The sequence below is a fragment of the Micromonospora sp. DT201 genome (assembly GCF_049841575.1).
Classification (GTDB): Bacteria; Actinomycetota; Actinomycetes; order Mycobacteriales; family Micromonosporaceae; genus Micromonospora.
Map to the genome: position 1 here is coordinate 613164 of NZ_JBNCKP010000001.1, position 55072 is coordinate 668235.

Genomic DNA, 55072 nt, shown 5'->3' on the forward strand with positions numbered 1-55072 from the left:
CAACCCGGAGGTCGGCCACGAGCAGATGGCCGGGCTCAACTACGCCCACGGCATCGCCCAGGCGCTCTGGCAGGGCAAGCTGTTCCACCTGGACCTCAACGGCCAGCGCGGCATCAAGTACGACCAGGACCTGGTCTTCGGTCACGGTGACCTGATGAACGCGTTCGCCCTGGTGGACCTCCTGGAGAACGGCGGCCCCAACGGCGGGCCGACCTACGACGGCCCCCGGCACTTCGACTACAAGCCGTCCCGGACCGAGGACATGGACGGTGTCTGGGCCTCGGCGGCGGCCAACATGAGCACGTACCTGCTGCTCAAGGAGCGGGCTGCGGCTTTCCGCGCCGACCCCGAGGTGGTCGAGGCGCTCGCCGCCAGCAAGGTCGGCGACCTGAACACGCCGACGCTCGACGCGGGTGAGGGCTACGAGGAGTTCCTGGCCGACCGGTCCGCCTTCGAGGATGTCGACGTCGACGCCGTCGCCGCCCGGGGCTTCGGCTTCGTCCGGCTCAACCAACTCGCCGTCGAGCACCTGCTCGGCGCTCGCTGAGGCCCGCCATGCCGCTGGTCGCAGGCGTTGACTCGTCCACCCAGTCCTGCAAGGTGGTCATCCGGGACGCGGAAACCGGTGCCCTGCTCCGGCAGGGCCGGGCATCGCACCCGGACGGCACCGAGGTTGACCCGGAAGCCTGGTGGCAGGCGCTGCGAAGCGCCGTCGACCAGGCCGGCGGGTTGGCCGACGTGGCGGCGATCTCCGTCGCCGGCCAGCAGCACGGCATGGTGTGTCTCGACGAGGACGGCCGGGTGGTCCGCCCGGCACTGTTGTGGAACGACACCCGATCCGCCGACGCCGCCGCCGATCTCGTTGAGGAGGCCGGCGGCGGCGCGGCTGGGCGTCGGTTCTGGGCCGAGGCCGCCGGCAGTGTGCCGGTCGCCAGCTTCACCATCACGAAGCTGCGGTGGCTGGCCACGCACGAGCCGGAGCTGGCAGCCCGGGTTGCCGCAGTCTGCCTGCCGCACGACTGGCTGACGTGGCGGCTGGCCGGCGCACCGGGGTTGGGCGCGCTGCGTACCGACCGGGGTGATGCCAGTGGCACCGGTTACTGGTCGCCGGCCACCGGCGACTACCGACTGGACCTGCTGGAGCGGGGCTTTGGCCGGCAGTTGGTGGTGCCCGAGGTGCTCGGTCCAGGGGAGTCGGCGGGGAAACTGGCCGACGAGCTGGGAGGGCCGGGCGGCGCGCTGCTCGGCGCGGGCACCGGGGACAACGCCGCTGCCGCGCTCGGCGTCGGTGCCGGCCCGGGTGACGTGGTCGTTTCGATCGGCACCTCCGGCACCGTGTTCAGCGTTGCCGACGTGCCGGCCGCCGACGAGAGTGGTGCCGTGGCGGGCTTCGCCGACGCATCCGGTCGGTTCCTGCCGCTGGTCTGCACGCTAAACGCGGCCCGTGTGCTGGACGCCGCCGCCGCGATGCTGGGCGTCAGCCTGGACGAGCTGGCCGAGCTGGCGCTCTCCGCGCCAGCCGGAGCGGACGGGCTTGTCATGGTGCCCTACCTGGAGGGTGAGCGGACGCCAAACCGGCCGCTCGCCACCGGCGCGGTGCACGGGCTGACCCTGCGCACGTCGACCCCCGCGCACCTGGCGCGGGCCGCCGTGGAGGGCATGCTCTGCGCGCTCGCCGACGGCCTGGACGCACTGACCGCGCAGGGTGCCACCGTCCGCCGGGTCATCCTGGTCGGCGGCGGAGCCCGGTCGGCTGCGGTGCGTCGGATCGCCCCGCAGGTCTTCGGCTGTCCGGTCGTCGTGCCGCCAGCGGGGGAGTACGTCGCCGACGGCGCCGCCCGGCAGGCCGCCTGGGTCGCCCTGGGCGGTCCCACGCCGCCGGTCTGGGCGGTCGAGGGCACCGAGGAGTACGCGGCCGAGCCCGTCCCCGCCGTGCGCGACCAGTACGCCGCAGCTCGTGGGCTGGTCCTCGACCGCCGCTGAGGCTCGGGATCGACGCGGGTGGGTGCCGGTGGACGTGGCCCGGCACCCACCCGCGTGACGACCTCCGTGGCGGAGTCTGGTTGGCTGCCCGTCATGACGGTGACCAGTGGCGGGCACGGCCGGGGCAGAGCGCATCTCGGCCAGCGCGTGCACGGCCGGGGCGGTGGCCCGGCGCACCGGTTGTACAGCGTCGTGGTGTTCGTGCTGCTCGCCTCCCTGGATAACGTGGCGATCGGGCTGGTCCCGCCGCTGTACGGCCCGATCTCCGACGCGTTCGACGTGTCGGGGCGGCTGCTCGGCTTCGTCACCGCCGTCAGCTTCCTGGTCAGCGCGGTCGCTGCGGTCGGCTGGGCGTACGTCGGTGACCGGACCAACCGCAAGCCGCTGCTCATGGTGGGCACGCTGGTCTGGGCGGTGGGCACCGGCGGCAGCGCACTCGCCGGCAATTACCTGACGTTCCTCGCCGCACAGCTGGTCGCGGCGGTCGGTCTCGGCGCGGTCGGCTCGGTGGGCTTCTCGGTGGTCACCGACCTGATCTCACCGACCCGGCGAGGGCTGGTGATGAGCTTCTGGGGCCTCTCCCAGGGGGTCGGCACCCTGGCGGGCACGCTTGTCGGTGGGCTGCTCGGGGCAACCGACTGGCGGCGGCCGTTCCTGGTCCTGACCGGCGTCGGCCTGGTCGCCACCCTGGCCTACCTGTTCACCTACGACATCCGGCGTGGTCAGAGCGAGCCGGAGCTCGCCGACAGGCTGGACGCCGGTGCCGAGTACGACTATCGGATCAGCCGCGCCGACGTGCCGCGCATTTTGGCCCGACGGACCAACCGGTGGCTGATCCTGCAGGGTTTGACCGCCCAGGCCGCGTTCGGCTCGCTGGTGTGGCTGCCGGTGCTCTTCGCCGAACGGGCCGAGGCTCAGGGCTACTCGGCGTCGACCGCTGTGGTGGTGGGCAGCGTCTTCGCCACGCTGTTCCAGCTCGGCGGGGTGCTCTCCATCGTGGGTGGGCTGATCGGCGACGCGGTGCAACGGCGTACGCCGAGAGGGCGGGCACTGGTCGCCGCAGTCGGCATCCTCGCCGCGCTGCCGTTCTACCTGGTGCTGTTCTTCGTGCCGGTGACCATCGACGTGCCGGAGGACGCCAGCGGCGGCGCGGTGGTCGGCGCAGTGCTGGCCAGTGTGTTCACCGAGCCCTCGGTAGGGCTGAGCCTGCTCACCGCGATCGTGGCGCTCGCGTTGACCTCGGCCAACTCGCCGAACTGGTTCGCACTGATCGCCGACGTGAACCCGCCGGAGCACCGGGGCACCGTCTACAGCCTGGGTAACCTGGTCAACGGGATCGGTCGCGCCGCCGGCAACGGACTGGTCGGGGTGGCTTTCCAGGGGCTGCGGGCGGCATTCCCGCCGCCGCTGAACTTCGCGGTCGGCCTGGCTGCGTTCCAGCTCTTCTTCATACCCACCGGCGTCATGTACTGGCTCGCGTCGCGGACCTCGCCAGCGGACATCGACAACGTGCACGACCTGCTACACGCCCGCGCCGACCGCCTCTGACCCGAACCGCCGCACCCTGCCGCACCCTGCCGCCCCCGCCGCCCGCCCCGACCTCACGCGCGCCTTGATCCACGCAACATCAGGGAAAGTGCTGCCTGGGGCGAGCGTGAGGGGCCAACATCCCTGATGTTGCGTGGATCTTGGCCCCCCTCGGGCTCGGATTAGACGGAGCGCAGCCAGACGGTCACGTCGGTCGGGACCGCGCCGTCGTCGTCCAGGGGTGCGCTGGTGGCGAGCACCTCGGCACCGGCCGGCACCGGCACCGGGGCGTCCCCGAAGTTGGTCAGCACGGTCAGCTCCGCGTTGCGGAAGGTCAGCACCTCATCGTTGGAGGGCACCCACTCCAGGGTGCCACGACCCAGCCCGTGGGCGCGGCGCAGCCGCAGCGCAGTGCGGTACAGCTCGTACGTCGAGCCGGGCACGTCGCGCTGGCGGTCCAGCGCGTACTCCGCCCAGAGCGACGGCTGCGGCAGCCAGCTCGCGTCGGTCGGCCCGAAGCCGTAGGACGGGGCGTCGGCCTCCCACGGGATCGGCACCCGGCAGCCGTCCCGGCCGCGCTGGGTGTGCCCGCTGCGCGCCCAGGTCGGGTCCTGCCGGGCCTCGTCGGGCAGTGTGGTGTGTTCGGGTAGCCCCAGCTCCTCGCCCTGGTAGAGGTACGCCGAGCCGGGCAGGGCGAGCATCAGCAGGGTGGCCGCCCGGGCCCGGCGCAGGCCGAGAGCGGCGTCCGGCTGCGGGTCACCGATGCCGATGCCGTTGGGTCGTACGGTGCCGATCGGCAGGCCGAGCCGGGAGGCGTGCCGCACCACGTCGTGGTTGGACAGCACCCAGGTGGTCGGCGCGCCGACCGAGTCGGTCGCTTCCAGTGAACGGGTGATCACCGCGTACTGGGCCGGTGCGGTCCACGAGGCCAACAGGTACTCGAAGTTGAAGGCCTGGTGCATCTCGTCCGGGCGGACGTAGCGGGCCAGCCGCTCGGCCGGCTCCACCCATGCCTCGGCGACCAGCACCCGCTCGCCGGGGTAGCTGTCCAGAACCTGCCGCCACTGTCGGTAGATCTCGTGCACGCCGTCCTGGTCCCACATCGGCGGGCGCGGCTTGTCGACCTCGTTGCCGGAGAGGATTTCCTGTGGCTCCTGCCAGTCGGCCAGGTCGGCCTGCTTGATCAGGCCGTGCGCCACGTCGACCCGGAAGCCGTCCACCCCGCGGTCCAGCCAGAACCGCAGCACGTCCAGGAACTCGGCGTGCACCTCAGGGTTGTCCCAGTTGAGGTCCGGCTGCGCCGTGTCGAACAGGTGCAGGTACCACTGGCCGGGTTGCCCGTCCGGGTCCACCGTCCGGGTCCAGGCGGGGCCGCCGAAGACGCTCTGCCAGTCGTTCGGCGGCTGGTCGCCGGCCGGGCCGAGGCCGTCGCGGAAGATGTACCGCGACCGTTCCGGGCTGCCCGGTGCGGCCGAAAGGGCCGCCTGGAACCAGCGGTGCGCCGAGGAGGTGTGGTTCGGAACCAGGTCGACGATCACCCGCAGGTTGCGGGAGTGCGCGTCGGCGATCAGCTTGTCCGCGTCGGCGAGGGTGCCGAACAGCGGCTCGATGTCGCGGTAGTCGGCCACGTCGTAGCCGGCGTCGGCCTGCGGTGACGGGTAGAACGGCGACAGCCACACCGCGTCCACGCCCAACTCGACCAGGTGGTCGAGGCGGGCGGTGATGCCGGGCAGGTCACCGATCCCGTCGCCGTCCGAGTCGGCGAACGAGCGGGGGTAGATCTGGTAGATGGTCGCTTCGGTCCACCAGCCGGTGACCGGGTGACCGGCGGGGGTCTGCTGCGTCGGATCGGTGTTCAGGGTCGTCTCCCGTGTCGAGCTGTGGGTGGTGGAGTTCAGTGTGCCCGGGGTGGTGCGGTCGAGTCCCGAACCACCAGCCGAGTGGGCAGTATCACCGGCGTGTCGCAGCCGGCTCTCCGCTGCCGCACGGTGGCTCCCAGTGGGCGGCCTCCGAGCGGATCGAGCAGCATCCGGGCGGCCATCCGGCCCTGCTCGGCGGCGGGCTGGGCGATGGTGCTGAGCCCGAGCACACTGGCCAGGTCATGGTCGTCGATGCCGATCACGCTGACGTCCTGCGGCACCCGCAGCCCGGCGTCGCGCACCGCGGTCATCGCACCCATCGCCATCTCGTCACAGGCAGCGACGATCGCGGTTGGCGGCTCTTCGCGGGTCAGCAACTCCGCAGCGGCCCGGTTGCCGCCGTCGATCGTGAACGTGGACTCGACATCCAGGCTCGGGTCGGGCCGCAGGCCGGCAGAGCGCAACTCCGCCTGGTAGCCGCTGCGTCGGTCGAGGTGGGTGGTGAAGGCCAACTCGTCGTCCCCGTCGCCGGAGATGTGCGCGATCCGGTGATGGCCGAGGTCGAGCAGGTGCCGGGTGGCGGCCCGGGCGGCCGCCACGTCGTCGATCCGTACGCACGGCCAGTTGGGCACCCTGCTCCCCGAGCTGATGGTCACTCCGGGCAGTTCCAGAGTGGCCAGCGCGGTCAGGTCGGCTGGCCGCAGGGGTGTGGCGACGAGCATGATGGCGTCCACCCGCTTGTGCAGGTTGGCCGTACGCAGAACCCGCTGGCGGACCTGCTCCCGGCCGCCCAGGTTGTAGAGCAGCAGGTCGTAGCCGGACTGGTGGAGATATTCCTCGACCGCCTCGACGACGGTGCTGAAGAACCAACGAGTGATCCGGGGGACCACCACCGCGACCGTGCCGGTCCGGCCACCGGCGAGCCGGGACGCGCTCGGTGAGACCTCGTAGTCGAGTTGCTCGGCGGCGGCGAGCACCCGGCGCCGGGTGGCGGCCGAGACCGTCGGCAGCCCTCGCAGGGCCCGCGAGACGGTGGCCGTGGACACCCCGGCCAACCGGGCCACATCATCGATCCTCGTCACGGTTCCCCCGCTCGGTGCCCGGCACGTCCACCGCCGCCCGAGGGGACGGGCGACGATGGACGAGCGGGTCAGCCCTTGACGCTGCCGGCGAGCAGACCTCGCACGAAGAAGCGCTGCAGGGACAGGAAGACAATGAGCGGTACGACGATGGAGACGAACGCGCCAGCGGTGAGCCGCTGCCACTCGTTGCCCCGGGTGCCGGCCATCTCGGCGAGCCGGACGGTGAGCGGGGCGGTCTCGTTGCCGCCGCCGGCGAAGATCAGTGCGACCAGCAGGTCGTTCCAGACCCACAGGAACTGGAAGATGCCGAAGGCGGCCAGGGCCGGGGCGATCAGCGGCAGCACGATGGTGCGGAAGATCTTCGGGTGGGTGGCCCCGTCGACCCGGGCCGCCTCCATCAGGTCCCCGGGCAGCTGCGAGATGAAGTTGTGCAGCAGGAAGACGGCGAACGGGAGTGCGAAACAGGTGTGCGCGAACCACACCTGGGCGAACTTCTGCTCGTCGACCAGGTCCCAGGCCGGCATCAGGGTGACACCGCCGAGGGTGACGCCGGTGGAGAAGAACTTCAGCAGCGGCACCAGGGCCATCTGCAGCGGCACGATCTGCAACGCGAAGATCGCGATGTAGAGCCAGTCCCGGCCTCGGAAGTTGATCCACGCCAGCGCGTACGCGGCGAGGGCCGCGAAGGCGAGCGGGAAGAGCACCGACGGGAGGGTGATCGCCAGCGAGTTGATGAAGTAGCTGGCGAGTTGCCCGGAGGACGACGATCGTCCGAACAGGACCTGCTGGTAGTTCTCCAGCGTGAACTGCGGGTTGGTGAACGCCGTCCACCAGCCGGTCGTCTTGATCTCGTCCTCGGGGCGGAGAGACGAGATGAGCAGGCCGAAGGTCGGGATGGTCCAGACCACCGCGATGACGATCGAGACGAGCGTCGCGGTACGGCTGTTCAACCGTCGGCGAACCCGCCCGGCGGTGGTCAACGGTGCGTCGGTCTTCTGGGTGCCGGCGGCGACGGTCGGCGTTGCGGTCGTCATCTCAGCCCTCCCGCTGCTGACGGAGGTTGCGGATCTGGTAGATCACGACCGGGATGACCAGGATGAAGAGGAAGACCGCGAGCGCGGAGCCCTGACCGTTCTGGCCGTACCGGAAGGCTTGGTTGTACATCTCGCTGGCGATCACGCTGGTGTCGTAGTTGCCGTTGGTCGCGGTCCGGACGATGTCGAAGACCTTGAGCGTGGCGATCGTGAGTGTCACCGCCACGACGATCAGCGCCGGCCGAATGCTCGGCATGGTGATCTGCCAGAACATCTGCCATGGGCTGACGCCGTCGAGCCGGGCGGCTTCGACGATGTCGCCGGGGATCGACTTGATCGCGGCGGAGAGCACCACCATGGCGAAACCGGCCTGGATCCAGACCATGATGACGATCAGCAGCAGCGTGTTCAGGGGTGATTCCAGCAGCCACTGCTTCGGCTCACCGCCCAGGCTGACGACGAACTGGTTGAGCAGGCCGATCTGGTCGCCATCACCGCGGTAGGCGTAGACGAACTTCCAGATGATGCTCGCGCCGACGAAGGAGATGGCCATCGGCAGGAAGATCAGTGACTTGGCCACCGCCTCGAACCGGGCCTTGTCCACGAGTACGGCGTAGATGAGGCCGAACCCGGTCGCCACCAGCGGGACCAGAACGACCCAGACCAGGGTGTTGATCAGGACTCGGACGATCGAGTCGTCGGAGAACATCCAGCCATAGTTTCGCAACCCCACCCAGTTGGTGCTGCCCGCGTCCATGAAGGACAGCAGCGTGGTGCGGATGGCCGGAACGACCAACCCGACCGTGAGCAGTAGCAGCGTCGGCAGCAGGAAGAAGAGCGCGAAGAGGCCCTCCCCCCGCTTGCGTCGGCGGGGGAGCGGGGCACCGCTGGCCGACGCGGCGACCAGTTGCGCCTCCCGCCGCCGAGCGAACCAGGCCGGCACCACGTCGAGCAGCAGGAGCAGACCGCCCACCACCGCGACGAAAGCGATCAGCCCGTACATCAGCATGAGGAACTTCGGCTGTTCCTCAGCGAAGTCGAACTCCATCGACCCTCCCAGGTCCAGATCAGCCGGTGGGCCGGCCCGCGGGTGCGGACCGGCCCACCGCTCAGATCACTTCCAGCTGCTCTCGATGCCCTGAAGCACCGACGCGGTGTCCTTGCCGTTGATCCACTCGACCATGCCCTTCCAGAACGTTCCCGCGCCGACGGCAGCCGGCATCAGGTCGGATCCGTCAAAGCGGAAGACGCCGCTCTTGTCCTGGAGGATCTGGACGGAGAGCTTGTCGATCGGGCTGGCGACGTTGGCGATGTCCAGCTTGTTGTTCGCCGTGACCCAGTTGCCGAGCTTCGCGCGGCTGTTGACGTACTCGCTGGAGGCGAGGTAGGTCTGCACCGCCTGCACCTCGGGGCGGTCGGCGTACCCGACGACGAACTCGCCCGCGCCGAGCACCGGCTTGCCCTTGGCCGTGTCGATGGCCGGGAAGTAGAACGCGAACGCGTCGCCGTCCTCGGACACCTTGGTGCCCTCGGGGAACTGGTTGGCGTAGAAGGACGCCTGCCGGTGCATGGCGCACTTGCCGGTGGTGACGGGCAGGCCGGCCTCACCGAAGGCGGTGGTGCCGATGCTCTTCACGCCGCCGAAGCCGCCGTTCATGTACTTCTCGTTCTTCAGGATCGTGCCGGCCCGGTTGACCGCGTCGACGATCCGCGGGTCGTTGAACGGGATGGCGTGGGTGGTCCACTGGTCGTAGACCTCGGGGCCCTGCGTACGCAGGATCACGTCCTCGATCCAGTCGGTGGCCGGCCAGCCGGTGGCGTCACCGGACTCGATGCCGGCGCACCACGGCTTGATGCCGCTCGCGGCGATGGTGTCGCTGAGCTTGATCATGTCGTCCCAGCTGGTCGGGACCGTCCAGCCCTTCTCCTTGAAGAGCTTCGGCGAGTACCAGACGAAGGACTTCACGTTGGCGCCGAGCGGCACACCGTAGAGGGTGCCGTTGACGGTGCCGTACTTCAGCCAGTCGGCCGGCAGGTTCTGCTCGGCCATCGTCTTGGTGTCGGCACCGAGGGACTTCAGCTTGCCGGCGTCGGCGAACCGCTTGACCAGACCCGGCTGGGGCACGAAGGCCAGGTCGGGCGCGTTGCCGCCGTCGACCCGGACCGGGAGCTGCGCCTCGAACTCGGCGTTGCCCTCGTAGTCGATCTCGATGCCAGTGCAGTCCTCGAACGTCTTCCACGAGCGCTCGAGCAGGTCGGCCTCGGCGTCGCGGATGGACGCGTAGATGGAGACCTTCTTGCCGTCGTGGCCCTCGTACTTGTCGTACGCGGCGCACTCGGCGGAACCCGCGTTGTTGCTCTTCTTGTCGTCGCCGGTACCGCAAGCGGTGGCGCTGAGCGCCAGCCCGAGTACACCGGCGATCACGAAGGCCTGGCGTGGTCTGGCAAAGACCGCCATGCGGTCCTCCTTCCTAGCCGGCGCGGTCGTGCTGGTGACCCGTCGCCGGTCCGATTGGGCGTGCACACATGTAAGCGCTTGCATCCGATCCGGTCCAGCCCCTGTCAGACACGAGCGAGTAACAATCCAGAAACCTTCGGGTCGCCTCGTGGGCGCGCTCCCGGGCCGAATCTTCGGCCCTTTCGAAGATTGACGATATCTGTCAGGCTCGGGGCAACCCATCGAAGGTTTTCGACATGGGGGAGTTGCATGCGTAAGCGGTGAATGAGCCTGCTGGTGACGGGTCTAGGAGTTGAGCCGCCAGATCGACAGGTTCAGCGCGGCGGCGAAGGTGACCCAGGCCCAGTAGGGCAGCAACAGCGTGGCCGCGACTCGGGACACCCGGGCGAAGAGCGCCACGGTGAGCCCGATCGCCAGCCACATCAGCACGATCTCGGCGAACGCCAGGCCGTACTGCCCCGCGCCGAAGAACAGCGGGGTCCAGATCGCGTTGAGCACCAGCTGGGCGGTCCACGCCCAGAGGGCTGAAGAGAAGCCGACCCGGCGCCACGCCAGCCAGCCGGCCACCGCGATCAGCGCGTAGAGCAGCGTCCAGGCCGGGCCGAAGAGCCACGAGGGCGGTGCCCAATCGGGCTGCCGCAGGCTCGCGTACTCGTCGGTGGTGCCCTGAACCCCCAGCCCGCCGATCGCCGCCGCGACGAAGACGAACGCGGCAAAGCCCGCGAGGGCCCACCACCGCCGTCGGCCGGAGGTCTTGGGCGCCCCCTGAGCTCTCTCCATGGTCGAGATAATTTCCACCCGGCGTCGGCTCAAACCGTCGACGGCGGGGTGTCGGGCACCCGTACCGGCCCCACCGCCACCAGCGTGGTCCTGTAGAGCTGCCCCATCAACGGACCGCGCCAGGCGCGGCCGTCGCGCCCGTCGAGGTCGTGCCCCTGGCCCGCCGCCCCAGATCTGGGGCAGCTCTACAGGGGCTCAACGGGGCATCTGCGGTCGGACCGAGGTCGGGGTCAGGGGGCGGGAGCGCCCGCGAAAAAGCGCCGGGGCCGCTGCGACCGGTGCTTCTGTCGGGAGGACGAAGCTCCGGTCGCGGCGACCCCGGCGGGTCCCGGTGTTAAAGGTGCGAACGCTAATTGAAGATGCTGACACCACCCGGGCCGACCAACAGCCCGACGACGATGAGGACGATGCCCCACAGGATCTGCCGGCGGAACAGCGCGAGGATGCCGGCGACCACGAGTACGACTGCGAGAATCCAAAGAATCAGCTCCATGACCTTTGAATACCCGACTGGCCGATCGGGGAAACCTGGTCGGTATCAAGTTGATCGCCAACGTGGAAGACGCTGTACGCCTGCTTGATCACCGGGTGCGCGACGTTGCGTACGCGTACCCCACCGGGGGTCGTGCCGCGCTCGGTGCCGGCATGCGCGTGCCCGTGCAGGGCCAGCGCCGTGGGTGCGGAGTCGATCGCCTGCCCCAACTGGTACGACCCGAGGAACGGGTAGATCTCCAACGGTTCGCCGGCCAGCGTGTCCGGCACCGGTGCGTAGTGGGTGAGCGCGACCAGCATGTCGCAGTCCAGTGAGCGCAGCGCCGCACCGAGGCGGTCCGCGCTGTCGGTGGTGGTCCGCACGAACGCCTTCATCTCCGGCTCGCCGAAGTCGCTCGCGCACCGCCCGGCGAATCCACCGCCGAAGCCCTTGACGCCGGCGATGCCGAGCCGGCCGCCCGCGCAGTCCAACACCACGCCATTACCCTCCAGCACGGTGATGCCCGCGTCCTCAAGCACCTTGACCACCTGCGGCACCTGGTCGCACTGGTGATCGTGGTTGCCCAGCACGGTCACGACCGGCACGGCCAACCCACCGAACTCTTCTGCCACACAGCGCGCCTCAGCCTCGGTGCCGTGCCGGGTCAGGTCTCCGGCCAGCAGTAGCACGTCGGCGCACTCCGGCAACTCCTCCAACGCCGGTCGGAAACGGCCGACCACGTCCTCGTCCAGATGCACGTCGCCCACGGCGGCGATCCGGATCACCATGGAACCTCCCTCAGGGCAGTTGCTCGATCTCCGTGGGCGCCTGTGCGCGGATCACCCCGATGTCGCTGGCGATCGGCACGTCAGGAAAACGCTCGGACACCCGGCGCAGGATTTCCGCACGCCGGTGCGGGCTCTCCACCTCGCCGTAGAGCACGAGGGCGCGTTCCCGTCGGACCACGGTGATCCCCTGTTCGGCGACGGCGGGATCCTCGGCGAGCAGCCTCTGGATCTCCGCTTCGACGTACTCGTCCGGTGGCCCGGCGCCGATGTCGCGATCGTGGGTCACGATGTCCCCTCTCCTGGCTGGGTGCCGGCGGCAGGCACCACCTCCAGCCGGTCCAGCAGCACCAGGAACGCCTCCGCGTACGGCGAGTGCTGCGTCTCCTTGCGTACCCTTTCCCAGTCGATCTGCTCCCGCAGCGACCGGGCCAGTGGCAGGCCACGGGCGAAGTCGCAGTAGTGCTGGGAAAAGCTGAGCAGTTTGTGCACCATCAGCTGGGTGGCGGACAGGACCGGCATGTGGATCGCGTCGACCGGTCGGATGACCGTGTCGGCGAACGTCTCCTCGGTCACCGGCGTCTCGATCGGCCGATGGATGAGGTCCACCATCCGGCCGTCGTCGAAGACCTTCACCAGCCAGTCCTCCGGTGGACGCTCGGCGACGAAGCCGGCGGCCACCAGGGCCTCGAGCGACTGTTCCACGTCGGCCTCACGGATCAGGAAGTCGACGTCGTGCTCGCTGGAGTGGCCGCCGTGGGCGTACACGGCGAAGCTGCCGCCCAGGGCGAACGGGATCTCGGACTGCTTGAGCACGGCGGCGACCTTCTTGAGGGTGTGCACCAGACTCTCGTCCCCGCGCTCAACCATCTGGTTCTCCCGTCGTCATGTTGGTGGACCGGCGGTTGGATTTCAGACTCCGGTACCCGGCATTCCGGTCGGCCACACCTGCCCGCGTCGCGCTTGGGTTTCAACAGGGATGAAACAGCACAAACCTCGCGGAGTAGGTGCATGGGTCGGATAACCTGTGGAGGGTGGCCAGATCATCGGGGATGCGACGCGGCAGGGCCCGGTTACGCACCGTCGCCCTGATCGGCATCGACGGTTCGGGCAAGACCACTCAGGCACACCGGCTGGCCGACGCGCTGACGGCCGCCGGCCGCCCCGCGAAATACCGCCGCAACGCCAGCGGGCGTCGTTGGCTCGGTCGCCTCGCCCAGCGGCTCGGGCGTCCGGACGCGCAACGGCTCGTCGGGCGCGACGGCGTGCTGGCGGTGGAGTCCGTGCTGCGGTGGCTCGCCATCGCCGTAGCCCTGCTCAGCTGCCTGCTCACCGGCCGGACGGCGGTGATGGACCGCTACTCGGCCTGCCAGTACGCGAGCATCCGGGCCAACGGCGGGCAGCGCTGGGAGCGGCTCGCACGGGCCGGCTACCGGCTGTTCCCGACACCGGAGGTGACCTTCCTGCTCGCCGTCGACCCGGCGGAGGCGTACCGGCGCATCGAGGAGCGCGGCACCGACCACGAGACGATGGGTTGGCTGACCGCGGCGGACACCGCCTACCGGGCCCTGCCCGAATACCCGAGCTTCGTGCTGGTGGACGCGGACCGCCCGGCCCAGGAGGTGACCGAGCAGATCCAGGCGCACCTGGAGACCTGGCTGCCCCCGTCCCCGGGGGAGCCAAAGGGTGATGGTGGCCCGTTGGCGGCTCAGGCCCGCCCGTAGACCGGGACGGTGGCGCCGCTGGTCGGCGCCGACTCGGCCGATGCGAGGAATCGGATCACCGGCGCGATCTCGTCTGGGGCCACCCAGCGGGAGTGGTCGGCGTCCGGTTGGGCGGCCCGGTTCGCCGGGGTGTCGATGACGCTGGGCAGCACGGTGTTGCAGCGCACGCTGCGGGACCGGTACTCCACCGCCACCGCGTTGGCGAAGGCCAGCACCGCAGCCTTGGCCGTCACATAGCCGGCTGCGCCGGGGAACGGGGCGAGGGCCGCGCGGGCCGAGACGCAGACCACCGCGCCGCCGCCGGCCGCCACCAGGTGCGGCAACGCGGCCTGGGTGACCAGATAGGTCGGCCGTAGGTTGACGGTGAGCATCCGCTCGAAGTCCTCGACCGGAGTCTCGTGCACCAGACCGCCGCTGGCATACCCGCCGACCATGTTGACCACCGCCCGCAGCGGCGCCGCCGGTTCCCCGGCTGCGGCCTCGACCGCACGAGCAGCGCCCGCCGGATCGCTCAGGTCCGCGACAAGCCGGACCAGCCCGTCCGCCGCCGCCGGGTCCGAGTCGGGCCGGGCCTGCCGCTCCGGTACGACCACCCGCCAGCCCGCCTCGGCGAACGCGGCGACGACCGCCCCGCCGAGCCCGCCGGCACCTCCGGTCACCAACACGCTGCGCTCCGCCATGCGCATCACGCTAGTGCCTCCTGCGTCCGACGCCTCTCGGCGGCCTGCTGCCGGCGCTCTGCCGAGAGCAGATCGGCTGGCTGAAACACCCGTCGGCAACGCAGGATCACTGGATGCGAATCCTCATTCTCGGTGGCACCCGGTTCCTCGGCCGGGCGGTGGCCCAACTCGCCGTCGACCAGGGTCACGACGTGACCTGCGCGGCCCGAGGAGTGTCCGGAGTCGTGCCGGCCGGAGTCCGGTTCGTGCCGGTCGACCGCGACGATCCCGAGGCGTTGGTGCGGCTCGCCGGGGAGAGCTTCGACGCCGTGATCGATGTGACCCGCCAGATCAGTCACGCCAGGCACGCGCTCGCCGCGCTTGCCGACCACGTCGGACACTGGTGCTTCGTGTCGACGATCTCGGTGTACGCCGACAACACCACCCCGGGCCAGACCGCAGCGGACGCACCGGTGCTGCCGGCCGCCCCGGCGGACGTGGACGGTCCGGTCGGCCCGGACCACCGCTGGTACGGCGAGTGCAAGGTGAGCATCGAGCGGCTGGTCCGGGAGCGGATGGGCGTGGATCGTTCGTTCATCTGCCGGGCGGGGCTGATCGTCGGCGCCGAGGACCCGAGCGACCGCTTCCCGTACTGGGTGCGTCGGCTGTCGGCCGGTGGGGAGGTGCTCGCACCCGGCAGGCCGAGCGACCGGGTGCAGTTCGTGGACGTGGCCGATCTGGCCGGCTGGTTGCTGCACGCCGCCGACACCCGCCTCGGCGGCACGTACGACGGTGTCGGGCCGGCGATGTCCCGGGCCGATCTGCTGAACGGGGTCGCCGCCGGGCTGGGTGTCGCCGATCCGGTCGTCACCTGGGTCGACCAGGAGTTCCTGCTGGCCCACGACGTACGCGAGTGGTCGGGGGAGCGGGCGCTGCCGCTCTGGGTGCGGCTGCCGGAGTCCGCCGGCCTGCTGGACCGGGACGCCGGGCCGGCGCGGGACGCCGGGTTGGCGGTCCGTCCGCTCCCCGACACCGTTCGGGCGACGGCGTCCTGGATGGGAGCACACCCGGCCGACGTGCGGCAGGGTGGACTCGACCCGGCGGATGAGGCGGCGGTACTGCGGGAGTGGCAGGCTGTGCGGGACCGGTGATTCCGGCCGGCGACTGCGTTCCTACCCGGCCTGTCATAGTTGACGCTCACGCTTGGTGAAAGTAAGTTTCACCCGTGGCGAAGAGTCCGAAGATTTCTGCGAGTCAGGAGCCCGGTGGGCTGATCGTCCACATCAGCGGGCTGTTGCCGTCGCTGTCGCCCGCCGAGCAGCGGGTTGCCCGGTTGGTCGTGTCCGACCCGGCAGCCGCCGCCCGGCGGACCATCACCGACCTCGCGACCGCCGCGGAGACGTCCGAGGCGACAGTCATCCGGTTCTGCCGTTCGGTGGGCATGGATGGTTATCCCCAACTGCGCATCCGGCTCGCCGCCGAGGCCGCGCGCCGGATCGAGCCGCCGGACGCCCGGGTGGTCGGCGGAGACATCCCGCCCGGTGCCGACCTCGCCCAGATCATCGCCACCATCGCGTTCAACGACGCCCGCGCGGTCGAGGAGACTGCCGAACAGCTCGACCCCGCCGCCTGTGAGCAGGTGGTCGAGGCGATCAGCGGCGCCGGTCGGATCGACATCTACGGCGCCGGTGCCAGTGGCTTCGTCGCGTCCGACTTCCAGCAGAAGCTGCACCGCATCGGCCGGATCGCCTTCTACTTCCCGGACGTGCACACCGCGCTGACCTCGGCCGCGCTCCTCGGCCGGGGAGACGTGGCGTTCGGCATCTCGCACACCGGCACAACCTCCGACGTGATCGAGGTGCTTGAGCAGGCCCGCACACGCGGTGCCGTCACCGTGGCGCTGACAAACTTCCCGCGCTCGCCGATCACCGAGGTTGCGGACTTCGTGTTGACCACGGCGGCCCGGGAGACCACCTACCGCTCCGGCGCGACGGCCAGTCGGCTGGCCCAGCTCACCGTGGTCGACTGCCTCTTCGTCGGGGTGGCCGCGCGCAACCGGGCCCGGGCCCGCAAGGCCCTTGAGGCGACAGCCGAGGCGGTCCAGTCGCACCGGGTGGGTGCCAACCGGAGGCGGGCATGACGGCCGGCGCGGTGGAGCCGGACGAGGACCTGCCAGCACCGCCCGCCCGCCCGACGGTCCGGGTGGGCGCACCCACCGAACGCCGCAACCCGCTCAGCGTCGACCTCGACCTGATGTCGACCCGGGACGTGCTCACCGTGATCAACGAGGCTGACCGGCGGGTGCCGGCGGCGGTCGCCGCAGTGCTCGACGAGATCGCCACCACCGTCGACCTGGCGGTCGCGGCACTGCGCGGCGGTCACCGGGTGCACTACTTCGGGGCTGGCACCTCCGGCCGGCTGGGTGTGCTCGACGCGGCCGAACTCGCCCCCACCTTCAACTCGCCCCGGCACTGGTTCTGCGCTCACCTCGCCGGCGGCCCGGACGCCATGTGGCGGGCCGTGGAGGATGCCGAGGACGACGACCGGGGCGGCGCGGTCGAGGCGGCCAGTTGTGTGCGCGCCGGTGACCTGGTGGTCGGTCTGGCGGCCAGCGGACGCACCCCGTACGTCCTCGGGGCGCTCGCCGCGGCCCGTGCCAAGGGCGCTTCGACGGTGCTGCTCTGCGCTAATCCGGAGGCTGAGGCCGCCCGGTCGGTGGACGTGTTCATCGGGGTGGACACCGGACCCGAGGTGGTCACCGGGTCGACCCGGATGAAGGCGGGCACGGCGCAGAAGTTGGTGCTCAACACGTTCTCGACCGCCGTCATGGTGCGCCTGGGGCGGGTCTACTCGAACCTCATGATCGATATGGTGGCCACCAACGCGAAGCTCCGTGGACGAATGATCTCGATTCTGGTCGAGGCCACCGGCTGCTCGGAGGAGGTTTGCCGGCGAGCCCTCACCGAGGCTGACGGTGACCTGAAGACGGCGCTCGTCTCCCTGGTCTCCGGTGCCGAGGTCGACGCCGCCCGGGCTGCGCTGGCACGCTCCGCCGACCAGGTACGCGGGGCCCTCGCCCTGCTCGCCAGCTAGCTTCACGCGCTCCGGGAAGCGACTGGGGCGTCGGATTGTTCATCTGGCCGGGGGGTAATCACACCCCCGTGGATGAACCAACCGGTCCACCGGTGCGTATCTGGCAGTGACCAGGATCGCAGCGTGGTGGTGACCCGGGTCGCTGTGCCCCCGCGGCGGGCGGTGTTGCCATGGTGCGGTAACCCGTACGCGGTGCCCAGCGGCGAGCCACCCGACGGGGTGCTGACAGCAAACATGGACCGTGCTCTCAGCTACTACTCAGGCATTCGTGACACTTTCGACTCACGACATGGAATCCCCGGCACGTCTCATCTGTTGTGTAGGTGTCAGCACCGGTGGGCACAGCAGAAGTTACCAGGGGTTGACGGACGTGGGGAATGGCAAGGAACCGGGCAACCGGCGCGAGCGAGGGGACCGTGGGCAACGTGGACAAGAACATCGGCATGCGCACCGATCAGGTGGCCGAGGAGCGCGACCTGGTCGGCGTCTACCTGCACGAGATCTCCCGGACGCCACTGCTGGACGCCGCCCGGGAGGTCGAACTCTCCAAGGCTATCGAGGCCGGCCTCTACGCCGAGCACCTGCTCGGTGAGGAGGCTGTCGCCGGCGGTGTCGACCGGGACCGGGCTGATCTGGAGTGGCTGGTCGTCGAGGGGGATCGCGCGAAGGACCTCTTCATCCGCGCCAACCTCCGACTGGTCGTGTCGATCGCCCGCCGCTACGTGCGGTCGGGCATGCCCATGCTGGATCTGATCCAGGAGGGCAACACCGGCCTGGTCCGGGCGGTTGAGAAATTCGACTATGAGCGCGGTTACAAGTTCTCCACCTACGCCACCTGGTGGATCCGCCAGGCGATCAGCCGGGCGATCGCCCAGCAGGAGCGCACCGTCCGTCTTCCGGTGCACCTGGTGGAGGACGTCAACCGGATGCGCAACGTGGCCCGGCAGTTGACTCGTGAGCTGGGCGCCGACCCGGAGCCGGAGCAGATCGCGGCATCCCTCGGCGTCACCGTCGAGCGCGTCAACGAGCTGCGCCGCTGGTCGCAGGACACCGTGTCGCTGGACACGCCGGTCGGCGACGACGGCGACACCAGCCTCGGCGACCTGGTCGCCGACAGTGACGCGCCGTCGCCGGAGGACATCGTCCTCAGCGGCCTGGAGCGGCAGCGCATCGAAGGGCTGCTCAACCACCTCGACGACCGGTCCGCCGGCATCATGCGGGCCCGGTACGGGCTGGAGGACGGTCGGGAGCACTCGCTCACCGAGGTCGCATCGCGGTTCTCGCTGTCCCGCGAGCGGATCCGGCAGTTGGAGATCCAGGCCCTCGGCCGGCTGCGTGAGCTGGCCCGGGCCGAGGGGCTGCAGGCAGCCTGACCTGGTAGTAATGACGGCGAACGGCCGGCGTCCGATAGGGGGACGCCGGCCGTTCGCCGTTGTCGGTCGTAGCTAGCGAACCCGACCGTAACCCTGGATGGGCATCATGTTCATGCCCCGCTTGAGCACATTGCGGCCGGCGCTCGGCGCGTCGATCACCTGGCCGCCGCCCACGTAGAGGGCGACGTGCCCCAGCCCGCTGTAGAAGACCAGGTCACCCGGGCTCAGATCGTCCCGGCCGATGTGGGTCACCGCACTCCACTGCATCCGGGTGTTGTGCGGCAGGGACTTCCCGGCCGCCCGCCAGGCCGCCGAGGTCAGCCCGGAACAGTCGTAGCCGTTCGGCCCGTCGGCTGCCCAGACGTACGGCTTGCCCACGGCGCCGAACGCGTAGCGCACGGCGGTGCCGGCAGCACCGGCCACGGCGGGCACGTTCTTGGCCTCGGCCGCTGCGGCCTTCGGCTCGGGTCGCTCGGTGGCCGCCCCGTACGCCTGCTGGCGTAGCTCGTACAGCGTGGCCAGGTCCTGTTCGATCTGCTTCTTGCCTGCCGCGAGCTGACGGGCCTGCGCGGCCTGCCGGGTCAGTGTGGCGTCCAGGCCGGCCTTCTCGTCGAGGAGCCGTCGCTGGTCGGCCGTGAAGCCGGAGATGCGCTCCTGCCGTTGGCGGGTCAGCTGGTCGAGCGTGCCGAGTCGGTCCAGTAGTGCGGCACCGCCGCCGGAATGCAGCAGGGCGTCCGCGGTCCGCAGAGCGCCGCTCTTGTACGCGGTGGTGGCCAACTCGGCCACATCGGCCCGGCTCTGCTCGGCCTGCTGTTCCAGTGGGCCGATGCGCGCCTGTAGTCGGGCCACCGCGGCCTCGTTGGTCTTGATCTCCTCACGCAGCTTGTTGTACGACTCGACGACCCGTTCCAACTCGGTGGAGGACGTCTCGATCCGGCGGGTCAGGTCGGCCGGCGACGGCTCGGCCCGGGCCACCGCCGTCGGGGCGATCAGCGCGGCCGACATGCTGGCCAGCGCCACGGTGCGCAGCAGGTTTCTCAGGGATGACAAGAGCGGAAGGCCCCTCTCCCACGGCCGCCGGGGCTGCTGACGCCCTCGGCGACACCGGCCGGGGTCATCCGGGCGGACGGCACTGGGCCGGACCGGCTCGCCCAACCTAACCCGGGACGGATGTCGCTCGCAGTTGAAGCAGGGGTGAAAGTTGGGGGTGTGGCGGGTCGTGCCCCTGCGTTGGGTGGCGCTGATGACACCTGCTGCGGCTGACGCAGGCACCGTTTCATGAGCGAATGATGGATATGTGGCTTTCGTCGTTCCGGACGCATGCCGCCGGTTTCCTGCACTCCATAACCGATAAAAGCCGAAATGGATGCTGTTTCTCGGCGATGTCCACGGTTGGGGGAGCTGCCGAGAGTTCGTAAAGCCCAGGCCGGCTGGCGGTGCCGCAACACAATGAAGGCCGGAGCCGGGAATCCCGTCGGCAGATAGCGACATCTGTCACAGCGGGTCAACCCGGTCAACCGTCCCCCGCGGGAGGAACCGTGAATCGTGAAGGCGCAAGTGTGCGACCGCCGCGAACGGTGCCGGGCGCCCGGTCGACCCTGCTGTACGCACGGCCCGGCATCATCGTGACCGTCGACCGGTTCACCGTCGGCCGAACCAGTTACCGGATCGCCGACCTGACCCATCTGCGTACCACCCGAGGCCCGCACGACCGGATCGCCGTCCGGGCCGTCGTCATCACCGCCAGCATGCTCGGCGGCGTCGGGCTGTTACTCGGCTTCACCGGCGGGTTGCAGCACCTGACCGCCGGGGCGTACCTCATCCTCGGCGCGGTGTTGCTGCTCCCTGCCGTGCTGGCCCTGGTCGGCGATCGCTGGCGCCCACCGCCGCACGAGTTGTGGGGGTGGCACCGGGGAGCGGAGGTGCTGTTGTTCAGTTCCGACGACGAGCGGCAGTTCGGCCAGGTCACCCGGGCGCTGCTACGGGCCCGGGAAGTCAACCGGTACGGAGGCTGGGTCGACCCGCTCGCGTCGGCCGACCCCTGGCGGCCCAGCCGCTGACCTCGACGAGGCGGGCCGGCACCGAGTTGGCGTCGGCCCACCTGCCGCTCAGCGGGCGACCGGCTCCGGAGCCCTTTCCTCCTGCGGCGCGGCCAGCCAGCGGCTGACCCGGCGCTCGGCGAAGAACGAGACGAACGGCACGGTGCCAGCCAACATCACCAGCAGCATCCGCTTCAGCGGCCAGTCGACTCGGCGGCTCAGGTCGAATGCGGCCACCAGGTAGATCATGTAGAGGAAGCCGTGCGCCGGCCCCACCGTCTCCACCACGACCGCGTTGTCGAACACGTACTTCAACGGCATGCCGATCACGACCAGCAGGATCAGCACCACGCCCACGATCCAGGCGATCACGCGGTACCGGGTAAGGGCAGCGCCCACCTTCGTCCGTCCTTCCGAGCCCGGCTCAGCCGGGATAGTCACCGGGCCGGGCGCCCGGATTGGCGCTCAACCATGACAGGTAGTGGTTGTAGGCGGCCAGGTCCGTGTCCTCGACGGCGTCGCCGTCGACCGGCACCCGGGACACCCGCACCGGTCGGCGTACCGCCGGTCGGGACCCTGCGGTGACCGCCGGCGCCGGCGCGTCGGCCGGATCCGCCGGCGGCGCGTCGGCCTCGTCCGCGCCGCGGCGGGCCAGCTTCACCTCGCGCCACCAGACGTAGACCACGAAGCCGGCGAAGATCGGCCACTCGACCGCGTACCCCCAGCTCAGGCTGTTGCCCGCGGCGGCCCGGCTGACCTGCCACCAACCCAGCCCGAGGAAGCCCACGGCCAACACGACCATGGCCACGTGACGTGCGATCCACGTCGGGGTCCAGAGCCGCCTCATGGCATCGAGGGTACCGGGGGCGGTGCCGGTCTCCGACACCGTGTCGTAGCTGTCGCACGGCCGGGATGGTTTGGCGTCACCGCGCCTGGGCAATCGTCTAGACGCCAGCCCAAACGAGATCAAGGGGGGCGATGATGACCGGATCGGTACGCGAGGACGGCTTTGCGTCCAGCGGGAGCACGGATATGAGCCCGGAGCAGCGGGTGCCGGAGTGGGGCGGCGATCCCCTCGCCGACCCGGCGGGCGCTACGGATCTCGACGGCGACGTGCTCGGCATCGACCCGACGGAGTTGACCGACGAGGATCTGATCCGCGAGATGCACAGCCTGCACCGCACCCGCCTGGACACCCTGCGGCACGCGGCGGACTCCGCGCTCGCCAACCACCTGCGGCGCACCGCGGAGCTGGAGACCGAGTACCTGGCTCGCCACCCGGGCCGGGAGGTCGACCCCAGCCGCCTGCGGGACTCCTGATGCCGGCGCGCGCCGTGCGCGGCATGTCCGCGCCACCCGAGGTCGTCTTCAACACGGCCACCGACCCCGACCGAGCCTCGGCCTGGCTGCCGGAGCCGCTGCGCGGCGACGGCAGCCCCGCCGCAGAGATCAGCGGCGAGGAGTTGCGTGCTCGATGGGGTGATGGCGGTGCCGATGACTGGTCCGCCGAGATCCGGGTCGAGCCAGCCGATTCCGGCGGCACCCGGATCCAGCTCGACCTGGCTGACGGATCGGGCGGGCCGGGCCCGGACCAGTTGGCCGACGAAGCGCTCACCAACCTGGCCCGCGAGGTCGCCGACAACCTCCAGGCCGGCTGAGTCGGCCGGCTGAGTCGGCCGCGCGGGACGCCGCTCCCGCCCCACCACAAGATGCGAGGAGACCGGGTGAGCGACACTGGCCTGCGACAGAAGGCGGCGCGGCTGCGTCGGGCGTACGCGCCGCACGAACACCGGCCGCTCGGCGGCTACCTGGTCGCCATGGGGGTCTATGCCGGGGTGACCGGGGCGCTCGCCGGTCTGGTCAGGGCGACCGGTCGGCCGGTGCCGGAGCGTCCCGCCCCGTCCGACGTGGTGCTGCTCTCCATCGCCACGCACAAGCTGAGCCGGCTGCTGTCCAAGGACGCGGTGACCAGCCCCCTGCGGGCGCCGTTCACCCGCTATGACCGTCCGATCGGCAGCGGTGAGGTGATGGAGCAGGTCCGTGACTCGGGCAGCCCCACCCGGCACGCCATCGGCGAGTTGCTGAGCTGCCCGTTCTGCCTGGCGGTCTGGGTGGCCACCGGGCTGACCGGTGGCCTGGTGCTCGCGCCCCGGCTGACCCGGCTGGTGGCCACCGCGCTGACGGCGGTCGCCGCGTCCGACTTCCTGCAGATGGCGTACGCGACGGCGCAGCAGGCCGCCGAGGGCGGGCACGACGACTGAGGAACGAGCGACAGCGGGGGTCGGCATCCGCCGGCCCCCGCTGCCACGTACGCATCAGCGCTGCATGCCGGACCAACCGTGCGGCGACTCCGGTTCCCGCTCGTCCTCGTCCGCCCCGGTGACGATGTCCCGATCCACGGCGGTCCGGTCGTGTTCGTTGGCGAAGTCCGGCTCGGGCGTGGTGTCCCTGCCCTTCGGCGGTTGACCCAGCGCGGGCACCTTCTCGTCGTGGTCCTCGTGGTTCGTCATGTCGGTGTCCCTTCAGCGGTCGCTCACGCGATGGAGCCGCCCAGCAGGTCACTTGCCTCGTCCACCGCGTACTCGCCCTCAGGCAGCGCGTCGATGCGGGCGAGCAGGTCCGGCGGCAGCTCGGCGGCCACCGCCTGGCGGTAGATCTCGGCCTGGGTGACCCGCTCCTGCGCCCGGTAGATGTCGTCGAGCAGGTCGTCGAGGGCCCGGGTGTCCGGCTCGCCGGCCCCGGATGCGTCGTCGGTCACGCCGATCAGCTACCCGGGCGAGAATCGGTCAAACGTCACGCGAGCGGTCCGCGCGCCTGCGCGCCTGCGGCTTCCGGGCCGGGTGACCCTGCTGCCTGCCTTTGCTCTGCTTCCACCGAGGCAACAGTTTTCGGCCGTTCCTGTTGCCTGGGTTGAAGCAGAGCAAAGGGGATCGCGACAGTGGCCGTGGCCGGCTGCCTCGGCGCGCCGACCGGGTCAGGCTGGGTTCGCGTCTGCGAACAAACAGCGCCGCCCCCGGCCTTGTGGGCCGGGGGCGGCGCTGGTGTCGGTGTGCAGGTCGCCTCTCGGCGAGTGGCACTACGCGGCTCCAGCCGAACGGTATTCCGCGAAGGCTATTTGGGTGAGGCCCGGGGACACTGGACACACCGACACCCGAGTCAACGGGTCGACCCACGTCCGTGTTCCGCACACTGCGGTGTCGGTCGTCACACCGTCGTTGGCAGGGTGGCCCGGCGGGCCTTCACTGCGGAGGCCAGGTGCTCGAGCACCTCGGCGGTGTCGTCCCAACCGAGGCAGGCGTCGGTGACCGACCGGCCGTACTCCAGCTTCCGGGTCGGGTCGAGCTCCTGCCGACCGGGCAGCAGGAACGACTCCAGCATCACGCCGGTGATCCCCCGCTGGCCGGCGGCCAGTTGGGCGGCCACGTCGGCGGCGACCAGCGGCTGGTTGCGGTGGTCCTTGCCGCTGTTGGCGTGGCTGGCGTCGATCACCAGCCGCTCCGGCAACCCGGCCGCACGGAGCAGGTCGAGCGCGCCGGCGACCGACTCGGCGTCGTAGTTGGGCCGACCGCCCCCGCCGCGCAGCACCAGGTGGCCGTCCGTGTTGCCCCGGGTGTGCATGATCGCCGGCGTGCCGGAGAAGTCGATGCCGGGGAAGACGTGCGGCACCCCTGCGGCGCGGATCGCGTCCACGGCGGTGCCGATGCTGCCGTCCGGGCGGTTCTTCATGCCGATCGGCATGGACAGGCCGGAGGCGAGCTGGCGGTGCACCTGGCTCTCCACGGTACGGGCACCGATCGCGCCCCAGGCCACCGTGTCCGCGATGTACTGCGGTGTGATCGGGTCGAGGAACTCACAACCCACCGGCAGGCCGACACGCAGCACGTCGATCAGCAGCGCCCGGGCCAGCCGCAGGCCGGTGTTGACGTCCCCGCTGCCATCCAGGCCCGGGTCGTTGATCAGACCCTTCCAGCCGACCGTGGAGCGTGGCTTCTCGAAGTAGACCCGCATGACGATCAGCAGGTCGTCGGACAACCGGTCCGCAGCGGAGCGCAGACGCTGGGCGTAGTCGAGTGCGGCGGCCGGATCATGGACCGAGCAGGGGCCGACCACCACCAGCAGGCGGTCGTCCTCGCGGTCCAGCACGCGACCCACCGCGCGGCGGCCGGTCAGCACGGCCGAGGCGAGCGGGGCGTCCAGGGGCAACTCGTGGTGCAGCAGGGCGGGCGTGGTCAGCGGCACGACACGGTCGATCCGCTGATCGCTGACCCGATCGGTCTCCGGGGTCGTCACGGTGGGCATCCTTCCGCCGATCGTGCCCGGGGCCGGTGCCCGGGACGAGCCGGCTGCTCGTACGCAAAAGGGCAGGAACGACAGCTCCTGCCCAGCCGGCTCGGTCCGTGGTGACGTCAGTTCATGGTGAAGTCACCGGCCTGCGAGCCGGCTGTCTAAACCATCGATAGGAACGCGTCACGGGACCAGCGTACCCGACCGGACGGGGTTGCCCGGCAGTCGTCCCAAGATGCGCACGACGACACCGCGTGCCGGAGGCGCGGTCGGGGTAACAGGGGTGCCATGACAGACGAGCAGAGCGATCAGCACCGGGTGGAGTCCCGCGCGCACCTCCTGCCCGAGGAGGCCGCGGTGGGCAGTGACGACCCGGAGGCGCAGGCGGAGGCCATTCTCACCGAGTCGGACATCCGCGAGGCGGACCAGAACGCGGCCCCGGACACGGTGCTGGAACGCCGTACCTCGGATCAGACCGTGGCAGCGGTGGAGCCGCCGGACTGACCGGTCACCCCGCGCGCCCGGCGGCATCGGGGCCCTGCGGGTCGGCTCGCCGACCGACCGCACGTCACCTTTCCGCCCGCGAGATCAGATAGCGTCGGGTCATGCCCGACAGCGGTTACCCCTGGCCCATCGAGACGTCCCGACTGGACAACGGCCTGCGCGTGGTGGTGAGTGAAGACCGCACCGCGCCGGCCGTTGCCGTCAACCTCTGGTACGACGTCGGCTCCCGGCACGAGCCGGCCGGGCAGACCGGCTTCGCCCACCTCTTCGAGCATCTGATGTTCGAGGGCTCGGTGAACGTGGCGAAGACCGAGCACATGAAGCTGATCCAGGGCTCCGGTGGCTCGTTGAACGCCACCACCAATCCGGACCGGACCAACTACTTCGAGACCGTCCCAGCCGAGCATCTGGAGCTGGCGCTCTGGTTGGAGGCCGACCGGATGGGTGGCCTGGTCCCCGCGCTCACGCAGGAGACGCTCGACAACCAACGGGACGTGGTCAAGAACGAGCGCCGGCAACGCTACGAGAACGTTCCGTACGGGGACGCCTGGCTGCGCATGTTGCCCCTGCTCTACCCGCCGGGGCACCCGTACCATCACGCGACGATCGGCTCGATGGCCGACCTGAACGCCGCCGCCCTCGGCACCTTCCAGGCGTTCCACCAGACCTACTACGCACCCAACAACGCGGTGCTCACCGTTGTCGGCGACGCCACCGCCTCCGACGTGTTCGCGCTGGCCGACAAGTACTTCGGCGCGCTGCCCCCGCGCGAGGACATCCCTGCGGCACCGGACGGCCGCAGCGTCCCGGCGACCGGGCAGACGGCCGTCGAGTCGGTCAGCGCCGACGTGCCGGCACCGCGGGTGTACATCGCTCACCGCAGCTACCCGTTCGGCACCCCGGGCTACAACGTGATCACCGTCCTCGCCGCCGTCCTCGGCAGCGGTCGGGGCAGCCGGCTCTACCAGCGGCTCGCCGACGGTGAACGGATCGCACAGCCGGACCTGGTCGGGGCGTACGGGGTGGACCTCGCGCACGCCCCAGCACCGCTGATCGCCACCGCCACCGCCCGCCCCGGCGTGAGCGCCGAGCGGCTGGCCGAAGGGCTGGCCGAGGTCGTCGACGAGTTGGCCACCGTGCCGGTCACCGCAGCGGAGTTGGATCGGGCCAAGGCGTTGCTCAGCACCGGGTGGTGGCGTCAGCTGTCCACCGTGGACGGCCGCGCGGACCTGCTCGGCCGGTACACCACGCAGTTCGGCGACCCGGCCCGCGTCGCGGACCAGTTGCCGGCCCTGCTCGCGGTCACCGCCGAGCAGATCGCCGAGGCTGCCGCCGAGGTGCTCGCCACCGACCGGGTGATCCTGTCCTACCTGCCCGAGGAGACCTCATGACGCTGATCGCCGACCGTCCCGGCCCGGGCGCCGCCCGCCCGTACCGGTTCCCGCCGGTGGTTCGCCGCGCCGTGGCCGGCGGTCAGGTCGTCGCCGCGCATCTGCCGGGGCAGAACCTCGCCGTGGCTCTGCTGCTGCTCGACGTGGGCGCGGGTCGGGAGCCGCTCGGCAAGGAGGGCCTGTCCGGCGTGCTGGCCAAGGCGTTGGAGGAGGGGACCGCGCAGCGGGACGCCGCCGCGTACGCGCTCGCCGTCGAAGGGCTCGGCACCGCGTTGATGACCGGGTTGGACTGGGACTCGTTCCAGGCCAGCGTGGTGATCCCGGTGGACCGGCTCAGCGCGGCCGTGGAACTGCTCGCCGAGGCGGTCCGGACGCCCAGGCTGGACCCGGCCGACGTGCGCCGGGTCCGCGACGACGAGGCGACCGCGCTGCGGATGGACTGGGCCAACCCGGGTCCTCGTGCCGACGCCGCGTTGCGCGCGGACCTGTTCGGTGCCCAGAACCGCTGGGGGCGCCCGATGTACGGCGACCCGGAGTCGGTCGCCGGGTTGGACGTGGAGGACGTGACGGTCTTCCACTCCGAGTGGTTCCTGCGCCCCGGCACCCTGATCGTCGCCGGCGACCTGGACCGGATCGACCTGGACGCCCTGGCCGCCGCGGCGTTCGCCGGCACCGGTGGCGGCCCGGCCGAGCGCGGCGGCCCGATCGAGGTGCCGCTGCACGCCGACCGGCGGATCATCCTTGTGGACCGGCCCGGCTCGGTGCAGTCCACGCTGCGGCTGGGCCACCCGTCGCCACACCGGGCGCACCCCGATCACGTACCGATGACGCTCGCCGGCACGGTGCTCGGCGGGGCGTTCACCTCCCGGCTCAACCACCTGCTCCGCGAGGTGCACGGCTACACCTACGGCGTTCGGGGTGATTTCGCCTCGTCCCGGCGGTTCGGCCGGTTCGCGGTCAACTCGGCCGTGCAGACCGCGGTCACCGTGCCGGCCCTGATCGAGGCGGTGGGTGAGATCACCCGTACCCAGGCCGGCGGGGTGACCGAGGACGAGCTGGAGGTGGCCCGGTCCTGGCGGGCCGGGCAGCTCTCGGTCGAGTTGCAGAGCCCTCGGGCGATCGCTTCCGCGCTGACCACGCTGGTGGTGCACGACCTACCGGACGACTACCACGCTCGGTTGCGTGAGTCGCTGCTCGCCGCCGACGTGGACCAGGTCTCCGCGGCAGCGGCCACCCACCTGCACCCGAACGCGCTGACCCTGGTAATCGAGGGCGATGCCGCAATACTCCGCGACGAACTAAACGCAGCCGCCCTAGGAGACCTAATCCCCTAACCCCACCCCACCCCACCCGGCTGTTGATCAAGAGGTTTGCGTCAATCGGGGCGCGAGTTCTGACGCATTTCTCTTGATCACCGCATCCGGTGGGGGTGGGGGTGGGGGTGGGGGTGGGGGTGTGATGCGGGACCCGGGGGATGGGAAAGGGCTGCCGTTCGTGGGGGTGGGCTGGGTAGCCTCGCGGGCATGAGGATCGGCATTGTGGGGGCCACCGGCCAGGTCGGTGGCGTGATGCGGCAGGTGCTGGCGGAGCGGGAGTTCCCGGCGGAGCAGGTGCGGTTGTTCGCCTCGGCGCGGTCCGCCGGGCGCACGCTCCCGTGGCGCGACGGCGAGGTGACCGTCGAGGACGCCGCGACCGCGGACTATTCCGGCCTGGACATCGTGCTCTTCTCGGCCGGTAAGGGCACCTCACGGGAGCTGGCCCCCCGGGTCGCCGAATCCGGCGCCGTGGTGATCGACAACTCTTCCGCGTTCCGGATGGACCCGCAGGTGCCGCTGGTGGTCGCCGAGGTCAACCCGCACGCGGCCCTCGACCGCCCGAAGGGCATCATCGCCAACCCCAACTGCACCACGATGGCCGCGATGCCGGTGCTGCGCCCGCTGCACGCCGAGGCTGGCCTGGTCGGCCTGGTCGTCTCGACGTACCAGGCGGTCTCCGGTGCGGGGCTGGCCGGCGTCGCCGAGCTGGACGAGCAGGTGCGCAAGGTCGCCGAGCACGCCGCCGGGCTGGCCTTCGACGGGTCGGCCGTGGAGTTCCCCGCGCCGCGCTCGTTCGCCGAGCCTGTTGCCTTCAACGTCCTCCCGTTGGCCGGTTCGATCGTCGACGACGGCTCGTTCGAGACCGACGAGGAACAGAAGCTCCGCAACGAGAGCCGCAAGATCCTGGAGATCCCCGACCTGTTGGTCTCCGCCACCTGCGTCCGGGTGCCGGTCTTCACCGGCCACTCGCTGCAGATCAACGCCCGGTTCGCCCGACCGATCACCCCGCAACACGCCCACGAGCTGCTGGCCGACGCGCCCGGAGTGGCACTGACCGCCGTGCCGACGCCGTTGCAGGCCGCCGGGCAGGACCCGACCTACGTCGGACGGATCCGCGCCGACGAGACCGTGGAGTACGGGTTGGCCCTGTTCTGCTCCAACGACAACCTGCGCAAGGGTGCCGCGCTGAACGCGGTGCAACTCGCCGAGCTGGTTGCTGCCGAGCGTCGCTGACCGTCCCACCTGGAGGAAAACGTGCCGGATGACCGTACCCAGCAGGCGTTGACGGATCTGGTGGCCAAGCGTTCGATGGGCGTCCTCGCGACCATCAAGCGTGACGGGCGGCCACAGCTCTCCACCGTGGTCTACTCCTTCGATCCGGACGCGGGTCTGATCCGCGTGTCGGTCACCGACGGCCGGGCCAAGACGGCCAACCTGCGCCGCGACCCGCGGGCCAGCTTCCACGTCGCCAGCGATGACGGCTGGGCGTACGCGGTGGTCGAGGGTCGCGCCGAGCTGACCACACCGGCTGCCGAACCCGGTGACGAGACCGTCGAGGAGCTCGTGGTCCTCTACCGGGCGGTGAGTGGCGAACACCCCGACTGGGACGAGTACCGCCAGGCCATGGTCGACGAGGGGCGGCTGGTGCTGCGTCTGCACGTGGAGCGGATCTACGGCATACCGCCCCGGGGCTGACCCGCTCGCCCTCGCCCGTCGTCATCCGCCGCGGTAGGCAGCTCAGCCGGGGCGCTGTGCCCGCAGGCGGGTGTCGCGCCCGCCGACGGGTATACCGCCCTCCCGTGCCGTCACGGAACGAACGTCGGGGGAGGGGTGGATGGGCGTCGACAGGACCAGCGACGAGGCTCCACCCGGCGGCCCGGCGCTGCGACGGGAAACCTCCCGCCTGCTGTCGTTCAGCGACGGTGTCTTCGCCATCATCATCACGCTGCTGGTGCTCGACCTCCAGCCACCTCAGGTCGAACGCGGTCGGCTGCTGCACGCACTTGTCGAGCAGTGGCCGGCGTACCTCGCCTACGTCACGTCGTACGTGTTCGTGGCGGTCACCTGGCTGAACCACCGGTCCGCCTTCAACCGGGTCACCAGCAGCGGCAAGGGCCTCCAGTGGTACAACCTCGCGGTGCTGTTCAGCACCGCGCTGTTGCCGTTCGCCACCTCGGTCCTCTCGCGGGCCATGCGGGAGGGTGACCAGGCAGACCAGCGGGCCGGCGTGCTCCTCTATGGCCTGGTCGGCGGGCTGCTTTCGGCGACCTGGCTGGGGCTGTACCACTATCTGGCCCGAAATCACGATCTGCTGGACGAGACCGTGCCGGGCGGGTTCTTCCCCACCGAACGGGCGCGGGCCGCAGCCGGTGTCCTGGGGTACGCGCTGGCGATTCTCGTCGGATACCTGGTCAACCCGCTGTTCGCCCTGGCGATCTTCCTGGTCCTGCCGATCTTCTACTCCCTGACCAGCAGTGGCCTGTACGAGCTGCGGCGCCTGCGGCACCCCCACGGATAGCCACCGGTGGTCGGCGTTACCCCCTCCGGAGCGGCGGGTAGACAGGCCGTGCCGACACCGAGAGGGGAGCACCATGACAACGGTCGGAGAGTTCATGACGACCCGGTTGGTGACGATGGACGGCAACGAGACGCTCATCGCAGCCGCGCAGGAAATGCGTGACAGCGCGATTGGTGATGTGGTGGTGACCGACGGCGACAGCGTGGTCGGCATCGTCACGGACCGGGATATCACGGTCCGAGGTGTCGCGGAGAACATGGATCCGGGCTCGACCCGGCTGAGCCAGATCACCACCCGCGACGTGATCACGGTGAGTCAGTACGACGACGTGGTGGCCGCCGCGGACCTGATGCGTACGTACGCCGTACGCCGGCTCCCGGTGATCGACGACGGGCGCCTTGTCGGCCTGGTGTCGATGGGTGACCTCGCGGTTGAGCGCGAACCGCAGTCGGTGCTGGCGGACATCAGCGCCGACGACCCGAACAACTGACCGTCCGCCGTAGGCGCGCCGGCTCTCCCCGATGCGGGAGAGCCGGCGCTGCGGTGTCCGGGCCAGGTCGCCACTCACCCGATCCGGGCGAGGTTGACCGGGGGAGCGGCGGGGACCCGTGCGGGGACGTGCAACGCCGGCCGTCCGCGCGACGCGAGCGCGGTAGTGGGATCCCGGGCCCGGCAACTGGGAGGAGTGGACCCGATGGTGGACGCGACCACGAGGTTCTTCGAGGATCTGGACCGGCGGGGGTACGAACCCCTGCTGGCGAAGACCTCCGGGACACTGCGTATCGACCTGCACGAGGGGGCGCAGACCCGGCACTGGCTGCTGAGGATCGACCGCGGTCAGCTGAACGTGAGTCAGGAGGACCGGGAGGCCGACACGGTGATCGGCGCGAGCCCTCTTCTCTTCGACGACATCGCCTCGGGCCGGGAGCACGGCCTGGCTGCGCTGTTGCGCGGGGACATGACGGTGACCGGTGACGCCCGGCTGGTGGTGCAGGTCGAGCGGATCTTCCCGAGTTCCCCGGACGCCCGGGGGCCTCGTCGGCGCTTCGCGGGGGAGGTGTACTGATGGGGCAGAGCAACACGGTCCGGATCCTGGACGGCAACACGTTCGTCGTCTGCGAGGACACCGGCGACATCGAGGCGACTCCGAGCGAGCCGACGGGGCTCTTCTCCATCGACACCCGTTTTCTGTCGACCTGGGTGCTGACCATCAACGGTGAGCGGCTCAACTCGCTCTCCTACGACGACTTGCAGTACTTCGAGTCGCGGTTCTTCCTCGTCCCGGGGATGGCGACGCACTACGTGGACGCGAAGTTGTCGATCATCCGAGAGCGCGCGGTGGGCGGCAGCTTCCGGGAGCAACTCACGATTCTCAACCATGACGAGAAGCCGGTCGATCTGGAAATCCGGATGGACGCGGCGTCGGACTTCGCCGACCTGTTCCAGGTCAAGGACGAGATCCTCAACAAGAAGGGCGAGATCTACACCGAGGTCGAGCCGGACCGCCTGCGGTTGGGCTATCGCCGGGGCAACTTCCAGCGGGAGACGGTCATCTCATCGTCGATGGCGGCCCGGTACGACAACAAGGGTTTCGCGTACACCGTCCACCTGGAACCCAACGAGCAGTGGGAAACCGCGATCGACGTCCAGACGCAGGCGGTCGGGCCCGGCGGTCGGGATCTGCGCTTCGGACTGCGGGTGCACGGCAACGAGCGGCTTGCCCTCCAGCACGACCTGGAGCAATGGATCGCGGACGCGCCCAAGGTCAACAGTCAGCACGGCCGGGTGGCCAGCACCTACCGGCGCAGCCTGATCGACCTGGCGGCGCTGCGCTTCTCGCCCCTGTCGCTGGGCGGCGCAACCCTGCCGGCGGCCGGTCTGCCCTGGTTCATGACCATGTTCGGTCGGGACAGCATCCTCACCTGCCTGCAGACGCTGCCGTTCACCCCGCAGTTGTCGAAGACGACGCTGCGCATCCTCGCGTCACTGCAGGGCAGTCGGTTCGACGACTTCCGGGACGAGGACCCGGGGCGGATCCTGCACGAGATGCGGTACGGCGAAACGGCGGCCTTCGAGGAGCAACCGCACTCGCCGTACTACGGCTCGGTGGACGCGACGCCGCTGTTCGTCGTGCTGCTCGACGAGTACGAGCGGTGGACCGGGGACGTCGCGCTGGTCAAGGAGTTGGAGCAGGAGTCGCGCGCGGCCCTGAGGTGGATCGACAACTACGCCGACCTGATCGGCAACGGCTACATCTGGTACGAGCGGCGCAATACCGACACCGGTCTGGAAAACCAGTGTTGGAAGGACTCCTGGGACTCGATCTCCTACTCCGACGGAACGCTGCCGCCGTTCCCGCGGGCAACCTGCGAGGTGCAGGGGTACGCGTACGACGCGAAGGTCCGCGCGGCCCGGATGGCCCGTGAGTTCTGGGGCGACCCGGAGTTCGCCGACCAGTTGGAGCGGGAGGCGGCAGAACTGAAGGAGCGGTTCAACCGGGACTGGTGGGTGGCCGACGGCGAGTTCTATGCCCTGGCCCTGGATCCGGACGGCCGCCAGTGCGACATCCTCAGCTCCAACATCGGCCACCTGCTGTGGAGTGGGATCGTCGAACCCGAGCGGGCGGAGAAGATCGCCCGGCACCTGGTGGGGCCTCGGCTCTTCTCCGGCTGGGGTGTGCGGACGCTCGCCGAGGGGGAGGCCCGGTACAACCCGATCGGCTACCACAACGGCACGATCTGGCCGTTCGACAACTCGTTCATCGCCTGGGGTCTGCGCCGCTACGGTTTCCCCGAGGAGGCCGCAACCATCGCCAGCGGCATCCTGGACGCGGCCACGTACTTCGACGGCCGGTTGCCGGAGGCGTTCGGCGGCTATCCGCGCGAGCTCACCAAGTTCCCGGTGGAGTATCCGACGGCGTGCAGCCCGCAGGCCTGGTCGACCGGTACGCCGTTGCTGCTGCTTCGCACCATGCTGGGTCTGGAGCCGCACGAGGGTCACCTGGCGGTCGAGCCACGGCTACCGGTCGGGATGGGTCGCATCGAGGTGCTGGACATCCCGGGTCGCTGGGGTCGGATGGACGCCTTCGCCCGGGGTCGACTGGACCTGGACAACCTCGCCGACTGACCGAATCGACCGCGAAACCGGCGGTGGTGCGCAGCCCGCGCCACCGCCGGTCGCCACCCAGCCGAGCTCCAGCCGGGCGGGGTAGATTCTGCGGATGCCGGAGCTTGTGTACCCGCCCGTTATCGCCACCGCCAAGACGCTGTTCCGTCTTCTGGACCTGAAGATCAACATCGAGGGCGCCCACCACGTTCCCCGCACCGGCGGGGCGGTGCTGGCCAGCAACCACGTCAGCTACCTCGACTTCATCTTCGCTGGGCTGGGCGCGAACGCGTCGGGCCGGCTGGTCCGCTTCATGGCCAAGCAGTCGGTCTTCACGCACAAGATCTCCGGGCCGCTGATGCGGGGGATGCGGCACATCCCGGTGGACCGGCAGGCCGGCGCGGCCTCGTTCCGCGCCGCCGTGGCCGCGCTCAAGCGCGGCGAGGTCGTCGGCGTCTTCCCCGAGGCGACGATCAGCCAGTCGTTCACCGTCAAGGAACTCAAGAGCGGCACCATCCGGATGGCCCGCTCGGCGAAGGTGCCGGTGTTGCCGGTCGCGCTGTGGGGCACCCAGCGGCTCTGGACCAAGGGCCGCCCGCGCACGCTCACCCGCCGGCACACGCCGATCACCGTCCTGATCGGTGAGCCGATCAACCCGGCGGATTTCCCGGACCCGAATCTGCTCGACGCCGAGCTGAACACCCGGCTCAGCGCGCTCGTCGACCGGGCCCAGCGGGAGTACCCGGACGCGCCGGCCGGCCCGGACGACACCTGGTGGCTGCCCGCGCACCTGGGCGGCAGCGCGCCCACGCCGGAGGAGGCCGCCGCTCTGGACGCGTCCGACGAGCACCGCCTCCCCAGCGCCTGACGCCGAGTTGGCCGGATCGTTCCGCACCGGGCACGATGGTGTCTGAAGCCGCCGCCCGGACCGTCGGCTTCACCGATGCCCGGATGCTGCGCCGCCTGCGAGCCCGCTCCACGGGGTCGGCTCCGGCCCCGAGCGGTAGTAGTCGTCCCGGGAGTGGAACTCCACCGGCAGCGAGCCGGGCAGCGTGACCCGGGTGTCCCCGGCGAGCAGGCTGGGGCCGGCTCGCAGCAGCAGTACGTCGCGTTCCTGCGCCGAGAGGTCGACCAGCTGAGGGTGGGTGAGCCGGAACATGGCCACCGCCTGGCGCACCTGCCGACCCAGCGCCGCGACCTCACCGGGAGGCCCGCCCAGGGCCAACGCGGGCTGCTGAATGGTGCGCAAGGCGTCGCAGACGATCAGCAACTGCGCCGGGGCGTCCTGCTCGGTTGCCGGCAGCTCCAACCGGGACGGCCACTGCCAGCGGATCTGCCCGCTCATCAAACCGTTGAGGCGGGCGGGCGGCCGGACCCGGGGCCTGTCGTCGACGACCAGAGAGATTTGCGAGCCGCTGCCCACCCAGCAGATCCGCTGGTCGGTGACGGTCACCGAGACCGGCCCGGGCAACCACCAGCCGCGCCACGCCTCCGTCGGCCCGAGCAGGTAACCCGCGACCAGCAGCCGATGCCGCCCGAGCACCCGCTCGCCGTGCAACGGACGCAGGTTGTAGCGGCGATCCAGGGCCGGCCCCACATCGTCGTCGGGGGCATCGAATCGGTGGGGAGCGATGAAGAAGGGGGACGCGTCGGCGTGCATCGTCACGACCTCCCGGTCAGCTGGCTGTGGTGTGAAGCCTGGCGGATCGGGAAGCGGCTGTCATGACGCCCGTTAGGGGGTCGGCCGGTCGTGCGTCGCCTGTGACCGGTAGATGCCGATCTCCTCCGGGCGTACGAGGCCGTCCTCGATCGCGCGGGCGAGTAATGCCGCCTTTGTGGCGGCTGGCCGCCCCGCCCGGGTGTACTTGATCCGCGCACGGTCGACGTACTGCTTCACCGTGTGCTCGCTGATCTGCATCCGGCGGGCCACCGACGCCTTGGACATCGACTGGAACCAGAGCAGCAGCGCCTCACGCTCCTTGTCGGAGAGCATCGGCCGGTCCGGCCGTGGGTCGCCGACCATCGCCCCGGCCAGCGCGGGCGGCACGTACGGGCGGTCGCTCGCGGCGGCCAGCACGGTCGCCACGCAGTGCTCCCGGCCTTCGTGCTTGGCCAGGAACGCCACCGCCCCGGCGTCCAGTGCGGCGAGCATGGTCTGCGGGTCGGTGTGCTCCGAGTAGACCACCACCCGCCGCCCGGCGGCGCTCAGCTCGGCCAACTTGTCCAGCGCCATCCGCCCGTGCAACCGCAGGTCGAGCAGGACGACGTCGGCGTCGGGGGCCGCTCGCAGCACCTCGTCCGGGTCGTCCCCGGTGGCCAGTACGGTCAGCCGTGGCTCGGTGGCGAGCCAGGCGCGAACACCGTCGACCACCACCGGGTGGTCGTCGACGATCGCGACCCCAATCGGCCGGTCGCCGGTTACCGCCGCCACTGGGTCTGCGCCCATCTGATGCTTCCGTCCCGTTCGTAGAGGTGCTCTACCTGCCCGTCGTCGCGCTTCCCGGCTGGCGGGCCGGTGGCCTCCGGCCCCTCCCGGTCCGGCGTGACGAGGCTGACCACCACCTCGTTCGGGCCGGAGACCACGGTCAGTCGGGCCCAGCCCCGGGCGTCGGCGAGGATGCCGTTGAGCGGGTCGGCCAGCCGGCGTCGGATCTCCACCGGCAGCGGCGGCGGGGTGCCGACGGTGACCAGGTCGATCGGCAGACCGTTGCGTTCGGCCAGGTCGGCGGCTGCCCGCAACTCGTGCAGCAGTGGGTCGGGCACGTCGTCGGACTCGGCGATCAGTCGACGCAGCCGGGCAGCGGCCAGCATGCACCGGCGCTGCACCTCCGGGTCGTTCGGGTCGGCCTGGCCGGCGGCCAGCTCCCCGAGCACCCGCCCGGCAGCCGAGCTGACCAGAGTGAGCCGGTCCCGGCGTTCCCGGAGGGCACGCTCGGCGGCATCCCGCTCGGCGGCCATCGCATGGCCGGCGGCCGAGACGGCGGCCCGCTCCCGGGCCAGGCTCACGATCGTCGCGCTACCCACGAACACCGCCACCGGAAGCGAGAACGTGCCGTAGACGTACATCACGTAGCGGGCCATGTCGGCCGAGTCGGGGCCATGCCCGAGCACGGCGAGTAGCGCGATCATCGCGTGCGTGCTCAGCAGCGCGATCAGCCCCACGACCCGCCGGCCCCACAGCGCCAGCACGAAGAACCAACCGAGTGTGCCCCACACCCAGTTGGCGGCGGTGAACAACTGCCGTTCGCCGACCGCGACGAAGACGGCCACGTCGACGGCGAGCAGCAGGCCGGCCAGCGGCCACGGCGGCAGCGGCGAGCCGAGCAGCAACCGCACTCCGGCCACCGCGCCGGCCACCGCGACCAGTATCCAGGCGCCGAGCACCACCGCCGGCGCGGCGAGCTCCGCGCGGGCGGCCAGCACCGCCGGCAGCCCGATCGCGACGTGCCAGGCCAGTGCGATGGCTACTGCGGCGATCCGGGCACCTCGGTCGGACGCGTGCGCCACGGCAGCAGGTGCGGTGAGCCCCGCCGTGGACACCGGCTCCCGGGGGGCGGGCACGCGGGTCCCCTCCGGTGCCTCCGGGCCGCTGATCGGGTGCGCCGGGGCGCCCAGGTCAGCCGACACCGGGCCACTCCAGGCGGATCCGGGTGCCAGCGCCGGCTGCCGATTGCACGTCGGCCCGCCCACCGACCGCCGCCATCCGGCCACGAATCGACTCGCGCAACCCGTACCGGTGGGGTGGGACGGTTGCCGGGTCGAAGCCGGGGCCGTCGTCGGCGACCTCGACCACGACGCCGATCGCGTCCCGGCTCAGCCGCAGAGTGACCCGCGCGCCCGGTGCGTGGCGTACCACATTGGACAGCGCGGCGTAGGTGCTCTCACTGATCGCGTCGGCCACCCCAGCGGGGACCGCGCACGGAGCCAGGTCCAGGTGCGCCGAAAGCTCAGGCAGCCGGCCTGTCACCGCCCGTAACCGCCCGCCCAGCGGCACCGGGCCGTCGCCGGCCACCGGGCCGACGTTGGTGAGCGCGACGAGGGTACGCAGGTCGGTTGCACTTCGCTCGCGGAATGCGGCCGAAGGCCCGGCCACCGCGCCGAGCCCCACCATGGTGAGCGTGCCGAGGACCGTGTCGTGCAGGTCGCGGTTCTGCTGGCGTTCGGCGTCACGGGCGGCCCGCGCGACCAACGCCTCTCGGGTCAGCCGCTGATGCTCGACGAACGAGCGGTCCGCGCGGCCGATCCGGCGGCGCATCACCGTCGCCATCATCGCCGTGCAGGCGGTCTGCACCAGCAGCGTGGCCGCGTGCGCCCGAGCCTCGGTGGAATTGCCGGCAGCTTGGGCGCCCGTCACGTACGCGGCGATGACGAGCAGCCCGGCCGGGATCGACCAGCGCGTCGGGGCGGTGGCCTGCGCGTTGATCACCGTGGTGCTGGCCAGCACGGCGATCCAACTGCCCTCGCCGGGCAGCACCCCGGGTGCCACCAACACGGGGATGAGCAGGCAGGCCACCGCGGTGACCGCGACGTCACCGGCGACCAGGGCCGAGTTGATGCCATGACGCCACGCCTGGTACGCGTACCAGAGCGACCAGCCGGTCAACGCCGCCACACCGGGCAGCAACACGGCTGGCTCGACCGGCGGTGCCTGCACCGACAGGGCCACCGCCCCGCCGACCACGCCGCAGGTCAGCCGCAGCAACGCCGGCAACGTGGTGAAGATGAGGCCTAACGCGCCGCCAGCCGGATTGTCCAGGGTGGGCGGCGGCACGGCTGGGGTGGCAACGGCCGGCATCGGGAAGTGTCCTTCCGACAACGACCCGGTCCGGGTCCGCGCGGCATAGATCGACGTTGGAGAATAACACGCTAGGTCGCCGGTGATCACCCGTTCTGCGCGATGTGTCGCAAAATCGTCACGTTAGGCCGCAGGTTGGAGCAGATCCCACCGATTGCCGTAGAGGTCGGCGAAGACCGCGACCGAGCCGTACGCCTCGTGCCGCGGCTCCTCCAGGAAACGCACCCCGGCCGCCACCATCCGGGCGTGGTCCCGGGCGAAATCCTCGGTGTAGAGGAAGAACCCGACCCGACCGCCGGTCTGGTCGCCGACCCGGGCACGCTGCTCCGGGGTGCTCGCCCGGGCCAGCAGCAACGCCGTCTCCCGGGCACCCGCTGGGCGGATGACCACCCAGCGTGAACCATCCGGTCGGGGGGTGTCCTCCAGCAACTCGAAACCGAGGCCGCCGACGTAGAAGTCGATCGCCTCGTCGTACTCCCTGACCAGCAGTGCGACAAGTCCCAGATGTGCCATTCGGCCATTCTGCCGGCGGGCGCTTCGGGCCTACCCGGCGGCGTCGGCGCTGGTCGCCCGCGGCACGCGGCCCATCCGTCGTCGTTCCGGTTGCCGCGCCGGAACCGGGAGTGCTCGCCGTCCGTCCCATCTTCGGGTGGAGAGGTGGTGAGCCGGATGCGCTCGGGTCGAACGGTATTGGCGGTGGCGCTGCTCGGCGCAGCGCTGAGTGGCTGCGGTGGCACGACCATCGGGCCGGGCGGGGCGGACGAGCCCGGCCCGGCCGAGATCGTCGAGACGTGGACCTCCTGCGCCAAGGCGGCACCACAGGCCGGCGCGGTGTTGTCGGTGCCGCACACGCAGACGCCGACACCCGCCGCGCCCGAGCCGAGGATCGGGCGCATCGACCCCGCGTTCAGCCCGGTCGCCGCAGTGATCTGCGGGCGGCAGATCCGGCCGGGCCCCAACGGAGGCCGGGAGCAGGTCGCCACGGAGCGACGCGCCGAGGAGATCGCACCGCTGCTCGCCGCGCTGCGCCTGCCGAACCAACAGGCGCACGGCGAGAACCTCTGCACACTCGACATGCTCGTCCCGCCCTGGCTGGCCCTGCTCGATCACCGGGGGCGCTGGCTGCGCCCGTACCTGCCGACGACCTCCTGCGGCAAACCGCGCCCGGAGGTCATGGCCGCACTGGACGGGTCGCGGTGGACCACGGTGGACGCCCGTACCGTCGGGCAGGTCGAATCCCCGGCGGCCGAGGCCGCGGGATGCGCGCAACGGTGGGCGGACATGGTGTGGGTGGAAACCACGAACAGGCGCCCCGCGCCGCCCGGACCGGCCACGTCTCCGGCCGCCGGGCCGATGCGCCTCTGCGTCTACCAGGTGCCCGCGTCCGAGCAGGGCGGCGGCAAACCGGCGGGTGATTTCGTGTACGGCGGACCGCTCCCAGCCGAGCGGCAGGCGGGCGTGCTCCGTGCGTTGGCCAACCGCCGAGCGGTGGCCGACTGTGCCACCCCGGCCTCCCGCTTCGCGGTGTTGCGCCCACTGGACGGCGCAGGTTCCGACCGCTACGTCGAACTCGACGGCTGCCGACGTTTCCTGGTCGTCCCACCGACCGGCGGGGCTCAGCTCGGCCAGGGCGACGACGCTCTGGCCGCGCTGCTGGGACCCGTCTGAGCCGGCTGACCGGCTGCGCGCCTGACCCAACTCCCACAGGCGGAGTTCAAAATCACCTCGACGGCAGTGTGGCTCTGCGCTGCCTCGCCCTGGTGAGTGGATGTCGGCCTCGGTCCACACCGTGCTCAACGGGCCGCCATCCGCCCGTCATCTGGCTACCACTTAATGATCAACGACTGCAGGACAAATCGTGTCCCTTCGAGAGGAACCCTGCGCGTGATCCCAGTGGAAGACCCCAGACCGGCCGCACGTCTGGCGCGGCGGCGGTTCCTGACCGTCACCGGTGCCGCCACGGCGCTCGCCTTCGCCACCAACCTGCCCGGTGGGTCGAGCGCCGCAGCCGCCACCGACAAGCTCCACGACGACCCGTTCACCCTTGGCATCGCCTCCGGCGACCCGCTGCCTGAGGCAGTGGTGATCTGGACCCGGTTGGCGCCCCGACCGTACGAGCCGTTGGGCGGCATGCCGTACCACGCGGTCGAGGTGGAGTGGCAGGTAGCCACCGACGAGCGGTTCCGGCGGATCGTTCGCTCCGGACGCGCGACCGCGCGACCCGAGTACAGCTACAGCGTGCACGTCGACGTGCGCGGCCTACAGCCGAGCCGGCAGTACTGGTACCGCTTCAAGGTCGACCGGTACATCAGCCCGGTCGGTCGTACCCGGACCACCCCGGCACCCGGCCAGCGGGTCGACCACCTCACCTTCGCCGTCGCCTCCTGCCAGGCCTACACGGACGGCTACTTCACGGCCCACCAGCACATCGCCGCCGAGGACGTCGACGCGGTGGTGTTCCTCGGTGACTACATCTACGAGTACGGCATCTCCGCCTCCGGCGGGCTGCGCAATCTCGCCGAGCCGGTGCCGAGCCAGTTCCGCACCGAGGCCGACACGCTCGACCGTTACCGCCTCCAGTACGCGCTCTACAAGTCCGACCCCGACCTGCGCGCAGCGCACCAGGCGGCACCGTGGATTCCCACCTGGGACGACCACGAGGTGCAGGACAACTACGCGGGCCTGACCTCCAGGACCAACGCCCCGGTCGAGGACTTCCTGGTCCGCAGGGCCAGCGCCTACCGGGCCTACTGGGAGCACATGCCGCTGCGCTCACCGGCCCCGCAGGGACCCAACTACATGCTCTACCGCCGGTTCACCTTCGGGCGGCTGGCCGAGCTGAACGTGCTCGACACCCGCCAGTACCGCGCCGACCAGGCATCGGCCGACGGCTGGAAGGTCGACTCCGAGGAGCGGCGCGACCCAGCCCGTGCCCTCGCCGGAGCACAGCAGCAACGCTGGCTGCTGGACGGCGTACGCACCTCCCACGCGACCTGGAACCTGCTCGCCAACCAGGTGATCATGAGCCGGATGGACCAGGACCCGACGGCCGGCGACCTATACAACATGGACGCCTGGGACGGCTACGCCGCCGAGCAGAAGGTCACCCTCGACGGGCTCGCCATGCTGCGGGGACGCAACCCGGTCGTGCTCACCGGCGACGTGCACGCCGCGTACGCGCTGGACATGAAACGCGACTTCGCTGACCCGGCCTCGCAGACGTACGGCGTCGAGTTGGTGGGGACGTCGATCAGCAGCGGCGGCAACGGCACCGAGGTCTCCGCGAACGGGCAGAAGTTCATCGACAGCAACCCGCACCTGAAGCTCGTCAACGAGCGGCGCGGCTACCTCAGGGTCCGGCTCACCGAACGTGAGCTGCGGGCCGACTACCGGGCGGTGCCGTACGTCGACCGTAACGGCGCGCCCGTCCAGACCATCAGTTCGTTCACCGTCGAGGCCGGCAACCCCGGCCTGAACCCGGCATGAGAGGTAAAGCCATGACACGTACTCTCTGGCGCCGGCTCGCCAACCTGTCCCGTGGCCGAAAGGCCGCCGTCGCCGGTGCCGTCATCGCCCTGGTGGCGATCGGCGGCACGGCCCCCGCGGTCGCCGGCCGACCCGACCCGACCCGGCTGAGCCTCGCCTCCGACGTCAGCCTCGTCGAGGTCAACCCGATTCCCTGCGCGAACCAGGGTTTCCAGCTCCAGTTCGGCAACACCGGACGCGCGGACGTCTACGCCGACGCGTTCCTCGAGGTGAAGGCGCCGCTGACGCTGTCCAGGAACCTGGTCTCCAGCTACCTGCCCGCCGGCTACACACTCAAGGTGCCGATCACGGTCACCGCACCCCGGGGCACCGCCCCCGGCCGATACACGATCACCGTCCGGTCCGGTGAGCGTCGGCTGTCGGTGCCGGTGCAGGTCGCACCGGGACCTGTCGACACCACCGGCAACCTCGCCAGGTACGTGCCGGTCACGGCATCCTCGGAGAACCTGCCCACGTACCCGGCGTGCGGTGCGGTGGACGGCGACCGCGACTCGAACCACTGGGCGACCACGACCGGCTGGAACGACGCGAACAAGGGCGCCTTCCCCGACTGGCTCCAGGTGACGTTCGACCAGCCCGAGAAGATCGGCCGGGTCGAGGTCTACACGCTCGACTCCACCAAGTACCCGGCCGCGAAGTACGGCCTGCGCGACTGGGACGTCCAGGTGCGGGTCGGCGAGGACTGGCAGACCGTTGCCCAGGTGCGCGGCAACGTCGCCGGTCAGGTCAGCTCGACCTTCACACCGGTGACCGCGACCGCGTTCCGGATCGTCACGCTGACCAGCAACGAGACCGCCGGCTACTCGCGGGTGGTGGAACTCGAGGCGTACGCCTCCTGACGTCGTACGTCCTCAGAGAAAATCTATGGGCGAAGCGCTAGATTTCTTCTCCGTCTCCGGCTAACGTTCCTGGGGTCGAAAACGGAGCAAACAAAGACGCTGACGTGGCCGCCCCGCACGAGGGCGAAGGTTTGGCGGCAGAAACTTGCCGGAGTGGCAGCGGGTGGGGCCGAGGCTGGTTCAGGGCTGCACCCGAAGTTCGTCGTACGTGTTAGGGCCAGGAAGTCGCGTGGGGCTCGGACACCGACGGGCAGCACGAAGTACGGCAGAGGAAATCAGAGGCAAGGGAGGGCCTACACCGTTGGATCGCCCGCTGTCAGCCGCATTGGTGGGCTAGACGCGGACACCGCAGTTTCCATCGAACGAGAGGTGGTCTCCGGTCACGCATATGCGATCCTCGCACCCGATGCCGTCAATGACGGCCGGTGCGGACAAGAGAAGCCGACGTTCTGTCGGTAGATGGTGTTCCTGACCCACAACCCTTGGGCCCCGGTGCTTTCGAGCACCGGGGCCCTCGTGATGGAGGTTCGATGACCCAATCCGGCGACATGCTCGACGACGAGGACTACCCCGCCTACACGATGGGCCGCGCCGCCGAGATCCTCGGCTGCTCGCAGGACTTTCTGCGCCGGCTCGGCGACGCGAAGCTGATCGACCCGCAGCGCTCCGGTGGCGGGCACCGCCGCTACTCCCGCTATCAGCTACGCCTTGCCGCGCGAGCCCGGGAGATGTGCGACCAGGGCACCGACATGGCAGCGGCCTGCCGGATCATCATTCTTGAGGACCAACTCGCAGAGGCCCTCCGACGCAACGAGAGCTACCAACAGGGCTGAGTACACCCTCCGGGCCTCGCCGTGAAGCATTGGACAGCGGCCACCATGTCGATGCAGGGCGAGGCCTTCTCGTCGAGCAGTCGCCAGAGCGTCCACCCTGAGGCGCATCGTTAGCTGCCTTTATGCAAACGACCCCTTGCGGTAACAAGGGGTCGTTCCTGCCCGAGGCGGCGACCAGGCTGTCGAGCGTCGCTCCTCTATGCACGTTCAACGACGTGGAAGTTGCAGAAGCAACGGGTTCGGGCTGAAGGTCGGTTAAGGGCCGGCTTAGCCGAACTGTGATCAAAAAATCCGCTACGCATCCAGAGATGCCCTCGTTTTCACATTGAGATCCCGCCTGGGTCCTCACTGCGGCGGTAACCGCGGAGGGCTGCAGCAGGCGGGGTCTTCCTGTCCGAGGCAGATCAGCGCGTCATCTGGAGCAACCGTGTCCGATACTTCCACCACACCTCCCGGCGACGACGAGGGTCGTGCGGCCCTTCTCACCGTTCGCGACCTGGTAATTCTTGCGATATCGCTGGTTGTCGGCCTGCTGTCTGGTTGCGTCAGCTTCCTGACCGTAGCCGCCCAGGCTGGCGTTGCTGCGGGTGCTGCTGCGGGTGTCGTCGCCCTCGTGCTGACGGGGCTTGTGGTCGCAACCAGCCTGCACAGGCTGCTGAGGTAACGCCAAGGCAAGGTGGGCGGCCTCGAATGCCGTGTAGGTAGGGGCTACGACCACCGACCACCGTTGTTGCGGGCCGGCCTGGCCGCGTCGAGCAGGTTGGCCAGCCGGTACCGCAACACCCTCGTCTGTCTGAGCGACAGGACCAGGCAGGTCGCGGCGTTACCCTCCATGCTGGTCAGATTCACTACCGGCCCAGCGGCAGGGTGTAGGGCTTGCACCAAGCTCACGTCAACGACGTACGCCTCCGGCCTGTTGGTGTCTAGGTGGCTAGCTTGGGAGCGGTGCTGACCCCTGCGCTGGCAGTCGTCCCGGTCGCACCAGCGCGGGTGAGTCGGGTCGGCAAGGTTGCCAGTCAGGAAGACGTGCACGTAGCCGCAGGGGCGTCCGGACTGCACGAGGACCTTGGCCGGCGGCACCCTCATCGGAATCCGGTGCCGTCAGCCCAGCCCAGCCCAGCCAGGCGGCGACGAGCCCGCGCTACGCCCACGTTCTGCCAGAGGTCGAGCGGGCCGCCGTGGACGAGGCTGCGAAGCAGCTATGTGGCTGACTTGGCGGTACGAATGGCCTCCGGCAGAGGGCGGCGGCCTGCACCGGTCCTGGCATCGTAGTGCGATCAAGAAGCACTTACCCGCGTCACGGAGGGCCACGAGGAGACCTCATACTGCGTACGTGAACGCGATCGCGCAGGTATTTGCTGTACTGGCCGGACTCATCCACGTCTTCATCTTCGGAATGGAGTCGGTACTGTTTCGCCGACCCAAGGTCCACCAGCGGTTCCTGACACGAACTGCCGATGTGGACGCCGTACGGCTGTGGGCGTTCAACCAGGGTTGGTACAACCTGTTCCTCGCTGTCGGTGCCATTGGCGGAGTGGTCTCCGTCGATGCTGGCAATCAGGTCGTCGGCCGCACGCTGGTGCTGTTCAGCTGCGCATGCATGCTTGCCGCCGCCGGTGTACTGCTGCTGGCCGACCGCCGGATGGCGCGCGGCGCCCTGATCCAAGGCACCGCACCGCTGATTGCGCTGATCGCAGCGCTGGCGTAATTACGATCACCCAGCTGCCCGGTCACGGCCATCCACCTGCCGCCCAGCACGGATCCCTGCGCCACCGGGGCTCCGACCACCGCTGTAGCAGGGGTCCGGGAGACATTGAGGAAGTACCTGTGCGCCCGGCAGGATTCGAACCTGCGGCCCTGGGATTAGAAGTTGAATCCTGTACGGGTTAGCACGTCATCGTAAGTTGCTAGGGGTGTCTATCTGTCCAGGTAGACACCCCTTCGTATGTTGATCCATATCGGTTCGTGATGCCGGATCCGGAGGTGTCCGGGCTCACAATGGGCTCACCCTCAGCGATCAGCCTCTCTGGCACTTGACCTGGGAGGCCAGGCATGGGGGCCGAGGCACTGTCTGGTCTCAGGACGTCCGTGACAGATCGGTCTCGGGACATGGGTGACACGTCCGGCTAGACGATCTTGCGTCGCGCCTTGGTTACTGAGAGCGGGTGAAGTGTCGCGGGACGGTGGGTGAGTCAGTGGTTCCGCGGGAGTGGGAGACCCGCGCCGCGGAAAGCGCGGCGGACATGGCGTGCGTCTCGGTTGCAGTATCCCAATCGCGGTCGGCCGAAGCGGTCCAGCTCGACGGCGACGGCGATGCCCGCATCCGTTAGTAGGTGCGCCATGTGCTGAACGGCTTCAACATCATCGGTCCAGGTATAGGTGGTCCGCATTGCTGCCCACGTGCGCCGGTCTGCTGCGACCACGCTAGCCATCACGGCTGCGGCGCAGGCCGGCGTGGCGATCCACGTGCTGGCGCCGCTGATGGGTGCCACGACCAGACCGACCCCTGCCCCGGCAGCGCATAGACCGGCGACGGCGGCCCAACCACCAGCGTTGAATTGAGCAGTGCGGAAAGGTCCGCGGTGGTGAGCAAACCTCCGCCATGAGAGGTACGTCGAGGATCGGGAGCGCTGCATGAACCTATGTTGCCATCGGCGCGGTGGGGGTGAGGCCGGATCCGCTCACCCACGCTTGGCAGCCGGCGCGGCGGCCGTCGTACCGCAGCGCCGTGGAGCGAGTCACTGCAGGCCGGAGTGGTGATGCGGCATGAAGGATGCGGGGTTGCCCCTCCGACCTCAAGGGTGCTTCGCGTCGCGAAGCGACGGCCCTGCGGGCGGCCCTTGACCCCGGAGCCACTGCGACCCCTCGGGCCGGCGTTACCGGCAGGCGGGGGCCTGCACGTGATGCTCGCGCCGCATCCCCCAGCCTCGTCGCTCGGCCGCGAGCAGCCTTCTAAGAACCGATTGACGGTCCTTCGGTTGCAGAGCCATCACCAACGGGGTTCACAGAGGTTCCACCCCGTTGCAAGTTCAGATCGTCGGAAGCTTTGGAACGCTGGTGCAGTTTGAATACAGCTTCTATAGGTTCCGCGCTGATCTCGACGCGCCCTTTGAATATACGTACCGGCGTATAGACGACGGCGTAGGCAAATCTGAGGCTCCAGACGCAGTCGATAAAGCTCTCTGGCAGCTCTTTACGCTTAAATTGAAAAGCAGCGCTGTGCCCGGCTTTGATCGTGAATGGAAGAATGTCAACGGAGAGGCCGTGGGTCGCCTTCGGCCTGTAAACAAAGGGTCCCCAGGGCCGAACTTGATCCGTTTTCCATTGTACGGAAATGAGACCAATCTCCACATCGGCGCGGCCTCTGTTGAAAACTGCGATGGTCAACGGCCCTGCCGCCTCGGAGGCAGCCCGAATGTAAAGATGGGGTCCGTTGCGACGCCAGCTGTACCACTGCCAGCCAAGGCCGACTAGGGCAACCAGAAGACTAAGGAGCGCCGTTCCGCGTGCCACCCAGTCTGGATCGCCGTTGCTCATGATGACCCCTAGCTATGTCGAAACCTGCCGCGTACCAAGCCTAAAAGCGTTGATGGATTCAGAAGTGAGGGATCTGTGCGGCCTGTTGCGCAGAAGCGAGGAGCCGATAGGCTATCACCGTGCTCATCATGTACTCGTGGATTGGCCGCATATGGGCAAAAACAGAAATGTCCACGTCGCGAAAATTTGCGACGTCCTGCGCCATCTGCCTGTATTGCTCACTTCTTCTCACGAAACGATCCGCTCCAGCATTCAGCGTTCACCAGCCTGGTCAATCTCCGGTAATCAGCCCGCTGATCACATTGATAGCCAAATCTCGACCCCCGGCCGCCAGGTAATCTCGGACCCTGGCAAGGCGGCCTGCCTTTTCAGGGTCGTTTTCTCGCTCTGCTATGGCACTAAGCGTCTTAATTAGCTCTTCCAGTTTGTCCTCAGCCCTCGGCCATGCCTGGATCGTCCGTTGCGCGTGCCCTGTCGGCTCGAACACATGCGAGACGCCGCCGCCGAACATCTTTTCCATCCTGCTAAAGAACGGTGGCTGCTCGGTGTCGAGACGGCGGAGCGAGGCCATCACGGTCTCCTGGTCGAAACCTGTGCGCGTGATGATGGCCCCGACCGCCGCGCTGCCTCGGCCCTCGTTGCAGATCTCGACGGCGGCCCGCAGTACCGGAAAGTCGGTCGCGTCCCAGAGATTCTCAGTCATGGCGATCACGTTAAGCGATGGATGCGACAGGGTGCCGGCACGCGCCGCCCGTCAGGCCGATTGATCGTCTTGTGCGGCGAAATAGCCTTTTAGCATTTCGGTGCTCCACCTAGCTTGTTGCACCGAGCCTCGTGGCCCGAACTCTGAGAACCACGGCTTGATGTCCAGGACCGGAGTGCCGTCCACCGCGTCCAGGTCCTCGACATGCAGGTCCAGCCCGTCGACATTGATCAGCCGGCACCGACTTACGCCCAGCCAGTTGATCCGACGCATGTTGCGATGGCCAAAGATGCCGACTTCCGGCCACTCGGGGTTGTCTCTGGGGCGACGTGCACCGAGGTTCAGGTCAGTGGGATCGGTGAGATGGAAGCGAAACACGACCTCAAGATGGGAGAACTCCTCAAGTCCTTTGGTGGCTTCTGGCGTGAAGCGTTCTTCATCGACTCGAATGACAGCTCTGGTTCCGCCCCAGTAGTCGTCTGTTGGCTCGGTTCTTCCCCCTACGACGCGAGCAATGGACTCCACGGTGAATTCTTCGGCTGCCATTCGGCCCTCCCGGTCTGTGTGACTTCTTCTAGGCAGAAGTAGAGAGGTAGCTCTTGGCGCGTGCATCGATCTCCTGGACCCCTCGGATCCTGCGGTTTTGGTAGGGGGAGAGGATGGCGCGCATCTCGGCGGCTACCTGACGCGTACGGCCCGAGCGAACGCCGTCCATCGCGTCGAGGGCGCGGGACCACGTCGCGCAGGCTTCCTCAATCTCACCCTGCCGGGCTTGCACTGCCCCGAGGTAACCAAGCGTGACGGCGTGGGTTCGGGTGAAGGCTGCCGCTTTGCGTGTCCTGACACTGCGGCGGAAATGACTTGTCGCACCCGCCAGGTCGCCGGTGTCACGCAACGCGCATGCCGTCTCGTGGGCGAGGCTGGCCTCAGCGAAGAAGAAGACTCGTCCGGGCTCGTCGTCCCCGTGGGTGGCGGCGGCGAGGTCGTCCTCTGCTCGTATCAGTGCGCGGGCCGAATCTTGGGTCTCGCCATTCACTGCTAGAGCGCGAGCATGGACCACTCCGATGAGCGCGCGTTCCCGTGGAGCTGCCGTCTCGTAGCGGTCGCCGTGTACCGAGGCATTGGCGAGATCGAGAGCGTGCTTATGGTGCCCGAGGTCGATCGCCTGGTGTGCCATTGCGCGTAGGACGTGTCCCGCCATTGCCGGGTTGGCGGCTTCGGCAGCTAACTTGACTGCGATGTTGAAATAGTGCTGCGCGACGTTGTGTTCGTCATTGTCAAACGCCATCCATCCCGCAAGGTAGGAAAGCTCGCTGGCCGCGGTGAACATGTCGCGTCGCAGCTTTTCGTCTGTGTAGCGCCCGCGTAGGTAAGCCGCCACGTCGGAGCTGAGATATTGGACCACTGCTGACCGGGCGTGCCCGCCGCCTCGGCGCTGGTCGACGCGCGAGAACAGCGACACCATGTCGTGTACCGCGTCAACGTCGCCTCTGCCTACTGTCCTGCCGGCGGGCGTGCCGCGCGCTTGGCCTAGCTTGGCCATGCGCGTCCACCAGGGGTCGGCTGGCAGGGCAAGCGCAGCGAGCGAGTAGGCGGCAGTGCCCAGAACACGCCTGCGCTCAGCGTCCACGTCGACTCTCCCGAGTTCGGTCAGCGCGGCCAGCGTATCGACTCGCCACCCAAGCATGTCCGCTGAGGACAGCAGTGGAGTCGGTAGACCGATGTCCTCCAAGGTCAGCACGCGTCCGAGCTTGCGTGACAACGCTTCGCAGAGCAGCACGGGTGCTCGTCCAGAGGGCTTCGAGCCGGCGATCCAGTGCGAGACGTGGGAGCGGCCGACCCCGGTCAACTCGTCCGCGTTGCTCTCTTGAGCGACGCGGACCAGTGCTCGTGCCACCTCGGCATGGGACATCCCAGCTTCCGCGATCACGGCTGCGAGCTTGGCGTTGCCGGGTCCCGCTTGCGGCACTGTGTACCCCCGCATAGAAGTCGATCTTTCACCACGTTCACCGCTTCGACGTGCGTCACAGAGTACCGAACGGCGGTGGTTTGCGATTCGCTGTAGGTACGCAAGACGACGACGAATCGGCAAATTGATTAGCCCTGCGTCGCGTCGGTCTTGTGTGGCTGAAATCTGGACGGAATCCCCATTGCTGCGAGCGGTGTGCGCCCGTAGTGGTGGGTGACGGGCAGGGTGCGCCGCGTGGACGAGAGGTTGTTACTCATGCGGCGTCGCACTGCCCCCTCGGGAGGTGAAATCGCGTGACTACTTACTCCGGCGGCGGGCAGATCGACAGGGCACAAATGGTTTTGGATCGGCACACGGTTTTGAGCGCCAACGGTTGTTGCGCCGGCTGCGGAAAGTCGGGGTCATGCCCGCAACGCGAAGACGCCGTTCGAGTATTCCGCCGCTCACTGCGTCTACCCAGGCGGAACCCGGGAGCGACACGCCCTGAGCTGATCAACGCGCGTCGGGTCGGCGGCCCTGCACTCTTCGGCGCATCGTCTCGTGCCGTCGGGGCGCCGTGAACACCCCACCCTGCGGAAGCAGTGACAGCGGACGTGGATGACGACGGCGCGGATCTGATCCGACCAAGGCACCGTCCGCACCGGTCCGTCCGCTTTCCTGGCGGCCGCCCGTGTGCGTGTCCCTCGTGCCGCGCAGCGCGCAAGCGAGAGCGGAAGCAACAGGCGTTTGGTGCTGCGCCGCCGGCTACTGGCTATCTCCCGTTTCCCGGCGGTGGCGTGCCACCGTCTCCGGCCTCGCCCTACAGGCCGACGCATATCGATTGGACCCGCGCGGCCGAGGCAGTGACCCGAGGACACCTCGACCGCGCGCAAGGAATCGCACCCGTCGGAAGGAGCAGGCCCCCTCGCACGTCAGCTCACGGCACGGAACCCGTCAGTTCTCACATCAAAGGAGACACGGCACCATGACCGACACGATCACTGGTAACCCGACCATCGAGGCTTACACCGGCCCCATCGACCTGTCCCGCCCGCACTTCGTGGGCGTCGGTGGGTCCGCGATGTCCGGCCTGGCCCGGCTGCTGGCCGAACTGGGCCACCATGTCAGCGGCAGCGACCTGAACGACTCCGCCACACTCGCGGCCCTCGGCATCGCGGGCGTGCGGGTGCACGCGGGGCACGAAGCCTCCCACGTGCAGGGTGCAAGCTGCGTCGTCTACACCACCGTTGCCCAGAACGCGCCGGAGATCGAGGCGGCCCGCGCCGCTGGTATCCCGCTGGTGCACCGGGCGCAGGTCCTTGACGCGCTCAGCGCCAACCGGCGGCTCATCGCGGTGTCCGGCTCGCACGGCAAGTCCACCACGACCGGCATCCTGGCCCACATCCTGCGGACCCTCGGGGAGGACCCGACCTACCTGATCGGGGCAGACCTGACCGGGCCGGGCTCTGGCGCCCGTCTCGGCGGGTCCCGGCTGCTTGTCGCCGAGGCGGACGAGTCGGACCGGTCGTTTCACTTCCTCACCCCGTCGATGGCCATCATCACCAACGTCACCGACGACCACCCGGAAAACTTCGTCAACCACGCCGCGGTGATGCGCGCCTACGTCGAGTTCGGCTCCCGGATCGCTCATCACGGGTTCCTGATCGCGAACGCCGACTGCGTGGGCGCGAACGTGGCCGCCGAGGTCATCGCTGACGAGCGACCTGACCTGACGGTGCTGCGCTACGGCCGGACCCGTACGGCCGATATCTGCCTGCTCGACGTGCACGCCGAGGGGTGGAGCGTCTCGGCGACCGTCCGGATGCCGAACGGGATGACGGTGCGGCTGACTCTGCCGACCCCGGCGGCGCACCACCTGGAGAACGCGGTTGCGGCCGTGACGTGCGCGGTGGCCCTGGGCCTGGACCCCACCGACGTAGCGGGCGCGGCATGCACCTTCTCGGGGGTTCGCCGTCGCTTCGAGCACGTCGACACTCGGGCCGGCGTGACGGTGGTCGACTCGTACGCCGACCACCCGAAGGAGATCGCGGCCGACCTGGAAGCCGCGCGAACCTTGGCTCGCGGCCGGGTCATCGTGGTTTTCCAGCCGTCCGGACACGCCCGGGTGCTGGCCTTCAGTTCGCGGATCGGCCGGCTCCTGGCGGACAAGGCTGACTACGTCCTGCTGCTCGACGTACACGGCACCGTGCTTCAGGGACGACCGGCGGCCGACGCAACAGTCATCGTGACTCACTTGCGTGACGGTCAATACTGCCTGCCGCTTGGCGCGGATCATGTGGCCCGGATCGTCGGGGGGATGGCTGGTCGCGGTGACGTGGTGCTGACGATGGGCACCGGTGATGTGACCGGCTACGGTGCGACGATCCTGGACGCCCTGAGCCAGCGTTCCGAGGTCGCGGTGTCCGCGTGATCCCTACGCCTGGGCGGTGACAGCGCCGGGTTCCTCGATCAGCTTGTCCGCGAGCGCGAGGAGCCCGGCGCTGTTCGATGCCTTCACCAACACGACATCGCCCGGCCGTAGGCCGTCGCTGAGCAGGTCCCACGCCTCGGCCACGTTGGCTGCGCGGTCCACCGCGATGCCGTTGCCGGCGGCCCCGTTCGCGTACTGGTCGGCGTTTGTACCGCCGATTGCCACCAGCCATCCGGCCCCGATGTCGGCTACCTGCTGTCCGATCTCGCGGTGCACCTCTGTGGCGTGCTCGCCCAACTCGTGCATCTCGCCCAACACCGCGACCGCCCGCTGACCGTCGCCGGTCATCGAGTGCAGGGCGCGTAGTGCGGCGCGCATGGCGTCGGGCGCGGCGTTGTAGGCGTCATTGATGACCGTCACCCCGTCCGCGCGAGTGGTGACCTGCATCCGCCCCGGCGATACCGCTTCGGCTTGCGACACGGCCTCGGCTACTGCCTCGATCGGGTGGCCCAGCCCGAGAGCGACGGTCGCGGCGGCGAGCGCGTTGGACGCCTGGTGCAACCCGTACAGCCGCAACCGCACCTCGGCCGCCTGGCCGTCATGCATGAGCCGGAAGCCAGCCCGGCCCAACTCGTCCAACGTCACGTTCTCGGCCCGCACGTCCGCCGGGCTCTCGATGCCGTAGGTGAGCACACAGGCGCGGGTGCGGCTCGCCATCGCGGCCACCAACTCATCGTCGGCGTTGAGCACCGCCAGCCCGCCGTCGTGTGCGGCGGGCAGCGCTTCCACGATCTCGCCCTTGGCCTGGGCGATGTTTGCCACCGATCCGAACTCGCCTAGGTGCGCGTGCCCGACGCGGGTAACGACGCTGACGGTGAGCGGGGCGATCCCAGTCAAGTAGGCCACGTGCCCGATCCCGCGTGCGCCCATCTCCAAGACGAGATAGCGGGTGTTGGCAGTGGCGCGGGTGACCGTGTACGGCAACCCAAGCTCATTGTTGTTGGACGCCCGGGTAGCAACCGTCTCGCCCCAGCCGGAAAGCACCTGAGCAAGGATGTCCTTGGTTGAGGTCTTGCCTACCGAGCCGGTCACACCGATCACCGTGGTCTGCGGGAGCCGGTCCACGACCACGCGGGCGATGCGTCCGTAGGCGGTGGGTACGTCCTCGACGACGACCGCCGGAACGCTGACCGGCCGCGACGCGAGCACCGCCGCCGCGCCGGCCCGCACGGCCTGGGCGGCGTAGTCGTGTCCGTCGACGCGCTTTCCGGGCAGCGCCACGAACATCCCGCCGGGCTCGACGCGCCGGCTGTCGAACACCACCGGGGCGGTGATTGTCACCGTGTCGGGAGCGTCGTGGACGGCTCCGCCGATCGCGGCGGTGATCTCTTGCAGAGTCATCGGAAGCACGAAATGAACTTACCTTGCTGGGTTCTTGTCGCGCCTGATCCATTGGTCGCTGTTGTTTGACAGGCAGACAGCGCCGGACGGTCTCACGGGTCCCGTCGGGTGGCGATGAAGGGTGGCGTTCGTCAAGAGCGGCGGTCTGGCATGGTGGCGACGAGGGAGTGACGCGAATGGGTGAACTCACGCGGGATGAGCTGCTGGCGCTCCTGCAAATCGTGGCGAAACTTCAGGGTGAGGTGGTGCTCGGCCTGCTGGGGGAGAAGACCATGCGTCATCTCGCCGCCGCCTTCGACGGCTTCGAGGATCTGTCACAGGTGGAGCCGGACGCCGCGCGAGTGATTCAGGGCCTTGAACGGCTCGGCCCCCGCCTACGGCTAGCTCTGGGCGAGACGGTGCAACCAGACCAGGCCCGGCCGCTGTCGTGACCGAGCCTCGCGTTGCGCTGGGGTGCGTGTTACCGCTGGCGGAGCCGTCCGCCGCCGTTAGTCAAAGACCTGCGTACGTCGTCGAAGTGGCTGGCATCGGTGTGATGGCTCGTCATAGCACATTGAGCTTCAAACCGTTACCCCGACCGGCAACCTCCGTCAGTGACATCCGACGCGAACCTGAACTTCGGTGGGCATCTTTGCGCCCGTGATTACTAAAATCAAGATCTTGTCTCTACGCAGCCCCGGTGCCAGGCTGCATATCAGCCGATACAAATTCGAAAGGGCTGATTCATGAGACAGGGGATCTGGAAATTGGCAACCGTTTTCCGTGCGACTCTCGCTTTGTCTGCTGCCGTCACCGCAATGACGGTATCGCTGCAAACGGCAGTCGTGAGTGCGGCAGAGGCCGCTACGCCGACGGTACCGACTGTAGCCTTTCTGAGCCTCGACGACTACGCCTCCATGTTCGGTCGCGAGGCAGCCGCCGAAATCCAGCCCACAACTGGTCCAGAGGTGTTTCGTACCACCTCTGGGAAGCTTATCTCGACCGACAGCGGTAAGGCTCTCGCGCCTCAGCGTGACCCTGGAGGTTCGACGCCTTGGTATCAGGCGCTGTGGG

At 69.5% G+C, this 55072-nt stretch carries 59 protein-coding genes (2 of these 59 only partly in view); 31 read left to right on the forward strand and 28 right to left on the reverse strand.

The window, feature by feature from the left end:
* The 3 genes from xylA to ACLQ28_RS02950 all read left to right on the forward strand — a co-directional run.
* Positions 1 to 547, forward strand: the end of a protein-coding gene (gene xylA / locus ACLQ28_RS02940; protein WP_425684614.1) for a xylose isomerase. The gene continues 641 nt to the left of window position 1, outside the view; only the last 547 of its 1188 coding nucleotides appear in the window; its start codon lies beyond the left edge, outside the window; the stop codon is at positions 545 to 547.
* A gap of 8 nt (positions 548 to 555) precedes the next feature.
* Entirely contained in the window at positions 556 to 1983 is a 1428-nt protein-coding gene (xylB, locus tag ACLQ28_RS02945) for a xylulokinase (protein WP_425684615.1), read from the forward strand.
* 93 nt (positions 1984 to 2076) lie between these two features.
* Positions 2077 to 3531 (forward strand): MFS transporter, encoded by a 1455-nt coding sequence (locus ACLQ28_RS02950; protein ID WP_425684616.1) that lies wholly within the window; start codon positions 2077 to 2079, stop codon positions 3529 to 3531.
* Positions 3532 to 3692: 161 nt separating this feature from the next.
* Here the strand turns inward: ACLQ28_RS02950 and ACLQ28_RS02955 are convergent, their stop codons facing one another.
* The 10 genes from ACLQ28_RS02955 to ACLQ28_RS03000 all read right to left on the reverse strand — a co-directional run bounded on the left by ACLQ28_RS02955 (position 3693) and on the right by ACLQ28_RS03000 (position 12850).
* The gene (locus ACLQ28_RS02955; RefSeq protein ID WP_425684770.1) at positions 3693 to 5369 is read right to left on the reverse strand and encodes a glycoside hydrolase family 13 protein; all 1677 of its coding nucleotides are present in this window, start codon (positions 5367 to 5369) and stop codon (positions 3693 to 3695) included.
* 35 nt (positions 5370 to 5404) lie between these two features.
* Positions 5405 to 6451, reverse strand: coding sequence for a LacI family DNA-binding transcriptional regulator (locus ACLQ28_RS02960; protein WP_425684617.1), 1047 nt, complete (start codon positions 6449 to 6451; stop codon positions 5405 to 5407).
* Between the two features lie 68 nt (positions 6452 to 6519).
* A complete protein-coding gene (locus tag ACLQ28_RS02965; protein WP_425684618.1) occupies positions 6520 to 7485 on the reverse strand; it encodes a carbohydrate ABC transporter permease in 966 nt (321 codons plus the stop codon).
* 1 nt (position 7486) lies between these two features.
* Positions 7487 to 8533 (reverse strand): carbohydrate ABC transporter permease, encoded by a 1047-nt coding sequence (locus tag ACLQ28_RS02970; RefSeq protein WP_425684619.1) that lies wholly within the window; start codon positions 8531 to 8533, stop codon positions 7487 to 7489.
* Between the two features lie 66 nt (positions 8534 to 8599).
* Positions 8600 to 9943: an ABC transporter substrate-binding protein gene (locus ACLQ28_RS02975; RefSeq protein WP_425684620.1), complete on the reverse strand. Its 1344-nt coding sequence runs from the start codon at positions 9941 to 9943 to the stop codon at positions 8600 to 8602.
* 285 nt (positions 9944 to 10228) lie between these two features.
* Positions 10229 to 10723 carry a TspO/MBR family protein gene (locus tag ACLQ28_RS02980; RefSeq protein WP_425684621.1) on the reverse strand — a complete coding sequence of 165 codons (495 nt, stop codon included), beginning with the start codon at positions 10721 to 10723 and terminating at the stop codon, positions 10229 to 10231.
* A gap of 349 nt (positions 10724 to 11072) precedes the next feature.
* Positions 11073 to 11216: a GPGG-motif small membrane protein gene (locus ACLQ28_RS02985; RefSeq protein ID WP_007464364.1), complete on the reverse strand. Its 144-nt coding sequence runs from the start codon at positions 11214 to 11216 to the stop codon at positions 11073 to 11075.
* Positions 11207 to 11983 carry a metallophosphoesterase family protein gene (locus tag ACLQ28_RS02990; RefSeq protein WP_355028941.1) on the reverse strand — a complete coding sequence of 259 codons (777 nt, stop codon included), beginning with the start codon at positions 11981 to 11983 and terminating at the stop codon, positions 11207 to 11209. Before ACLQ28_RS02990 ends, ACLQ28_RS02985 begins: the two co-directional genes overlap by 10 nt.
* Positions 11984 to 11993: 10 nt before the next feature.
* A complete protein-coding gene (locus ACLQ28_RS02995; protein WP_425684622.1) occupies positions 11994 to 12269 on the reverse strand; it encodes a hypothetical protein in 276 nt (91 codons plus the stop codon).
* Positions 12266 to 12850, reverse strand: a complete 585-nt coding sequence (locus tag ACLQ28_RS03000; protein WP_425684623.1) for a nucleotidyltransferase — start codon at positions 12848 to 12850, stop codon at positions 12266 to 12268. The genes ACLQ28_RS02995 and ACLQ28_RS03000 overlap by 4 nt, the downstream gene beginning before the upstream one ends.
* A 182-nt stretch (positions 12851 to 13032) precedes the next feature.
* Between ACLQ28_RS03000 and ACLQ28_RS03005 the strand changes: the two genes are divergently transcribed.
* A complete protein-coding gene (locus tag ACLQ28_RS03005; protein WP_425684771.1) occupies positions 13033 to 13704 on the forward strand; it encodes a dTMP kinase in 672 nt (223 codons plus the stop codon).
* Here the strand turns inward: ACLQ28_RS03005 and ACLQ28_RS03010 are convergent.
* On the reverse strand, positions 13689 to 14384 hold the full coding sequence (locus tag ACLQ28_RS03010) for an SDR family NAD(P)-dependent oxidoreductase (RefSeq protein WP_425684624.1): 696 nt from the start codon (positions 14382 to 14384) through the stop codon (positions 13689 to 13691). The two genes, ACLQ28_RS03005 and ACLQ28_RS03010, sit on opposite strands and share 16 nt — an antisense overlap.
* 113 nt (positions 14385 to 14497) lie before the next feature.
* On the opposite strand from ACLQ28_RS03010, the gene ACLQ28_RS03015 reads away from it, so the two are divergent.
* The 4 genes from ACLQ28_RS03015 (at position 14498) to ACLQ28_RS03030 (ending at position 18829) form a co-directional block, all read left to right on the forward strand.
* A complete protein-coding gene (locus tag ACLQ28_RS03015) occupies positions 14498 to 15514 on the forward strand; it encodes an NAD-dependent epimerase/dehydratase family protein (RefSeq protein ID WP_425684625.1) in 1017 nt (338 codons plus the stop codon).
* Positions 15515 to 15588: 74 nt separating this feature from the next.
* Positions 15589 to 16503 (forward strand): MurR/RpiR family transcriptional regulator, encoded by a 915-nt coding sequence (locus tag ACLQ28_RS03020; RefSeq protein ID WP_110561559.1) that lies wholly within the window; start codon positions 15589 to 15591, stop codon positions 16501 to 16503.
* Positions 16500 to 17456 carry an N-acetylmuramic acid 6-phosphate etherase gene (gene murQ / locus ACLQ28_RS03025; RefSeq protein ID WP_425684626.1) on the forward strand — a complete coding sequence of 319 codons (957 nt, stop codon included), beginning with the start codon at positions 16500 to 16502 and terminating at the stop codon, positions 17454 to 17456. Before ACLQ28_RS03020 ends, murQ begins: the two co-directional genes overlap by 4 nt.
* Before the next feature lie 377 nt (positions 17457 to 17833).
* Positions 17834 to 18829, forward strand: coding sequence for a sigma-70 family RNA polymerase sigma factor (locus ACLQ28_RS03030; RefSeq protein WP_425684627.1), 996 nt, complete (start codon positions 17834 to 17836; stop codon positions 18827 to 18829).
* Between the two features lie 72 nt (positions 18830 to 18901).
* Here the strand turns inward: ACLQ28_RS03030 and ACLQ28_RS03035 are convergent, their stop codons facing one another.
* Positions 18902 to 19879 (reverse strand): NlpC/P60 family protein, encoded by a 978-nt coding sequence (locus ACLQ28_RS03035; RefSeq protein WP_425684628.1) that lies wholly within the window; start codon positions 19877 to 19879, stop codon positions 18902 to 18904.
* 509 nt (positions 19880 to 20388) lie between these two features.
* Between ACLQ28_RS03035 and ACLQ28_RS03040 the strand changes: the two genes are divergently transcribed.
* A complete protein-coding gene (locus ACLQ28_RS03040; protein WP_425684629.1) occupies positions 20389 to 20889 on the forward strand; it encodes a DUF6232 family protein in 501 nt (166 codons plus the stop codon).
* A gap of 48 nt (positions 20890 to 20937) precedes the next feature.
* Here the strand turns inward: ACLQ28_RS03040 and ACLQ28_RS03045 are convergent, their stop codons facing one another.
* Positions 20938 to 21267: a DUF3817 domain-containing protein gene (locus tag ACLQ28_RS03045; protein WP_425684630.1), complete on the reverse strand. Its 330-nt coding sequence runs from the start codon at positions 21265 to 21267 to the stop codon at positions 20938 to 20940.
* 25 nt (positions 21268 to 21292) lie between these two features.
* The gene (locus ACLQ28_RS03050) at positions 21293 to 21715 is read right to left on the reverse strand and encodes a hypothetical protein (protein WP_425684631.1); all 423 of its coding nucleotides are present in this window, start codon (positions 21713 to 21715) and stop codon (positions 21293 to 21295) included.
* Positions 21716 to 21846: 131 nt separating this feature from the next.
* Here ACLQ28_RS03050 and ACLQ28_RS03055 point away from each other — a divergent pair, with 131 nt between their 5' ends.
* The 3 genes from ACLQ28_RS03055 (at position 21847) to ACLQ28_RS03065 (ending at position 23129) form a co-directional block, all read left to right on the forward strand.
* Positions 21847 to 22188 carry a DUF6158 family protein gene (locus ACLQ28_RS03055; RefSeq protein WP_425684632.1) on the forward strand — a complete coding sequence of 114 codons (342 nt, stop codon included), beginning with the start codon at positions 21847 to 21849 and terminating at the stop codon, positions 22186 to 22188.
* The gene (locus tag ACLQ28_RS03060; protein ID WP_425684633.1) at positions 22188 to 22526 is read left to right on the forward strand and encodes an SRPBCC family protein; all 339 of its coding nucleotides are present in this window, start codon (positions 22188 to 22190) and stop codon (positions 22524 to 22526) included. The genes ACLQ28_RS03055 and ACLQ28_RS03060 overlap by 1 nt, the downstream gene beginning before the upstream one ends.
* Positions 22527 to 22592: 66 nt before the next feature.
* Positions 22593 to 23129 carry a DUF1360 domain-containing protein gene (locus ACLQ28_RS03065; protein WP_425684634.1) on the forward strand — a complete coding sequence of 179 codons (537 nt, stop codon included), beginning with the start codon at positions 22593 to 22595 and terminating at the stop codon, positions 23127 to 23129.
* A gap of 54 nt (positions 23130 to 23183) precedes the next feature.
* On the opposite strand, the gene ACLQ28_RS03070 is transcribed toward ACLQ28_RS03065, so the two are convergent.
* The 3 genes from ACLQ28_RS03070 to ACLQ28_RS03080 form a co-directional block, all read right to left on the reverse strand.
* A complete protein-coding gene (locus ACLQ28_RS03070; RefSeq protein ID WP_425684635.1) occupies positions 23184 to 23378 on the reverse strand; it encodes a hypothetical protein in 195 nt (64 codons plus the stop codon).
* Positions 23379 to 23401: 23 nt separating this feature from the next.
* Positions 23402 to 23626 carry a hypothetical protein gene (locus ACLQ28_RS03075; protein ID WP_425684636.1) on the reverse strand — a complete coding sequence of 75 codons (225 nt, stop codon included), beginning with the start codon at positions 23624 to 23626 and terminating at the stop codon, positions 23402 to 23404.
* A gap of 446 nt (positions 23627 to 24072) precedes the next feature.
* A complete protein-coding gene (locus ACLQ28_RS03080) occupies positions 24073 to 25167 on the reverse strand; it encodes a 3-deoxy-7-phosphoheptulonate synthase (RefSeq protein ID WP_425684637.1) in 1095 nt (364 codons plus the stop codon).
* A 273-nt stretch (positions 25168 to 25440) separates the two neighbouring features.
* Here ACLQ28_RS03080 and ACLQ28_RS03085 point away from each other — a divergent pair, with 273 nt between their 5' ends.
* The 10 genes from ACLQ28_RS03085 (at position 25441) to ACLQ28_RS03130 (ending at position 34854) form a co-directional block, all read left to right on the forward strand.
* Positions 25441 to 25656 (forward strand): hypothetical protein, encoded by a 216-nt coding sequence (locus tag ACLQ28_RS03085; protein ID WP_425684638.1) that lies wholly within the window; start codon positions 25441 to 25443, stop codon positions 25654 to 25656.
* A gap of 101 nt (positions 25657 to 25757) precedes the next feature.
* Positions 25758 to 27047: a M16 family metallopeptidase gene (locus ACLQ28_RS03090; protein WP_425684639.1), complete on the forward strand. Its 1290-nt coding sequence runs from the start codon at positions 25758 to 25760 to the stop codon at positions 27045 to 27047.
* Entirely contained in the window at positions 27044 to 28381 is a 1338-nt protein-coding gene (locus ACLQ28_RS03095; protein WP_425684640.1) for a M16 family metallopeptidase, read from the forward strand. Before ACLQ28_RS03090 ends, ACLQ28_RS03095 begins: the two co-directional genes overlap by 4 nt.
* A gap of 189 nt (positions 28382 to 28570) precedes the next feature.
* Positions 28571 to 29596, forward strand: a complete 1026-nt coding sequence (locus ACLQ28_RS03100; RefSeq protein WP_425684641.1) for an aspartate-semialdehyde dehydrogenase — start codon at positions 28571 to 28573, stop codon at positions 29594 to 29596.
* Between the two features lie 21 nt (positions 29597 to 29617).
* A complete protein-coding gene (locus tag ACLQ28_RS03105; protein WP_425684642.1) occupies positions 29618 to 30058 on the forward strand; it encodes a PPOX class F420-dependent oxidoreductase in 441 nt (146 codons plus the stop codon).
* 139 nt (positions 30059 to 30197) lie between these two features.
* On the forward strand, positions 30198 to 30881 hold the full coding sequence (locus ACLQ28_RS03110; protein ID WP_425684643.1) for a TMEM175 family protein: 684 nt from the start codon (positions 30198 to 30200) through the stop codon (positions 30879 to 30881).
* 73 nt (positions 30882 to 30954) lie between these two features.
* A complete protein-coding gene (locus ACLQ28_RS03115) occupies positions 30955 to 31371 on the forward strand; it encodes a CBS domain-containing protein (protein ID WP_425684644.1) in 417 nt (138 codons plus the stop codon).
* 204 nt (positions 31372 to 31575) lie between these two features.
* Positions 31576 to 31947, forward strand: a complete 372-nt coding sequence (locus ACLQ28_RS03120) for an SCP2 sterol-binding domain-containing protein (RefSeq protein ID WP_425684645.1) — start codon at positions 31576 to 31578, stop codon at positions 31945 to 31947.
* On the forward strand, positions 31947 to 34007 hold the full coding sequence (locus ACLQ28_RS03125; RefSeq protein ID WP_425684646.1) for a glycogen debranching N-terminal domain-containing protein: 2061 nt from the start codon (positions 31947 to 31949) through the stop codon (positions 34005 to 34007). The genes ACLQ28_RS03120 and ACLQ28_RS03125 overlap by 1 nt, the downstream gene beginning before the upstream one ends.
* 94 nt (positions 34008 to 34101) lie before the next feature.
* Entirely contained in the window at positions 34102 to 34854 is a 753-nt protein-coding gene (locus tag ACLQ28_RS03130; RefSeq protein ID WP_425684647.1) for a lysophospholipid acyltransferase family protein, read from the forward strand.
* Between the two features lie 69 nt (positions 34855 to 34923).
* Here the strand turns inward: ACLQ28_RS03130 and ACLQ28_RS03135 are convergent, their stop codons facing one another.
* The 5 genes from ACLQ28_RS03135 to ACLQ28_RS03155 all read right to left on the reverse strand — a co-directional run bounded on the left by ACLQ28_RS03135 (position 34924) and on the right by ACLQ28_RS03155 (position 39294).
* Entirely contained in the window at positions 34924 to 35646 is a 723-nt protein-coding gene (locus ACLQ28_RS03135) for a hypothetical protein (RefSeq protein WP_425684648.1), read from the reverse strand.
* Between the two features lie 72 nt (positions 35647 to 35718).
* On the reverse strand, positions 35719 to 36432 hold the full coding sequence (locus tag ACLQ28_RS03140; protein ID WP_425684649.1) for a response regulator: 714 nt from the start codon (positions 36430 to 36432) through the stop codon (positions 35719 to 35721).
* On the reverse strand, positions 36405 to 37580 hold the full coding sequence (locus tag ACLQ28_RS03145; protein WP_425684772.1) for a hypothetical protein: 1176 nt from the start codon (positions 37578 to 37580) through the stop codon (positions 36405 to 36407). The genes ACLQ28_RS03140 and ACLQ28_RS03145 overlap by 28 nt, the downstream gene beginning before the upstream one ends.
* A gap of 22 nt (positions 37581 to 37602) precedes the next feature.
* On the reverse strand, positions 37603 to 38781 hold the full coding sequence (locus ACLQ28_RS03150; RefSeq protein WP_425684650.1) for a sensor histidine kinase: 1179 nt from the start codon (positions 38779 to 38781) through the stop codon (positions 37603 to 37605).
* A 123-nt stretch (positions 38782 to 38904) separates the two neighbouring features.
* Entirely contained in the window at positions 38905 to 39294 is a 390-nt protein-coding gene (locus ACLQ28_RS03155) for a VOC family protein (RefSeq protein ID WP_425684651.1), read from the reverse strand.
* A gap of 156 nt (positions 39295 to 39450) precedes the next feature.
* On the opposite strand from ACLQ28_RS03155, the gene ACLQ28_RS03160 reads away from it, so the two are divergent.
* The 5 genes from ACLQ28_RS03160 to ACLQ28_RS03180 all read left to right on the forward strand — a co-directional run bounded on the left by ACLQ28_RS03160 (position 39451) and on the right by ACLQ28_RS03180 (position 44663).
* A complete protein-coding gene (locus ACLQ28_RS03160; RefSeq protein ID WP_425684652.1) occupies positions 39451 to 40449 on the forward strand; it encodes a hypothetical protein in 999 nt (332 codons plus the stop codon).
* Positions 40450 to 40665: 216 nt separating this feature from the next.
* Positions 40666 to 42267 (forward strand): alkaline phosphatase D family protein, encoded by a 1602-nt coding sequence (locus ACLQ28_RS03165; protein ID WP_425684653.1) that lies wholly within the window; start codon positions 40666 to 40668, stop codon positions 42265 to 42267.
* 11 nt (positions 42268 to 42278) lie between these two features.
* The gene (locus ACLQ28_RS03170) at positions 42279 to 43166 is read left to right on the forward strand and encodes a discoidin domain-containing protein (RefSeq protein ID WP_425684654.1); all 888 of its coding nucleotides are present in this window, start codon (positions 42279 to 42281) and stop codon (positions 43164 to 43166) included.
* A gap of 530 nt (positions 43167 to 43696) precedes the next feature.
* Positions 43697 to 43999 (forward strand): MerR family transcriptional regulator, encoded by a 303-nt coding sequence (locus tag ACLQ28_RS03175; protein ID WP_425684655.1) that lies wholly within the window; start codon positions 43697 to 43699, stop codon positions 43997 to 43999.
* Between the two features lie 427 nt (positions 44000 to 44426).
* Complete coding sequence (locus ACLQ28_RS03180; RefSeq protein WP_425684656.1) at positions 44427 to 44663, forward strand: hypothetical protein; 237 nt, start codon at positions 44427 to 44429, stop codon at positions 44661 to 44663.
* Positions 44664 to 44707: 44 nt separating this feature from the next.
* On the opposite strand, the gene ACLQ28_RS03185 is transcribed toward ACLQ28_RS03180, so the two are convergent.
* A complete protein-coding gene (locus ACLQ28_RS03185) occupies positions 44708 to 45085 on the reverse strand; it encodes a hypothetical protein (RefSeq protein WP_425684657.1) in 378 nt (125 codons plus the stop codon).
* Between the two features lie 247 nt (positions 45086 to 45332).
* On the opposite strand from ACLQ28_RS03185, the gene ACLQ28_RS03190 reads away from it, so the two are divergent.
* Positions 45333 to 45707 carry a DUF1304 domain-containing protein gene (locus tag ACLQ28_RS03190; protein ID WP_425684658.1) on the forward strand — a complete coding sequence of 125 codons (375 nt, stop codon included), beginning with the start codon at positions 45333 to 45335 and terminating at the stop codon, positions 45705 to 45707.
* A gap of 1244 nt (positions 45708 to 46951) precedes the next feature.
* Here ACLQ28_RS03190 and ACLQ28_RS03195 read toward each other — a convergent pair.
* The 4 genes from ACLQ28_RS03195 to ACLQ28_RS03210 form a co-directional block, all read right to left on the reverse strand.
* Positions 46952 to 47536 (reverse strand): hypothetical protein, encoded by a 585-nt coding sequence (locus ACLQ28_RS03195; protein ID WP_425684659.1) that lies wholly within the window; start codon positions 47534 to 47536, stop codon positions 46952 to 46954.
* A 271-nt stretch (positions 47537 to 47807) separates the two neighbouring features.
* Entirely contained in the window at positions 47808 to 48239 is a 432-nt protein-coding gene (locus ACLQ28_RS03200) for a hypothetical protein (RefSeq protein WP_425684660.1), read from the reverse strand.
* A 51-nt stretch (positions 48240 to 48290) separates the two neighbouring features.
* Positions 48291 to 48785: an SAM-dependent methyltransferase gene (locus tag ACLQ28_RS03205; protein WP_425684661.1), complete on the reverse strand. Its 495-nt coding sequence runs from the start codon at positions 48783 to 48785 to the stop codon at positions 48291 to 48293.
* Between the two features lie 28 nt (positions 48786 to 48813).
* The gene (locus ACLQ28_RS03210; protein WP_425684662.1) at positions 48814 to 50169 is read right to left on the reverse strand and encodes a Tat pathway signal protein; all 1356 of its coding nucleotides are present in this window, start codon (positions 50167 to 50169) and stop codon (positions 48814 to 48816) included.
* 1003 nt (positions 50170 to 51172) lie between these two features.
* Here ACLQ28_RS03210 and murC point away from each other — a divergent pair.
* Positions 51173 to 52618, forward strand: coding sequence for a UDP-N-acetylmuramate--L-alanine ligase (gene murC, locus ACLQ28_RS03215; protein WP_425684663.1), 1446 nt, complete (start codon positions 51173 to 51175; stop codon positions 52616 to 52618).
* 3 nt (positions 52619 to 52621) lie between these two features.
* Here the strand turns inward: murC and ACLQ28_RS03220 are convergent, their stop codons facing one another.
* Complete coding sequence (locus ACLQ28_RS03220; RefSeq protein WP_425684664.1) at positions 52622 to 54019, reverse strand: UDP-N-acetylmuramoyl-tripeptide--D-alanyl-D-alanine ligase; 1398 nt, start codon at positions 54017 to 54019, stop codon at positions 52622 to 52624.
* A 176-nt stretch (positions 54020 to 54195) separates the two neighbouring features.
* On the opposite strand from ACLQ28_RS03220, the gene ACLQ28_RS03225 reads away from it, so the two are divergent.
* Both ACLQ28_RS03225 and ACLQ28_RS03230 read left to right on the forward strand, forming a co-directional pair.
* Complete coding sequence (locus ACLQ28_RS03225; protein WP_425684665.1) at positions 54196 to 54450, forward strand: hypothetical protein; 255 nt, start codon at positions 54196 to 54198, stop codon at positions 54448 to 54450.
* A 294-nt stretch (positions 54451 to 54744) separates the two neighbouring features.
* Positions 54745 to 55072, forward strand: partial view of a hypothetical protein gene (locus ACLQ28_RS03230; RefSeq protein ID WP_425684666.1) — the start only. The gene runs 347 nt beyond the window's last position; 328 of the gene's 675 nt are visible here — the first part of the coding sequence; it begins with the start codon at positions 54745 to 54747; its stop codon lies off the right edge, out of view.

What these genes read in the sequence shown, in the direction of transcription:
- ACLQ28_RS03100 (WP_425684641.1), top strand. Translation starts at nt 28,571, where the DNA reads ATGAGGATCGGCATTGTGGGGGCCACCGGCCAGGTCGGTGGCGTGATG.
- ACLQ28_RS03115 (WP_425684644.1), top strand. Translation starts at nt 30,955, where the DNA reads ATGACAACGGTCGGAGAGTTCATGACGACCCGGTTGGTGACGATGGAC.
- ACLQ28_RS03150 (WP_425684650.1), bottom strand. Translation starts at nt 38,781, where the DNA reads ATGCCGGCCGTTGCCACCCCAGCCGTGCCGCCGCCCACCCTGGACAAT.
- ACLQ28_RS03015 (WP_425684625.1), top strand. Translation starts at nt 14,498, where the DNA reads ATGCGAATCCTCATTCTCGGTGGCACCCGGTTCCTCGGCCGGGCGGTG.
- murC (WP_425684663.1), top strand. Translation starts at nt 51,173, where the DNA reads ATGACCGACACGATCACTGGTAACCCGACCATCGAGGCTTACACCGGC.
- ACLQ28_RS03140 (WP_425684649.1), bottom strand. Translation starts at nt 36,432, where the DNA reads ATGGGCGCAGACCCAGTGGCGGCGGTAACCGGCGACCGGCCGATTGGG.
- ACLQ28_RS03220 (WP_425684664.1), bottom strand. Translation starts at nt 54,019, where the DNA reads ATGACTCTGCAAGAGATCACCGCCGCGATCGGCGGAGCCGTCCACGAC.
- ACLQ28_RS02980 (WP_425684621.1), bottom strand. Translation starts at nt 10,723, where the DNA reads ATGGAGAGAGCTCAGGGGGCGCCCAAGACCTCCGGCCGACGGCGGTGG.
- ACLQ28_RS03170 (WP_425684654.1), top strand. Translation starts at nt 42,279, where the DNA reads ATGACACGTACTCTCTGGCGCCGGCTCGCCAACCTGTCCCGTGGCCGA.
- ACLQ28_RS02975 (WP_425684620.1), bottom strand. Translation starts at nt 9,943, where the DNA reads ATGGCGGTCTTTGCCAGACCACGCCAGGCCTTCGTGATCGCCGGTGTA.
- ACLQ28_RS03085 (WP_425684638.1), top strand. Translation starts at nt 25,441, where the DNA reads ATGACAGACGAGCAGAGCGATCAGCACCGGGTGGAGTCCCGCGCGCAC.
- ACLQ28_RS02950 (WP_425684616.1), top strand. Translation starts at nt 2,077, where the DNA reads ATGACGGTGACCAGTGGCGGGCACGGCCGGGGCAGAGCGCATCTCGGC.
- ACLQ28_RS03080 (WP_425684637.1), bottom strand. Translation starts at nt 25,167, where the DNA reads ATGCCCACCGTGACGACCCCGGAGACCGATCGGGTCAGCGATCAGCGG.
- ACLQ28_RS03125 (WP_425684646.1), top strand. Translation starts at nt 31,947, where the DNA reads ATGGGGCAGAGCAACACGGTCCGGATCCTGGACGGCAACACGTTCGTC.
- ACLQ28_RS03030 (WP_425684627.1), top strand. Translation starts at nt 17,834, where the DNA reads ATGGCAAGGAACCGGGCAACCGGCGCGAGCGAGGGGACCGTGGGCAAC.
- ACLQ28_RS03160 (WP_425684652.1), top strand. Translation starts at nt 39,451, where the DNA reads ATGCGCTCGGGTCGAACGGTATTGGCGGTGGCGCTGCTCGGCGCAGCG.
- ACLQ28_RS03185 (WP_425684657.1), bottom strand. Translation starts at nt 45,085, where the DNA reads ATGAGGGTGCCGCCGGCCAAGGTCCTCGTGCAGTCCGGACGCCCCTGC.
- ACLQ28_RS03090 (WP_425684639.1), top strand. Translation starts at nt 25,758, where the DNA reads ATGCCCGACAGCGGTTACCCCTGGCCCATCGAGACGTCCCGACTGGAC.
- ACLQ28_RS02970 (WP_425684619.1), bottom strand. Translation starts at nt 8,533, where the DNA reads ATGGAGTTCGACTTCGCTGAGGAACAGCCGAAGTTCCTCATGCTGATG.
- murQ (WP_425684626.1), top strand. Translation starts at nt 16,500, where the DNA reads ATGACGGCCGGCGCGGTGGAGCCGGACGAGGACCTGCCAGCACCGCCC.
- ACLQ28_RS03120 (WP_425684645.1), top strand. Translation starts at nt 31,576, where the DNA reads ATGGTGGACGCGACCACGAGGTTCTTCGAGGATCTGGACCGGCGGGGG.
- ACLQ28_RS03060 (WP_425684633.1), top strand. Translation starts at nt 22,188, where the DNA reads ATGCCGGCGCGCGCCGTGCGCGGCATGTCCGCGCCACCCGAGGTCGTC.
- ACLQ28_RS03095 (WP_425684640.1), top strand. Translation starts at nt 27,044, where the DNA reads ATGACGCTGATCGCCGACCGTCCCGGCCCGGGCGCCGCCCGCCCGTAC.
- ACLQ28_RS03175 (WP_425684655.1), top strand. Translation starts at nt 43,697, where the DNA reads ATGACCCAATCCGGCGACATGCTCGACGACGAGGACTACCCCGCCTAC.
- ACLQ28_RS03130 (WP_425684647.1), top strand. Translation starts at nt 34,102, where the DNA reads ATGCCGGAGCTTGTGTACCCGCCCGTTATCGCCACCGCCAAGACGCTG.
- ACLQ28_RS03225 (WP_425684665.1), top strand. Translation starts at nt 54,196, where the DNA reads ATGGGTGAACTCACGCGGGATGAGCTGCTGGCGCTCCTGCAAATCGTG.
- ACLQ28_RS03205 (WP_425684661.1), bottom strand. Translation starts at nt 48,785, where the DNA reads ATGGCAGCCGAAGAATTCACCGTGGAGTCCATTGCTCGCGTCGTAGGG.
- ACLQ28_RS03055 (WP_425684632.1), top strand. Translation starts at nt 21,847, where the DNA reads ATGATGACCGGATCGGTACGCGAGGACGGCTTTGCGTCCAGCGGGAGC.
- ACLQ28_RS03195 (WP_425684659.1), bottom strand. Translation starts at nt 47,536, where the DNA reads ATGAGCAACGGCGATCCAGACTGGGTGGCACGCGGAACGGCGCTCCTT.
- ACLQ28_RS03000 (WP_425684623.1), bottom strand. Translation starts at nt 12,850, where the DNA reads ATGGTTGAGCGCGGGGACGAGAGTCTGGTGCACACCCTCAAGAAGGTC.
- ACLQ28_RS02965 (WP_425684618.1), bottom strand. Translation starts at nt 7,485, where the DNA reads ATGACGACCGCAACGCCGACCGTCGCCGCCGGCACCCAGAAGACCGAC.
- ACLQ28_RS03155 (WP_425684651.1), bottom strand. Translation starts at nt 39,294, where the DNA reads ATGGCACATCTGGGACTTGTCGCACTGCTGGTCAGGGAGTACGACGAG.
- ACLQ28_RS03050 (WP_425684631.1), bottom strand. Translation starts at nt 21,715, where the DNA reads ATGAGGCGGCTCTGGACCCCGACGTGGATCGCACGTCACGTGGCCATG.
- ACLQ28_RS02990 (WP_355028941.1), bottom strand. Translation starts at nt 11,983, where the DNA reads ATGGTGATCCGGATCGCCGCCGTGGGCGACGTGCATCTGGACGAGGAC.
- ACLQ28_RS03010 (WP_425684624.1), bottom strand. Translation starts at nt 14,384, where the DNA reads ATGGCGGAGCGCAGCGTGTTGGTGACCGGAGGTGCCGGCGGGCTCGGC.
- ACLQ28_RS03135 (WP_425684648.1), bottom strand. Translation starts at nt 35,646, where the DNA reads ATGCACGCCGACGCGTCCCCCTTCTTCATCGCTCCCCACCGATTCGAT.
- xylB (WP_425684615.1), top strand. Translation starts at nt 556, where the DNA reads ATGCCGCTGGTCGCAGGCGTTGACTCGTCCACCCAGTCCTGCAAGGTG.
- ACLQ28_RS03200 (WP_425684660.1), bottom strand. Translation starts at nt 48,239, where the DNA reads ATGACTGAGAATCTCTGGGACGCGACCGACTTTCCGGTACTGCGGGCC.
- ACLQ28_RS03005 (WP_425684771.1), top strand. Translation starts at nt 13,033, where the DNA reads ATGCGACGCGGCAGGGCCCGGTTACGCACCGTCGCCCTGATCGGCATC.
- ACLQ28_RS03110 (WP_425684643.1), top strand. Translation starts at nt 30,198, where the DNA reads ATGGGCGTCGACAGGACCAGCGACGAGGCTCCACCCGGCGGCCCGGCG.
- ACLQ28_RS02985 (WP_007464364.1), bottom strand. Translation starts at nt 11,216, where the DNA reads ATGGAGCTGATTCTTTGGATTCTCGCAGTCGTACTCGTGGTCGCCGGC.
- ACLQ28_RS03070 (WP_425684635.1), bottom strand. Translation starts at nt 23,378, where the DNA reads ATGACGAACCACGAGGACCACGACGAGAAGGTGCCCGCGCTGGGTCAA.